We start from the raw sequence: 57671 nt of genomic DNA on the forward strand, positions 1-57671 counted from the left end.
CCTGTCCTCAAGGTCTGCACCCCTCAGCCGCTCATACATACGCAATGTGTCAAATGATACTGCCATATTTATATTCAATCAAAATATTAACAAAAAAAGCAATAGACAATTAAAAAAAATCATCAGTCAAAATATTTGCAAAGGCTATCCGCAACTAATTTGTTTTTCATGTCGGCTGCCTCAGCATACAATCTAGATGTATTTGAATAGGCAGCAGTTTTAAATCACTGGTTTTAAACACTGTCTTTTAATGCATAAAAAACGCCTTCATAACGAGGGATATAACACCGGCAAGCATTATTCCCATCATCCATTTGATAAGAGTAAGCTCACCTTCTATTTTGGTCATACGCTCATTTAGTCTTGATTCTATTCTGATCATATCCTCTACGGTTACAAGTGAGGCAACACCAGCCTCTTGAGCTTTTAAAATAGCTTCAGACAATCCTTTTGCCTGCTCATCTGAAAAGCCCGATACCTTCAATGTTTCAGCAAATCTTAATGTATCAAACGCTACTGGCATATCTGTATTATACAGCAATAAGAAAAATTTTTTCAACTCCCACTTAAATCTTCTTTTACAGCAGCACTGCTCCATCAGGGACGTCATATGGGCCGCCGCCAAGATAACCGCTGCTGTCTTTAGCCCGGATATATCTTGCCGCCCTGCCCTGCCGGCTGTGTCTGTCTTTAAGCTTACTCTCTATGGTGTCGTTTTCCTCAGGGCTTATTCCGTATTTTTCCTTATAGACCTTTAAGTATTCCATGTATAGATCTAAATTTCCGTCTATAGTTTCAAGATTTTTATCCCACATCGAAGTTGGATATACGCGATACCAAAAACCCCTAACCGGCAGCCACGCAAACCCTGCCTGCATACACCAGTGCAGCCATTCGTGAACATCTCCTAAAATCGGAGTGCGGGCGGATTTCCTTATACTAAAAGTTAGCTCAGTCTCCGCTATTGTTGCTACAGCATGACGAAAACTGCTTACCAGAGCCAGACGGGACGCTTCTTTCCCGGAAATTACACACGCACGCTTAAAAAAAGGCATCCGATACCCACAGCTTCCGTCCTCATAGATCATATCCCAGTGAAATGTGACCATAGGCACATTTTGATTTCTTAACACATTGAGGGCTAACCCGTAAAACACAGGCTCAACTACATCGTCATCACTCATCTCGTGAAAATATTTTCCCTCAATTATGCCGCTGCCGTAAAAAAAATCCATCGCGCGGCTGTTCCTTTCAAGCTCCTCTCCCTCAAGGTACTCTAAGACTTTATAGTCAGGTGAAATCAGGTTTTCTTTGTTTTCCGCAAGAAATACTTTAACATCCTCACTGAGCACACACACTATGACCTGGGTGGTAAAACATGCCGGAACAAAGGACAGGGACAGTCTCACACTCTCTAAAGCTTCTTTAAGATACGCCCTTCTAAAGGCGTTAACAAATACCGTCAAATCTTTCGTCATTACCGCTTATAAGCCATGAGATGAACCTCTCGGAAAAACAAAGTGCCTGCTCCACCTGACGGTCATAAAATTGCTCAGAAAGTGCCTCTTTCCTTTTACCCAGCGAATTTAGCACTGTCTCTATAAGCTGAGACTCTGATGATACCCACTTCATCAGCCCCACGTCCATGAGAAACTTGTCGTAGTGACTTACAAATGAGCGCGTTGACACTGTAGGAGTGCCAAAAAAAGTTGACTCCACGTTTATCGTCCCTCCGCCCCCGATAAATAGATCGCAATAGGCCAAAAGATGTTGGATTTTTATTTTGTTTTCCAACACATACGCAAATGGAAAAAGAGTTTTCAAATAGTCTAACTCATAACGCGGCACTATTATTATGTTTGCCTCTGTTTTTTTATATATCTCAGGCAGCGCCTTATATAAAAGAGGATACTGTTTATCAACGTAGGAGGATTTGTATTCCTCTTCACGCACGACTATTACAGGCTTTTTAGAGTCGGCCCCTATGGATTTTAAAATCCCCTCATAAATATTTATATCAGGCTTGAAATCACAAAGCCATAAAACCGGATCAATAAACTCATAGGAATACACCTGGGCCTTCTCAAGAGAAAATCTGGTAAATATATCATCCGGCACCATAAAGGGTTTAAACACGTGTGCCGACAAGGGAAGCGTCAAACGAGCCTGAGGCAGTGCTTTTAAAAAATTGCTTGTGTAGTCAGATAGCGGGATGTCGTAAAAATTTACAATCGGAATCTTAAGGCCAAATGCCACCCGGTTAGCATCCACCGAACACAGGCATACCAGCTTTTCCACCTTCTGGGCAGTACAGCCACATTCTGCATCCATCCCGGCAATGGTTTCCATAAAATCCATCTGCCGAAGTAATGAGGCATGAAGTTTTCCCTTCAACTGCCCACCGCCAAACTTTCCAACGCTCCGATACTTTATCTCATATAAGTCCAGAAGCTCTGTGGTTTCAGTGTAATCATCACCCTGCCGTGAGGTTACAAATGTGTCAACGCCGCGTTGGTTAAGTTTTTCAATAATCTTACGAAAAAACATCACACTCTTTGGTGTGGCTAGATCAATCCATATAGCCTTACCCATCAGCTTTATCCCACCATGGAGCAAGAGGGATTAAGTCATTTTCATCAAAAACAAATCCGTATTTCTTATCGTAATCCTTAAGTCCGTGGGCAGGCACAGAGGGTTCTATGATTTTTGCTTTAAGTGCGCACGTATAAAGGCATTTGCTTTTACACCCGCCCTCCCCTATTGTGGCTAAAATATTTGAGGCGGTCTCAGAGTCCAGCACGGCATCCAGAGAGCCAAGCTCTCTGATGTTTCCCATCCTAAGCTCCGGAAGCCATAAAAGACACGGATACACGTTGCCGTAGGGGTCAATGTCTATAGAGCGGCGTCCCATGTAGCAGTCAAAACGTACGGGATCATTTTCCCATATAGCCCGTTGCCAATAGTACTTTGAAGCATAACGGCTTTTGTCAAAACCAATCTCCGCAAGCCGCCTGTAAATCTCCTGACGGATCTCTTTTGGCGGTACAAAATCACTGAGGGCTAGTTCCCGGTTTGTTAAATTATCTATGGAATTTTTAAATCTGTCAGGGTTAAATCGTCCAAATCCCACGTAGAGTCCAACACCAAGGCTCTTAGCAAACTCATAAACCCAATTGATTAAATGATAGTTTTCCACATAGATCGTAAACTGAAAACGCACGACCATCCCGGGGATCGCTCTAAGCCTTTTTGCTGTCTCTACCGCCTTTGCAAATCCATCCTTATACAGGCGGATTTTCCCATAGGTTTTCTCATCCCCATCCAGCGATATATCCAGCCTGTAGAGTGGAAACCGTGACGTTACGTACCTTGCAGTCTCCTCGTGCAAGTCAGGATACCAGCCACTAATGGGAGTATCTATTACCGTTTCCGGCAGGTATTTATGTATGGAATCCACTGCACGTATATAGGTTGGGCTCTTATGAGGCTCACCACCGGTTAGATGAATTTTTTTTATTGACAGATATTTGGAAGAGAACAGCAGATCTAATTCCTGAGATTTTAACTCATCCTGCCGCTTATCCGGAAGTTTCCATATAGAGCAGTACCGGCAGTGGCCAGGGCAAAACTCCGTCAGTGTGTATGATATGTCATCAATGCTATATTTATTTTCCATTCATTATAACCTTATTTTTTAATTCCTCAACAGACGCTGCGTCTTTTATAATATTTTTTATCTTTTCCAGTTTTTCTATATTATTTATGTTATGAAGAGTATTCATTAGAGAAACACCTTCTGCACCAAACTTAATATCAAGGGATAAGTTAATTCCCTCCAGTAATCCCTCAAGTTTACCCTCAAATTTTCCTTTCTCGATCCCCTGTCTATATCTTACGTCTTTTTCAATATCATATACCAGTGCCATCTCATTTACCTCCTTACATACATTTTCATGTAATCCCCTCAGCTGTGACAAAACCTCTAACTGCCTAATATACTTTGAGCGTTTAGCCTCCTCAGCTACTGTCTCTTTTATTCTACATAACAAATGTCTTATTACTATTGTAGCATCTTTTGAAGCAAAATCACACAAAATCGCTATTACTATCTCCTCAGGCGTATTGGCATTTATGAACTTCTCGCAATCTTTAGTTCTAGAATAAAAAAATGCTTTGCAGCAAATATTTTTTCCTTGACTTATCCTGTAGATTATGGTAATTTCCGATTTGAAGGGAATGGGTGGCTTGGTAACAGGGAGGTCTTAGTAATATTGTATATCATTATTTTATACAATGAAAGAATTAAATTAATCAGCCACCCCTTGTGTTGGAGCAGTTGTGATGCCCTCGTTGTAGTTTAGTGGCAATGAGATTATTGAGAAATCTTTTTAAAATTGATCTGAACCGCATATCTCTGACACTAAAAATGGCTCTTGTGTCAGTGCTGGTCGGTTTTATTGTAAGCGTTGCAGGTGGTTACGTACTCAGTAAAAACCTCAAAGCAGTGCTCAATGAACGGTTAACCGAACAGCTTACCAAAGTGGCGGCTGACAACAGAAGGGTTTTTGACAAGTTTTACATTGGCTTCCATCAGCAAGTACGCCTGTTTGTATCTCGCAGTGACTTTCTAAATTATATTTCTAACGTAAAGTGGGACAATTCATCTGAGCCAATCATCCTGAAGGATGTTCCGCCGTGGGCTCCCCCTGCTTCAATGCTCCGGACATTTCAGCAGTTTAGCTATCTGTTGTTGTTTGATGCAAATGGAAACCTGAGGGAATTCTTTCAAAATGATGCCAGACCTCCTTCTGTTGGCCTCTTAAAACAAAACTACTCACTTTTCTTGCAAATCAGTAACGACATCACAATGACAACATCCATAAGTGGAGAGCCATATGTCCTGTCCTCAAAGACTGTTTCAGATAATAAAGGAAACACTCTTGCCACCCTGATGATGGTCGAACGTGTGGATTCGGATATGCTGCAGGTTCTCTACGGAACCGATGCGCCAGGAGTAATAGCGATTGTTTCGTCAAAAGATTCAAAAGTAATAGTAAGCAATAAGCCCAATCTAATACCTCAGGGAACTACCTTCGACAACAATTTTAAAAAGAAATACACTTTTTTAGGAAAGTCTTTCTTAGACTATGGAGATGTGGACTCGTGGTTAATGATTGTCTCTTTAATCTCCAATGAGGATGTGGAGAGCCTGGATCGCACTATCATGCTTAGAACCAGGCTGTTGGGAATAGTAGGTGCGTCTTCCTTAATATTTTCTTTTGTAATCGTAATGATGTTTGCAATGAAAAAAATTTCACGTCTGAATCGTGAAATTACTGAGTTTTCAAAAGCGACAGGCGTAAACCTAAGTATGCAAAGCAATGCCGGCGACCAACTATTCCAACTTGAGAAGAGATTCAGGATGCTTTTAGATGAAATACTCATTTCGAGAAAAGAAATTGAAAATAAAAATGAAGAGTTAGAACTGAGAGTGGAGGAAAGAACTGAGGAGCTTGCTGCCGCTAATGAAGAGCTCTATGCCACTAATGAAGAGCTCAGTGCCACTAATGAAGAGCTCAGTGCCACTAATGAAGAACTTATTAATACAAACAATGTGTTAGAGCGTGAGGTATCGGAACGTAAGAAGGTTGAAGATGAGTTAGTAAAGGCAAAAGAGTCAGCAGAAGAGGCCAATAAAGCTAAGAGCACATTTTTAGCCAATATGAGCCATGAGTTGCGCACCCCCATGAACGGTATCATAGGAATGACTAATCTGGCTCTGGACACACTCCTTGACAGCGACCAGAGGGAGTATTTAACCATAGTTAAAAACTCCTCAAACCATCTGCTTAACCTGATAAATGACGTATTGGATTACTCTAAAATAGAAGCCGGCAAAATGGAACTACAGGAGGCGGATTTTGATTTGTTTATAACTATAAAAACCACACTGGAACCTATGGTGATTACGGCAAACAACAAGGGAGTAAATCTAACAGTGGAGATTTCACCTGCAGTGCCGGCTTCATTACAAGGAGATGCCGGAAGGCTGCGGCAGGTGTTGGTTAATCTTATCGGCAACTCTCTAAAGTTTACAGACAAAGGCAAAATTGAGTTGAAAGTGGATTTGGCTCAAAGAGTTTTAAAGACAGCTCAGCCCACTGATGAAAAAACTCAAATATTGTATTTCTCAATCTCTGATACAGGAATAGGTATTCCTAAAGAAAACTTAGACGGAATTTTTGACAGCTTTAGCAGAGTAGAAAGTTTTTCAACCAAAAAATATGAAGGGACAGGGCTTGGGCTGGCAATAGTAAAAAAGGTTGTGGCAATGCTTGGTGGTGAGATATGGGTGGAGAGCGAATTAGGCAAAGGCAGTACCTTCTATTTCACGTCCAGATTTAAGGTATTATCAAAGCCTGCATCAGACGTTGCACGCATAGAAAAGACTGCATTCAGACCTAAACGCATACTTGTAGTTGACAGTGATATATCTATAAGCAAAAAGATAGCCGAAATGATACGCAGTGATGGCTTCTATGTTGAAGTGGCCTCAGGCGGTTATGAGGCCTCAGGTATTCTCACATTTTCAACCATACAGTATGACATAGCCATTGTAGATTTCCAACTTTCAGATATGGACGGCTTTGCATTTTCAAAAAATATGAAATCCATAGAGAAGTTGTCACATATCAAAGTGATTATGATGGTCTCAGCAGGCATAAAAGGAGATGACCTGCATTGCAGGGCTCTTGGCATTTCCGGGTACTTAGTTAAACCAATTTATAAGTCTGATTTAATTGCAATACTCTCTATGCTGATAGCTAATTGGGAAAACCCTGAGGCACCGCTTTTGACTCGCCACACAGCGCTGGAATCAAGAAGTTCTCTTAATGTTTTATTAGCTGAGGATAATATCGTAAACCAGACACTTGCAGTGAAACTTCTGGAAAAACACGGGATTAAGCCATCAGTTGCAGGAAACGGACTAGAGGCAACAGAGGCAACAGCTAAAACCCGCTTTGATCTCATTCTCATGGATATTCAGATGCCGGTGATGGATGGTTTAGAGGCGGCAAAGCATATAAGAAAATCACTGGACTGTGAGATAAATAAAGATGTGCCAATAATAGCTATGACCGCTAACGCTCTCATAGGAGACAAGGAACGATGTATTGAAGCAGGGATGACAGATTATATTTCTAAGCCTATAGAGGCTGATGATTTATATGCACTAATTGAAAAGTACACCGCCTCCTGGCAGGCAAGGAGTGACACATCGTCTCTTAATCTTGAAGACAGATCGGATGATGTTTCCGCTTTACAGCAGCCTGCCCAAATCACATCTGAAACGTCATTAAATATAGCTAAAACCTTAAAGCGGGTAAAAAACGACGAGGGAATCCTCAGAGATATGTGGCAGGCGTTTGTAGAGGATGCTCCAAATCAGATAGCTTATCTTAAAACCCTGTTTGAAGCAAGAAATATAGAGGGGTTAAAACAACAAATCCATTTGATTAAAGGGATGTCCGCCAATGTTGGCGCCACAGCTCTTAACAGTGAATCTATAAGAACAGAGGCGGCACTTAAAAACATGAATGATAGCACTGAAGATGCAGAAAAAATACGAAGCTTTGTAGAAAATATACAATTTGAATCAGAGAAGGCTTTAAAGGATATGGCCACCTGTCTTTCACAACCTGTAGGCACAATTCGCTGATAAGGAAAATACGTTACTGTGCCAAACGGCACCTTAAATTAATAACATCCATCTAAGCGTAGAATAAGAGAACTGAATTAAGTTAATAAACAGAGCCGCCGATAAAGTGGCAGTACTTACAGTTTATTCCATGTGTACAGTTTCCGGCCCATTTGGGTTCTTTGCCGTCAATCTCCGTTAGATACTGTTTGGCAGCGCGGTGACAGGGGTTTAACTTTAAACATTCCACAAGGTGTTTTCTTTCTTTTTTCAGCGTATAAAGGTGAAAGTGAGCGCCTGAGACCAGTTTCTTATTAAAACACTCCGCCGTTACCAGCTCAAACATCTCTATGGCCCTTTCCTCGCTGATACTTTTGATTCTCGTCACGCCGTTATAGTAGTCGGTCCAGCCTCTTTTGTTGCGTATGGTTTTAAATTGCTTAAGCTCCTCAATTTCCAAAAGTGTAGGGATGTAATCAGCCCATTTATGTGCAAAATATGCTGAATCTTTAATAAAGACGCTCATGTAAGACGGGTTTTTCTTGCGGTAATATTGATAGTTGTGGATTATCTCCAGATCAAGCACACTTGCAACCTTCTTACCCATCTGCCATGCCTGCATACAGATATCCAGATCATGCTGGTATTTGTTATATTTGTCGTCAAAATAAAAACTCTTACAATCTCTCACAAACAACAGGGCACTGCAGAGTGTGGGCATATAGGCAGCGCTGCTTTTAATCTCATCGGGGTCGAGCATCTGATCGGTAAAGAGCCACGAAAGCCCGTCGCTGTCAATCCATATCCCGTCGTGGTTAGGCTCACCACTTTCAAACACATGGCGGCAACCCACAATGTCAGCTCCAAGAGCATCCGATACCTCATACACCCTCTCTAACCATCCGCTTTCGTATATTTCCACGTCATCATCAAGAAAGACCACGTTCATACTGCGGTCGGCAGCATACCTAAGAATACGATTCATTACGGTTGGATGATTAAAGCTGCCGTCAAAGTTATTGTCCAGAAGGATAAACTCCGCACGGGTTAAATCCGTAGCCTTAACAGACCTCACAGCCCGCCGGGTTATCAGCCGGTTGTAGTTAGGGGTACACATCACTATAAGCGTATCTTTTTTCATAAGCTCACGTCAGAATATAGCATTTTCTGCAATCCACATACATATTACAATTATATTTTGACAGTTTTTCGCTCTCATTTCCCAATCTGTCTTTTAAGAGAGCTTTTGCCTTTTGATGACAAGGGTTATACTTAAGACAGTTTTCAAGATGAGATAGTTTTCCCTCAAGCTGATACAAGTGAAAATAACTGTCTGACTTGTACTTTTCATTTATGCTCTCAGTCGCTACTTTTGTAAACAAACTGACAGAGAGTTCCTTATCAACAGTTTTCAGCCTTTCGGCTCGTATAAGATAATGTTCGTAAGTCATGTGTCGCCATGTAATGGTTTCTGAAAACTCCTTAAATCTTACAAGTTCCGGGATTTCTAATAGTGTAGGGATATAAGAAGCCCATTTAGTAGAAAAATAACCTGAATCCTCATGAAACGTATCCCAGAAAGTTGGGTTTTTAAGCTCATAGTACTTAAGGTTGTGAATAATTTTCATCTCACGGTCACACGCAACTCTTGAGCCTTGCTGCCACGCCTGAATACAAATATCAATGTCATGATGGTACTTTATATAATTAACATCAAAGTAATACTTAGCAGGGTTTTTTACAAACATTACTGCACTGCAAAGTCCTGGCACATAAGCTGCGCCATTTATCACATACTTAGGTTCCATCACAAGATCATTGTACATCCACGTACCGGTCTGTTTACACACAAAAATCCCTTCATGATTGAACGCTCCATTTTCATAAACATGCACTGAGCTTACAATGTCGGCTCCCATCGTCTCTGACACCTCATGAAGGCGCTCTATCCAGTTGTAGTCATAGACCTCGATGTCATCGTCAAGGAATATGACGGTTTTTCCGGTTTCTGCCCCATACTTTAACATCCTGTTCATAACCGTGGGGTGATGAAAGCTCCTGTCGTAGTTATTGTCCAGAACTATAAACTCCGCTCTTTCTAAGTTGGTCTCTTTAACGGAACCTATAGCACGCATGGAAATCATGCGGTTTACCGTTGGAGCACACATTACAACAATTGTATCTTTCATTGTTTTCATAATATTATACTTATATTATTAAAATTATTCATCTACGATTTTTTTCTGTGTTCTGATAAACAGTATCGGGTCTTTAACAAAATCCCCTTCATAAGGAGTCATCTCATCGGTACCAAAACGACCGGCGTACTGACTGGCAAAGCCGTCACATATAAACCCAAGGGCGCAGAAACGGCACTTATCACCTTGCTCAAAAGCAGTGTTTTTAAACTTATGCGCCTCTAAGAGGTGCATCTCCTCCTCTGTATCAACAAGGTTTCTTATGACACGAGGAGTCTTTGGAGAGGGGTTTCTGGTTTTTTCAGAAAACCAGCTGCAGAAATCCCATTCGTGTGGGTCGTAGCTAAGTTGTGAGTAATTGTAGCATTTATTTTCGTGACCTTTCATCATGCAAAACGGGAAATACCTGACATTAGCCTCAAGCCCCACATGATCGCAGTAGTCTAACGCCTCACGTAAGTACGGGCTTATATCACTGTGGTGCGCCTGAAAATCTATGTCCATTTTAAGAGTCCAGCCCTCAAATGGATTATAGCTTATGAAATTAATAGCGCGCGCTCCGTGCTGATAACTAAATCTGGCAATATCTGTTAACTGTGTCTTATTAACGGCAGTCATTGTGCAATTGACCCGCCACTTAATAACGTGCTTCTGGAAATTTTCTACTGCCGAAACCACATGTTTCCAGCCGTCTTTTGATTTTGTAAGAAAGTCGTAAGTCTGCCCTATAGCATGTACCGAACAGAGAAAATCATAAACTCCGGCTTCTTTTAATTTGAGCAAAGTCTCAACATTTGCTAAAGCTCTCATATTACTTATAAGCGTGGGTTTAAGGCCTATCTCATTACAATACTTAACTAACTCAATGATATGGGGATAAATCGTTGGCTCACCCCCTGTGATGTCAACACAATCGTTTTTGTACTCATTACGGTATAAGTAGGCATCCTCTTTACATTCCTCAAGTGTGTGCCAGTTCTTAGCTGGGGTGTGGGCGTAGTAGCAAAATATACACTTAATATTACAAAGGTAACCCACGTAGAGCACTGCCCGTTTGGTAAGTTTCCGGTCGGTTGTCGTCGTTAATTTATCAGAGGGCTTTATCTGAAGATCTCCTGTTTCATAATGGACATCTTTAGATATTAACGTTGAATCATTTGATTTTACATTAGAATTATGCGTTACCAGACCATCGAAACCGATAACCGTTATTGTATCATAATGGACACTAAGCATCTCTTTAAGGTATTTTCTGACCTCAATTTCACGGCCTATCGGAGTTATTACAATAGTATCATATTCATTTATTGAATCTTTCAAACACTCCGTGTAACGTATGGTATGGTTATGAAAAGGTTTTCCACAGAGCTCCTTATTTGCGTCAACTACAAGCTTAACACTTTCACCAAGCAGTGGGGCAAGTGCATTTGATATTGTTCCGGCACCGTAGAGAGCTATATTTTTTTTATTTTTTGATGCCGTAGCCAGCTCAAGGATGCTTAAAATAAAAGTGGTCATATTGTGCCGCTTGTACAAGGGATGAGCTCTGGGGTTAAATTCAGGGAGGGAGCTGATGACAGCCGGCATTCTTAATTCCGGTACGTGTACGTTTACCATGGTTTTTTTCTCATGTTGCAGTATCGGGTCGCCAATAGCTGTCAGATTTTCCAAAAAAGCGGTATCAGGATTTTTGTTGTTGCCATCATTGCCGTTTTCACTTCTAAACCAATCATTCAGGCCATACCTACAATGATATCGTACGATAAGTTCCATACACACAGATAAAATTGACAACTGTCCTTTGTCTTTAGAAAGTAAATACAGTCCTTTTGCACAGTCATCCTCACAACGCTTAATCATTTCCCACATTAGAGGAATGCTAATTGATTTCAGGTCAGGCACCCAAAATAAATAATCCACCCAGTAATTGAAATCCTCAATCAGCGCCGCTTTCATAACCTCCTGCCGGCACCTGAGAGGGTCACTGTCGTAATACCAAAAACACCGGCACTCATAGCTAAAAAAATGTGACATTGCGGCATAGAGGTCATATATTTTAATAATATCCTCTGCTTTGGGCTCACTACTTAGGGGCAGCGCCAAAGCTATCCTTATTTCATAGGTTTTTTTCATATTTTCATTCCCAATTGGTTCTAAGACATCTTTAAGATTTTTATATCCTCATTTAAAAACAACTGTGCTTTAATGAAGTAACACCATTTGCTTCTAAAATGCTCAAAGTCCTTTTCACCTGCCTCATCCCCTGTTAACAAACCATCTCCAGTTATCTCCAGTGTCATGGAGGCTGCAACCTTCTTTCCCTCTGACCATGTGTTGACACACATATCCGTCACGTATAGATTACCTTCAAAGTTTTCATCAATTTCAATCTTATCAGGGTGCATTATAAAGATAAGGCCCGGCGACACACCCGGCACGTACATAAATGGTAACGCAGGCTTGCCATCCTCCATTGCAACATGTGCAGCCTTATCGGTAAGATTGTAACCATAGATTCTCTTCTGTGTTTTTTCATTCAAATTTACACATCCCACTAAAGATGCGCCGGATAACTCCTGAGTGTTGGTGAGTTTATCAAGCCATGAGTAATCTTTAACCAAAACCCCGTTTTTAAGAATTACAACAGGCCTTCCATCGGCATAAGCCATGTAGGCCTTAATACGCCTTGAGAACGGCTCTTCATTATCATAGCCGCTGTCGGCTATAAAAAGTTCCGCCCTGGAAAGATCGGTCTTTTTTATATATTCAATGGTTTTTCTCGTAACCGGATGGTTTAAATCAAAGGTGCTTAGTATTATCAATATTTCTTTCATTAATTAACTCCGTTAAAAGTTTTTACATAGTTATTACTTTATCGGCATAAAAACCGTTTACCTTAAAATCTTGCCAAAACATATCTAAATTATACCAAAAAAGCATCATAAGAAAAACATTTATCGGTGATTATTAGAGGCTAAAAATATCTTTTAATGCGCTATCTATACCACTGTATTTAAAACTGAAACCATTTGAAAGAAGCTTTTGTGCAATGGCCCGCTGACCTTGTAACACCACAGTGCTGACCTCTCCCAATGCAAGCTTCAGAACAAACTCCGGCACTGAAGGCAGGAAATAAAACTTGCCAAGGGCTGATGCCAGAGCACGTGAAAAATCACCATTGTTGACAGTTCCCGGTGAAGTACAATTTATCGGGCCTTCAATTTTATCGTTTCTGATGGCAAAAAGAAATATTTCAAGGAGGTCTTTTATATGTATCCACGGAAACCACTGCTTAGCGTTTCCTAACGGACTGCCAAGATTTAATTTAAAGGCAGGCAACATTGCCTTCAACGCACCTCCGCCTTTACCTAAAACAACACCAAATCGTGTTATAACGACTCTGATACCGGAACTTTTGGCTTTCATTGCTGAGGACTCCCACTCCTGTGCCGTCTTTGCTAAAAAACCTCTACCCGCCGGAGTGTTTTCGTAAACTAAATCCTGACCCGTGTCGCCGTAATAACCGGTAGCTGAGGTGCTTATTAAAACCGTCTTTTTACCTTCTCTGTGCCTGATAAGTGCATTGGTTAAGGAGCGGGTAGTAAACACTCTGCTTTCTCTTATTAGTTTTTTGGACTGCTCATTCCACCTTGTAAATATTGGGTAGCCTGCAAGGTTTATCGCAATATCACAATCGGAAACTGCGTCGTACCAACTACCCTCCTCCATGGGATTCCCTTTGATAAGTGTAACACCACTGGGAAGCGGAGCACGGAGTTCACTTCTTCTTATTAGCGCAGTAACCTCAATTCCCTCATCCAGCAGCTTTCTACAAAGTTCTCTACCTACAAAGCCTGTAGCGCCTGTAACAAATGCCCTCATAATGTTATATTAACAAAAAAAGCACAACTAAAAAACACAATCGATAGATTACTCACTTAGACACTATCCTCAAGCAGAAATGCTACATCCTTGCTTACGAGATTACACTACCGGTTACATAAGACAGGGGAAAGCCCTTTCACGAAATAATTTAAGCGACATTATGTCTCATTTATCTCTCTCTTTTTACTCCGCATTGTAAGGTATTTTTGGTATTTTATTGTATTCATCGAGACAGATAATCTTCATTTTATCGCGGATTGCAATCATAATTTCATTCTTAAAGATCACCACTCCATTTTCTTTCCAGGGATTTTGTCCATTACAAGCTTGATCTACATTAAATTGGATAAATGACTCATAATTTTTTCCACGTTTAAACATTTCAATTATAGATTTTGCAACATCTTTATCAAAATCAATACATTTATTTTTTCCTTTCTCCAGCCTTTTTTGTGCATCTTTTATATTATCAGTATTATTAGCGATTTTTAACTTACTGAATTTATTTATTAATACAGTCCAATTGTCATCTGTGTCCACATCCACCTTAGACTCATAATAGACATCTTTAATTTGCGTTTCGTTGTCATATATACATTTTACTTTAGCATCAGGTAAATAAGTACCTTGCAGTTCTGCTTTATATAAATCAGAGCCTTGCAGCTCAGCAGAATCTAAAAAAGCGCCTTGAAGTTTTGCAGAACTTAAATCAGCCCCTTGCAGGTGCGCTTCAAATAAATAAGCGCCTTGTAATACTGCATTAATTAAATTAGCACCTTGAAGATTCGCAGAACGTAAATCGGCGCCTTGTAGTTCAGTATCCGATAAAGCAGCGCCTTGCATTTCCGTTGTAGTTAAATCCGCTCCTTGCAGGTGCGCATAACGTATATTAGCGCCCTGCAGGTGCGATTCGTTTAAATTAGCTCCCTGTAGATTCGCAGAATTCAAATCAGCGCCTCTCAAAGAGGCTTCCCTTAAATCTGAATAAGAAAGATCTGCTTTGTTAAAATTGCCAAAGTCAAGATTCCGCCCTCTTAAATATACCCCTACGTAATCATTATTTAGCTTTCTTAAATATACGCTTATATTATCATTTTGGGCGTTTTCTTTATTTTTCACAACAGGCTTTATTTCCGGCAAATATAGGTTTCTATTGACTATGTTACTAAGTTTAATTTTAAATATCGGTTTAAAAAAAGTCTCACCTTTTATTTCCTCTTCATAGTTTACTTTTTTCGGAGAATCCCAATTACTTTTTTCTTTGCTTTTAAATGGAATCCATACTTCTTTTATAAAGGGTAACAATAATCTTTCATCATTTGTAACCGGTACCGATACAATATTAAAAACGAATATGCTTAACAGCACGGCAAATAGTATGTGTTTGCCATAATATTTCCCTGTATTCCGTATAAGCCCGGTAAGACCAGTCGATAAAAAAAACTTAATAGGCTTACTTTCGGTTGGTTTTACTATATTAGGCCAGAAATACGCCAGAATTAAAAAATCGACTGCGAAAATTATATTATGTATCCCTGTGATAATTTTATCATGATAAGGAAGAAAAGTTTTACCAATCCAGAATAATATAAATAAAGGGTAAAAGTAGTATATCACCCATGTTATAAACCTTAGAGTCCACCTTACCACATCTCTATCAACAACCGACGACCGGTAGTTGAAGATAAAAGGAAACATGGAGAGCTCCTTTTCCTTTTTTGCAGAATTTGTAAGTATGTCTTGTTTTTTAGCATGATTTATCCATTCATTCAATTTTCTCGAATGGAAATAGAGGTTTACGAGTATATTTGCATGAAAAATTAACACGGCAAAAGAAATAATCCAGTAAAACATTAAAAGTGGAACCTCGGCACTTATCGTAGGTAGTTTGACCTTGCTGTTTAGCATGAGAAGATTTAAGTCATCTGTTCCGTTAACGGTTATAAAAACGTAAGTAAAAAGGATTAATGCAGCAAAAAGAAAATTGCGGTTTTCCTTAGATGATTTCTCGACAGCTTCTTTTAAATCGTTATCGTCTTCATCGGTAACGTCATTATTTGTTTCGTCTTCGATTTCCATTCTTACCCTCAATTTTGATCTATAAATTCAAAGCTACATAGCATAAACATATATTTCATCTAATGTCAAGCGAATTACTTTCCATTGAAATATCTTTCCATAAACTCTATTATAGCGAATGGAGTTCCCAGATAAAAGGATTTTTTGAGAAAAAATTTCAGGTTACAGAAGGACTACAATTTTTTATAATCCAAACACTTCATTTTCTCTAAAAAATCTCACATCCACAAAACCACCCTCTTAGATTTCCCTCTTATTGGCACTCACAATGATAACCCCGTCTGCTTGAACCATTGTGGCAATCAGCATCTTTTGTTAACTAAGAGATAAGAGGCTTTGGTATTCATTTATTAATTTACGATTAAACCTCCTTAGCCATGCCAAAACCGAGGTGGCAGTAATCGCCAAAGCCGGTATCATAACCAAACTTCAACAGTTCAGGTTCCCCGCTGACTTTAAACGGCGCAACATAACCAAGAATTTCCCGTCTTTCATATCTTATTTTTTTATGAATTTTTCCTCTCTTTCTTGCCATATAATCTGAGTCAAATTCAAAGCTGAAATTAATATCGTCAATGATTTTTTTACCGGAAAATTCTTTATATTTTTTTATCAGGTTGATTTTTATTTTGTTGATAAAAGCTGAATCACCAAAACTCAGAAAATAATTATCAATGATTTGTTTATTTAAGCCCTCTGTAGTAACTGTAATAGGCGACAGGGATGTAAACTTCATCTGCATGTCAAAAGCCGGCATCTTCATCTCAGATATATCCAGAAGCTCAAAGCATATACCATCAAGGCTTATTCTCTGTATGGTTTTCAAATACCCGGCAAAATCATCAAGAAATTCCTCAACTGGTGACGATACAAACCACTGCGCTGTTCCTTCAGAAAAGCTAATTCTGTGCTCTCTTACCTTGTAAGAGTCAAAGATTAGTTTTGAAAATGTGAATAGTTTAAAACCCTGGCACTTATCCACATTATTAACTACCGTGCCGTCATAGTTTTTTCCATAGAAATTCATCATAAAATCACTAAACCACGATCTCATCTTATGGTTATAGTCTATAGACATGACTCCGGCAGGATGACTAAAAATAAATCTTAACCTCATAAGCTACCCCTTTATAAAAGTATTATACGGCTCCTCACAAATAATATTGCAAGTTTAATGCCAAACAGTTTCATATTTATAAATACCTGTTTTTTATAGATAATACATTTCGCATGCCTGCATATTATGGTTTATTATACCTACAAGTGTGGCAATTTGTACATAGTAGTGTGGCTAAACTTCATAGCTATATGGTTAATCAACCACACTTTTAATGAAATTTACAGGTCTCTTTACCGGCAGATTTTCATCGTAGTTGAAGTTGTGAAAAGATATGAACTTATACGAGAGATGGTAAGTTGTGGCTGCTATTTAAAACGCTATGTGAAAAATCACGATATTTATATTAATCCACGAAATGGTAAAAAAGCGCCTGTACCCAGACATACGAAATTAAAGACAGCTTATATGTATTGATTTAAAAAAAACTTGAACTAAAATAACTTATTTGACATTTCCTTTTTTATCTTTTATAATCCAGCCGTAGGTGTTTAATTACGTTTTTTTAGGGGTGGAATTTGGTTATGAAGTATCTGATGCGTAATCAAAACTGGCGTGATTTTTTGTGCTATACTAAATTATAGGATAATAAAAGTGTGGATAAATTCCAAAATATATGGTTGACCAAAAAGTTGTAGATTACATAAAAACTTCCTTGGCGCAGGGTAAGACAAAGGAGGAGCTTTACAAGGAGCTCCTTGGACAAGGTTGTACTATTGAAATTATTCAGGAAAATTTCAACGCAATAAACGCCGAGCAAGAAAAAGAAGATACATCAAAAAGAACAATCCGCATAATTGTAACGATTGGCGCCATTTTTGTTGGAGCCGGAATTTTTTCATTTATCGCCGCAAATTGGCAAGAGATGTCAAAACCATTAAAAATTGGGGTTATTCTTGTTTCAATGTTGGTATCTTACGGAATCGGTTGGTATCTCAAAGAAAAACTTAATATGGAAAAAACCGGCTCGGCTTTGTTTTTGCTCGGCTCTATTATTTACGGTGCGGGAATATTTTTAGTGGCTCAAATGTTCCATACGCGAGCAAATTGGCCAGACGGTTTTATTTTGTGGATGTTTGGTGTTATTGCTGTCGCTTTCGCGTTAGAATCCTTCTCACATTTCTATCTTGCTATTCTTTTGGGATTCGTAGCAATGATTGGACACCCCATAGAAATTTTTACAGGAATTTTCGGCTACCAAGCTTTCTTATTAACTTCTTCATTTTTACTTTTGATTGTAACCATAGTAACTTTTATTACCGGATGGATTATTAGAAAAAAAATGCCACCGGAGCTTAAAGAATTTTATTAAACTATGTATATTTTTTATAGAATTTTTTCTTTCCTGCTTTGGCCAATTCTGATTATTGGTTTGATTGTTTTTTTCATCAGGAGAAGGCATAAAAAACTACATCCTTCTCAAAATAAAGAATGGTATTTACAATTTGCGCTATCAAAAGAGGACGCTGTAAGTCAATTATTTCTTTTGCTTTCTTTTTTCTTTCTCGGTGTTACTTTACTTGCTTTCAATCGTGACTTTGGCGAGCCAGTATCATGGCGTGCTATTGTTTTTATTACATCGTCCGCTGGGCTTATCAGCGCATACTATTTAAAAACGATTTATACTTTGGTATTTAGTCTCGTAGGATTGACAGGTTGGTGGGGAGCACAAGCCGCGCAGTGGATAGACGGAAAAAATATTAAGACATCCGCACTTTTTGCTGGTTTATCTTTGATTGCTCTTATTTTCTATTCTCTTGGACATCTGCATGAAAAACAAATGAAGTTCAAGCGCTTCGCTCTTGTATATTTAGTTCTTGGAATCATTGCTGTTACCGGGGCTTTATTCTTTTTCTCAACAAAGCCCGGCATAGGTGTGATTGGGAAAATGGCAAAAGGTTCCTCATTCTTTGGCTCGTGGCAACTAACGTTATCTTTGTTCGTTTTTCTTATTTCGTTAGTTGGAGCAACGCTTTATGCCGCGGCGCAAAAACTTTTATCATCTTTTGAATTACTTGCAGTTTTTGCTTTAACCTGTCTGTTTGGAACTACCGCCTTGCTTCCTGCACAGACAATGTTTGTCCAAACAGGGCAATATTATTATTCGTATTATGGCGGCAATGAACTTTCAAGCACAGGTGTTTTATGGGCACTTATCTATAATTTCGCAATATTTTTTGAATTACTCGGATTGATTTTTTCTGGTTATTTGCGCCGCGAAACTTGGCTTATCAATCTTAGCGCGTTATTTCTATTTCTACTTGTTATCGTTAAATACTTTGATTGGTTTTTTACTTTCCTGGATAAAAGCATTTTTTTTATTGGTGCGGGCATTCTTCTTTTCGTTGTCGGTTGGTTCATGGAAAAAGGCAGGAGATATATGATTTCAAATATCAAAGCTCAAGCGCAACAAATCCAGCAATAATTATTATGACAAAACAAACAAAATTTATATTGGCGATAGCATTGCAGGTGGTAATAATTTTCGCTATTATTATTTTCAAATTATCCGTTCTCACTAGTGGTACTGAAGTTATGCTTCGGATTGCCCCTGTTGATCCGCGGGATTTGTTGCGCGGCGACTATGCCACTTTTCAATATGATATTTCTAATCTTGAATCCTATTATTCTCGTGGCGAACAAATCAGAAATGGTGATACTGTGTATGTTGTATTGCGACAATCTGGAAAATGTTGGATAGCACAAAATGTTCAAAAAAATAAACCGATAAGAAACAAATTATTTATCAAAGGGAAAGTTGACAGTGGCGGCACGGAAAGTCAAACCGACCAATTTTCATATCAGCGTTTTGGTGGCTCTCGTCTTCATATTGTATATGGGATTGAGCAATATTTTATTCCTGAAGGCAAGGGTCAAATTTTTAGTTTTTGGAATAAAAAGGCTGTCGCAATGGTTGCCATTGATGATAATGGCAATGCGGCACTTAAAAAAATTTACGTTGATGATAAACATTGGCCATAAGTTCCGACCAACCAATGTAAATTTTTTAAAAACACCCGCTGGTATCACTCTGCACCCGCGGCGGTTTTTACTATCGGGGGCTACGGCAGATCGGAGCTTGCACCTTTTTCCGATGTGGATTTTAATGGTAAAAAAGCGCCTGTACCCAGACATACGGAAATTAAAGACAGCTTATATGTATTGATAAAAAAACAACTTGAACTAAAATAACTTAAAGACATAGAGACGCTCTATTGCACCGCTTCATCGTAATGGTGTTGATTATCTATAAAACATAGTATCGTAACCATTAACAGGGTCTTTTTACCACATTGTATAAATCTCACAGATTTATTATACCGAACAAATCAGATTTTAGGACTACTCAACCCCAACATTTAGTCTTGATGTGGTAAAATACACGTTAACCTGATATATGGACTTTTTAAACGAACTCAGAGAGCTATTATCCAAAGGTTGCGGTGGGATTGAAATAGTTAAGCGCCACAGCGAACTTATGGATATATTTGTCAAAGAATCGGCACCTGCCGGTATCTCTGAGCAGCCTGTGGCGGTTTTTGCAATTGGCGGCTACGGCAGGTCTGAGCTTGCCCCGTATTCCGATGTGGATTTAATGTTTCTCATTAAAGACAGAGCAGACAGAGCTCAGATAGCTCTCGTTGAGGAGTTTTACTATAAACTCCTTGATAACCATATAAATATCAGCCACTCGGTCAGAACCGTCAGCGAATGTATTCAGGAATCAAGACTTGATCTCAGAACCCGCACATCGCTGCTTGACGGCAGGTTTTTAACTGGAAACGAATCGTTTTCAAAGTTGTTTTTTGAAAAAATACACGTTGAGGCTCTAAGCAGAGGAAAACGCGCTTACTTTACCGACAGAGTCAACGAAATGCGCAGACGCCTTGAGAAATACGGCACATCTCCGTTTATGTTAGAGCCTAACGTCAAAGAGTCTCAGGGCGGCCTCAGAGACGTTCACGACGCCCTGTGGATAGCTAAGACTATTCTTGATTTACACTGCCTCGAGGATTTAAAAAAGATCATGGATGACTATGATTTTAAAATCCTAACGGCTGCTTACGATTTCATTTTAAGAGTCAGGATTGCCCTTCATCTGGTTAGCGGCAGGGAAAACGATGTGCTGTCTTTCCACCTCCAAAGCGCTGTGGCGGCTCTCTTAGGCATCAGGCAGTCACGGTACTTTAGCGCCCCTGAAAGACTTATGAGGCTTTACTACCTAAGGGCGGCAACCTTGCGCACTGCCACGGCCAAAGTCCGCAACATTGCAGGCTCTGTATTTCTTAAATTGCCGTGGCGATTCTTTAAGTCAAAAATAAACGGCACTTTTTCAACCGTTGGAAATAAAATGATGCTAAACCGCCAGGTTTCCTTAAAACAAGAACCTCAGTTAATACTGGAAAGTTATGCACTATACAGCCGTATAGGAAAAGAATTTACTGGTTTTCTTAACGAACTGATAAAAAAACACCTCATCTGCGTAAACAGTAAATTAAGAACCGATAAAATTTCCACAGGTTATTTTCTCGATGTTCTTAAAGGGCAAAGAGTGTATGATACTCTGAAACTTATGCACGCTGACGGTGTGTTAGGCCGCTTCATACCGGAGTTTGGCGCTCTTAACTACCTTGTCGTGCACGAGCCCTACCATATCTATACCGTGGATGAGCACTCACTCTATGCAATAAAAAACCTTGAGGAGCTGCTTAATCCTAAAAACTCCCGTCAGCGTAAAATCGGAGAAGTTTTTAAGACTTTTCCTGACAAACACCTCCTATACCTGACCCTTCTGCTACACGATATTGGAAAATCCAAAGGATATGCCCACTCTGCCGAGGGTTACAAAAAAATCAAACCGATACTCGAACGCCTTGGCCTTAAAAAACAAGACAGAGAGAATGTGGAATTTTTAGTTCGCTGTCACATCCTGATGTCAAAAACTGCATTCACCAAAGACATTGAAGACCCTGAAACTCTTGCGGTTTTTGCAGATACCGTTAAAAATCAATATCTCCTTACCGCTATTTTTCTTGTGACTTACGCCGACATATCTGCTGTAAACACCGAGTTTATGACTAACTGGAGGCTGGATCTTCTCGTTAAACTTTATAAGGATACCGAATGCCGCCTGAGAGACGGAAAGTGGGAAAACACCGAACTACTTCAGGCTCTGGCCAAACTGTTAGAACAACCCATGTACCACGGTATATTAAAAGAGGAAATTGAGGAGTTTATAAAGTCAGCACCGGAAAGGTACCTGTTTTTAAGTACCGGGGAAAAAATTCTCAAAGATTTTTTGTGGGTTAAGGAGTTTTCAGCCACGTCTCTAAAAGGCCATCCAGTTATCAGATTTGAACAAATGGCTGATACAACCACTGGACTGACTATTGTGGCTTTTGACAGAGCCGGACTTCTTGCCTCAATAGTAGGGGCACTTTCCAGCCGGAGACTTAACATCCTTTCGTTAAGAACTTTTACCATGCAGTTTAAACCGCTTACAGAGGGTGATCTTGTTATAGACAAGTTTCAACTTTCAAATTACACATCACTTTGGTGGGAGGGAATGGATGAGGTTCTTACGGATGAGTTGACACAGTACATAACAGGAAAGAAACTCCCTGAGCTTAAGCACTACCCACATAAAACCAGCAGGTTTTCACCCTTTGTGGATGTTGACAATGAAACATCGGCAGGGGTTACTGTTTTTGAGATAATGTCCTCTGACAGAATAGGGCTTCTTTATGATGTAACCCGGTTGTTTTCCAACCGTGGTATGAATATAATATCAGCGCTGGTAAACACTGAGTGGGAGATAGCCCACGACACTTTTTATGTGTCAGAGGGCGGGCAGAGCCTTACATCAGAGCAAATCCTGACTCTGACAGCAGAACTCTGGGATACACTTTCTTCTTAACGAATGGACGAAAATATTGATATAAAAATAAAATCGTACAAGCGGCTTGTTATATGTTTACTTGCTTTTTTCACTTTGCTTTTAGTCACCCACATAATAGGCAGCGCATACCTGAAAGACAAATTAATACTGGAGATTAAAAAAACCCTGGGGCCTGATGTGGAGGTTAAAGACATGTACATTAAAGTGTTTCCACCCCATATCGGCATAAATGAGTTAACCGTAAAGGATGAATTTGGCAAAACTGTACTACACATTTCAGATGCCGTTTTCCACATCCGTTTAATTCCTCTCCTTAGCAAAAAAATAGTCATACAGCGGGCATTTATAGATAACCCCTCTGTGGATTTAGACTCTGAGTACATCAAAACCATAGCAAAACGCCTAAAGAAGGGCAGCGGTGGTAATACTCCTGAAATAATATCATTTCTTTTGAAAGATGTCAGAGTAAACGTTTCAGATAAGGATCGCAATGCCAGTTTATCCCTAAAAGAAATCAAAGGCCATCTTGATACGAGGCGCACCGAGCTTAGCCTAAAAGACATTAATCTAAACTACAGCGGTTTTAAAGGTGTTTTAGCTGCTGTTCCTTTTATCAATAGTATTACTATTAGCGGCAAACCTCTTGACAGCGGCTTTGAACTCAGTGAGTTTCGGTTAGAGAATCAAGGGGTGGATGTGAAACTTACCGGAGTCATTGACAGCAAAAAAAATGTACACCTGAGAACTGACTCTTCTTTAAAGTTGAACTATATAAAAACCCTTTTTGGCCTAAAAAATCCCGGCAAAGGACATCTTAAACTAACCGGCAGCATGGATTACGTTGATAAGGCAGTGTCGCTTAATTTGGATGTTGACGGGCATTTGTGGATTGAAACGTTTTTAGAGTTAATCCGGCAACGGGAGCCGATTATGGGTGAAACCGTTTTTAAGGGCAATATTCAGGGACCGTTAAAGACACTGACCGCTCACGGAACTGCTTCTATGCAACATGGCGGACAGTTTTACGGCATAGATGTTGATAATTTAACCTCAAGCATTGTTTACAAAGACTACAAACTTAAATTCTATGACGCCTCCGGAAATCTCTACAATGGCACTGCCACACATGCCGAGGTGGTGCTCAACATGCCTGTAGTTAATTACTTTACACTGGATGTCGAGGCTAAAGACGTTGACAGCAGCCCGATATTTAAACTGATTCACTGGGACCCTGGCCTTTCACCCGGTAAGACAACCGGGAAAGTTCACCACGCAGGCAGGTACTTTAGCCCCGATGCCACCTTCAGATATGTGCGGCAAGCTCCGGCTAATGGGGAGCCTGACAATAAAGACGTAATAAAACGGGTTGATGAGGTTACAGGAGATGTTAAAGTAGCAGATGAAAACGTGACAATTACCAATGTAAAAGTAAAAACAAAACTCAGTACCGGTACAATAAACGGCACGTACAACATGAAAGACAAAACGATAAACTTAGCACTTGCGACATCAACAAAAGATGCAGCTGATTTTACCAGACCCTTCAGTGAAGACTTACGGGGGATGGGGACATTTACCGGAGTGGTCACAGGCATTGGCAGTGACCCTAATGTTTCAGGCACAATAGCTTTGTCCTCCGGTTCAATTTTTGGATATGCCTTCAACTACATGAACACTAAAGCCGATTATAATATGAAGAAACTGGTTCTGTCTGAAGGCGCATCCACAACCTATGGAGGCAAGTGCCAGTTTGGCGGCATAACTGAGTTTAAAGACCCTGCCTACCTGTTTGATCTAAGTAAACCAACGCTTAACATGGCATTTGCGTTTAATAACATCGACCTTGACAATTTAACTAAAAAATACCTTGAAATTGATAACTTAGGTGGAAACCTCAAAGGTGAATTTGATGTAAAAGGTAAGGCGGATAATCTAAAATACACAGGAGCTGCAAGTGTTTCAAGTCTGTCCTATAAAGGCATATCGGCAGGAGCGGCACAAACAAAATTTGCATACAATAAAGGCAGAATAACTCTCAGAGGGTTCTCTGTAAAAAAGGGCAGCTCCGAACTTTCATTAGACGGCTCAATTGCTAAAAGAGGACAAAACTGGATGGATAAAAGAAACTTCAGCTACGACATTGCCTCGTCAAAATGCCGCCTAAACGCAAAAGATATTCCGTTTTCCGAAAAACTTGGAGATACCTACTCTGAGTGTTCCATTAAAATGACAGGCACAGTGCTCAACCCTGATCTGACATTTGAGGGCACTGTAAAAAGCACAGAGTATCCGGCATTAAAAGGCAAAATATCAGTTTTGGCTAAAAAACATGAGGCGTTTTTAACCGGAAATCTTTTTGACAATAAACTTGGGCTTACCGGGCATGTAAACATGACCGGCAATAACGCGTGGTCTTTGCACAGTCAGTTTAAGCATGGTAACTACGAGTGGATTGTCTCAAAACTTGCTAAGGCCACTATGCCTCATGATTTAAAACTTGTCCTTACCGGTGAGACCTCATTAAGCGGCAACAATAAAACCGTATCGGGACGCGTCGTACTTTCTGAGCTTAACCTATCCGGATACCGCTACAACGTATCAAACAACGGCAACATTGATTTTTCCTTAAATGATAATAAATTTACCATCAACTCCTGCAGATTAAATGCAGGCGGAAGCGGATTTAAGATAACCGGTGACATCGAAGCAGGGAAACGCTACAATCTTGCAATAACCGGCCAACCGGAACTTAATCTGCTAAAGAGTGAATCTGAAAAAATAAGCTGGCTAAACGGCAAAGCTGATATTGCCCTCGCTGTAACCGGTGAGTGGGCAAAACCACAGATATCCGGAGGGTTTAACATATCAAACGGCTCACTTGGAATTAAGGGGTTCCGGTACTTTTTAAGTAATATAGAAAGTGATATATATTTTGAAAGCAACAGGGTTGTTGTAAAGAAACTCTCCACAAAAATAGGTGGCGGAGCAATAACTGCAAGCGGTGTAGGTTACATGGACGGTTTTAACATGAAAAAATTCTATATTGACGGAGTTGCAGAAAACGTTCCGGCAAATATGGGAGAGGGTTTTACCATGAAATTCGGCGGGCTGTTTCTCTATAGCGGCAACCTGAAAAAACAAACTCTCTCAGGCGATCTTAATGTCTCCGCCGCCAGATACACTAAGAGTCTCTACTGGCAGGACCTTATCTTTGAAAAAACCTCATCCGCTTCTCAGGTTAATCCATTTCTGAAAAATCTCGAATTTAATGTAAACGTAACGGGTGACAAAAACATCGTGATTGACAATAATGTTGCCGAATCTAATGTCAAATTAGACCTTCAATTAAAAGGAGACGTAACAAAACCAGTTATTTACGGCAGGATGTCAGCAACAGGCGGAAAACTGTTTTTCAAAGACAATGAATTCAGACTGCAGACGGCAAACATTGATTTTGCGGGCACGCCTGATATAAATCCATACATAAACATAGTGTCTGAGAGCACAGTTAAAAACTATAACGTAAAACTCATGATGAGCGGTCAGCTTAAGCGTTTCGATCTTTCCCTGTCCTCTACCCCGCCTCTGAAAGAGGCGGCAATTTTAGCTCTTTTTACCGGTTCTGGCGGCTCAAAAGGAGCAACATCCATTCTGGCTGCTAAATATCAGGGGCTTATTGAGGAAAGAATAAAAAACATCACCGGTTTAAACCGCGTTGACGTTGTCCCTTACGATGAGAAAATCTCGTTAACCCCGCAGATTACCGTATCAAAGAAACTATTAGACGATAACTTAAATGTAACCCTGACATCCGGAGTTACAAAAGGTGAAATAATTAAGGTAGAATACAAACTTAAAAAAGGCGTCTCCCTGGTCGGAGAAAGAAACGAACACGGAAATGTAGGCGGGGACGTTAAATTCAGGTTTGAGTTTAAATGAAAAAACTGACATCTAAAATAATAGCTATCACCATGATTTTTATTATAACTCTTATGCTGATAAATCCACACAGTGCGCTCTCTCTGGTAAATAAACCCTTTACTGTAACCAAAGTAGTCCTATCCGGCCTAAACAGCCTTGATGAAACTGAATTTCTCCACATACTTAACATACACGAGGGAGACACCGCAGATGAAAATAAAATCAGAGAGGGTATAAAAGCTCTTTTTAAAAAAGGGCTCTTTGATGATCTGAAAATCTATGGCAACCCAAGCACAGGTGTTCTGACTGTGGCAGTTGAGGAAAGGCCTATAATAAACGATGTGGAGATAGCAGTCAGCGGCAATCTGAGTAAGAAAGTAATCAAAGAGGCTTTTATTCTTAAAGAGGGTATGCAGTACAATGAGGACACTCTGAGAGCGGCTGTCAAAAAGCTTACCGATAACATAATTGAAAAGGGATTTCCCGGGGCTTTCGTAGAAGCTATTCCTCCTGCTTATGATAAAACACATGGCAAAGTTAAAATCCTCCTTAACGTAAAAACAGGAGAGCCGTTAAAGATAAAAAAAATTATTATAAATGATGGGCAATCACAGTTTACCGATCTTTTGAACATTAATGAGGGTGACATCTATGACAAACAAGCTGTTGAGAGCAAACTCAATGAGCTTAAAAAGAAACTGGCAAAACAGGGGTATTACAACCCTGATGTGAAGCTTTTTTCTTTTAACCCTGCCGATGGCACGCTTGTAATAGAGATAAAAACCGGCAAGAAGCTCCTTGTTACGTTTAAGGGTAATGAGTTTTTTTCAACAAAGAAATTAAACAAGGAGATGCCGTTTCTTGAATATGGAGGGGTTGGTCCCGACATAGCCGAGGAGGCTAAACAATCCATTGTCACGTTATACCACCAAAAAGGTTATATAGACGTCAGCGTTTCCTATGAGTTACTGCAAAAAAGCGAAGAGGTGGAAATTGCATACACCATTTCAGAGGGTAAAAAGCATAAAGTTGACAATATTATATTTACCGGCATAACTCAGGACGTTAAAAAGTTAAAATCTGTGCTATACACAAAGGAGGGAGAGGCTTTTAATCCCGATGTTACAGAGGATGATAAGACGGCTCTTTTAGATTACTACAGGGGCATTGGCTTTTTTTCTGTAAAGGTGACAGAGATATTCCCAATTACAGATACAGACAAGGGAGCGGTGACACTACAGATTCACATTGAGGAGGGACAGAGGCTTATTATTGGCCAGATTAAAGTCACAGGTGAAGAGTCTCTCAAAGAAGCCGATCTTTTGGCGCTTATAAAAATACCCGAAAAAACTCCCTATTCCGAACAAGATGTCTTTGATGCAAGGCAGGCACTGCTTTCGTACTTAAAACAACACGGCTATGCAAACGGAGACGTAAAGGTCAGCTACGAAACAGACTCATCTGCCCAGACAACTCTGATTTTCCATATAACCGAGGGAAATAAATACTACTTTGGAAACACTCTTGTCAGGGGCAATGTAAAAGTAAAGTGGGAGCTGTTTCAAAGGATAATAAAGCACGTTAGCGGTGAGCCGTTTGATGTTAGTAAGGTCAACAGAGAGATGTCAGACCTCTACAGAACCGGATTGTTCACAAGTGTGGACGTTGAGTATGCTGACCATGAGGATGGACTAAGGGATGTAGTGTTTCATGTTGTGGAGGGCAAAGCTGGAGTGGTAGAGTATGGGCTTGGCTATGGGGAATATGACGGACTGAGGGGGTTTGTAAATGTAAAATATATCAATCTTGATGGGATGAACAGACAGTTATCGTTAAACACAAAGGTAAGTATGATTGAACGTAAAGTCTCATTAAACTATTATGAACCATGGTTTATGAAAGCTGTTTTGCCCTTTTCTGCGACAATATCATATGAGGGACGAAACGAAAAAAACTTTGACACTATGGAGATCAACTACCGGGTGCAAAAATACACGGCAGCCATCGGCGTGGAAAAAGAGCTTTCTGAGTCGCTGAAGGGTAAGCTGTTCTACGAGTTTAACTGGGTAAAAACGTGGGATGTGCAGCCTGATGTGATATTGTCTCATGAGGATAGCGGAACACTGGCTATAAGCAGTATAGTGCCATCAGTGGTGTTTGACAACAGGGACAATCCGCTTGAACCGACAGCAGGTTTTACAGGGGGGATTAATCTGAAATTGGCAAGCAAAGTGCTTTTATCAGAAACAGACTTTATAAAGCTTTCCGGTTATGTTAATTACTACTTAGGGCTTACAAAGGGGCTGGTACTTGCCACATCTTTAAGGAGCGGCATTGGGCAGGGCTGGAGCGACACAGTGAATTTACCCATAATAGAGAGGTATTTTCTGGGAGGCGGCACTACAGTTCGCGGCTTCGGGCAGGATAATATGGGGCCAAAGGGAGCAAACGGGGATCCAACCGGAGGAAATGCCTTTTTAATGAGTAACCTTGAATTCAGAATACGCATTACAGACTCGCTTGGACTGGTGTTATTTAGTGACACTGGTAATGTTTGGCCGCAGTTGAATCAGTATAGTTTGGACGACATAAATTATACAGCTGGAGGCGGTTTGAGATATAATACCCCTGTGGGGCCGCTCAGACTGGACTATGGGTACAAACTAAACCGTAAGGAAAATGAGTCGCCGGGCAGGTTTTACTTTAGCATTGGCCAGGCATTTTAATGGGAGGTTTTCTTCTAAAGATATGTTGATTAAAAGAGTGTTTTTGGCTTATTTACTATCTGCAGTACTGTTAACTGGCGTGTCTTTTGCCGAGGACGTTTTGTTAGACTCGGTTGCAGCCTTTGTGAATGATACGGCAATAACGTATAGTGAATTTGAAAGGAAATACGAGGAGGCGGAAAGAGCCTCCGGTGCTGCAAATATTCCAATGTTAGGCAAAACAGACATCATTAACACGATGATTAACAAGGTGCTGCTTAAGAGTATGGCTATTGCCATGAAACTAACCGGTAAAGATGATGACGAATTAATTGCTAAGTTTATAGAGATAAAGGTTCGCTCCTATGCAATAGTCAGGGAGGAGGATATAGAGCGTTTTTGCAAGGAAAACAACGTTAAAGCAGAAAACGATGAGGAAAGAAAAAAGATCGAGACATATCTTATCGAAGAAGATGTAAACAAACGGCTAAAAACACTGATAGAAGAACTTAGGTCTAAGTCATATATAAAGATTTATGTCAAATAAAGACAGGGGGACGTAAACCGCCTTGATTCTAACCAACGAAATAAATCACAGCAACTATTGCCCCTGTAAACACAACAATACGGCGCAATGTTGATGGCTTAATCCAGCCTGCCAACCGGCCACCCAACACCCCTCCAGCAAGCGCACATACAGCCATAACAATTGCGGCAGACCATACGACCTTTCCGGAAAACAGGAAAAAGATTGCTGCAGCAATATTAATGCTAAACGAGACCGCCTGCTTTAGGGCATTCAGGCGGGTAAACGACTCCTCCAGCACAAGTCCAAGTACCGCAAGCACAATAACACTAACTCCGGCTCCGAAATAGCCTCCATAAACAGCAGCTGGAATGACCGGCAATATAACCCATGCGTCGTGTATGGTAACTGCCCCGGTGTGGCCTGAACGGGATAGTACCCAGGCACGCAATTTGTCCTGAAAAGCCAATAACACCACAGCCATAAGAATCAAAAAAGGCACAAGTTTTCTAAAGGCGTGTTCACCAGTTTTTAAAAGCAACACTCCACCAACAATACCGCCTATCAGGCTAACCGGAATTAACAGCCCTAATCTGAACAACTGGCCTCGCAGCTCCTTCATCTGTGCAAATGTCGCACCAAGGTAGCCAGGGCAAAGAGCTATCGTATTTGTGATGTTGGCAGCAACGGCAGGCACACCCACAGCGGTAAGCACAGGGAATGTGATAAGCGTTCCCCCGCCAGCAAGTGCATTGACCGCACCTCCTAATATTGCTGCCAATCCCACTAAAAGTAAATCTACCGCACTCATATCTGTATCAAGATATGGTGGTTAGCTGTGGTTCATGGGTAATAATCACAGTTTACCGATTTAGAACTTTACGCCGGCTTCAAAAAAAGGCCCGCTGAATGACGTTGCACTATCCACGTCACTGATGTTGACTTTCAAATATTCGTATCGATAGCCCACTCCCAAGAGAAGTGGCCTCACAGGGCTGTATCTGGCTGCTATACTTAAATCCACAAGGCTACCCGTTGAACCAGCAGTTATAGCGCGCACCTCCCCCTCAAATGAAAGCTGTTGAACCGGTTTCACTTGCACGCCTGCATACAACATCGGCACGGGGATGGTCAGAGTTTTAGAAGCACTCAGGGCTCCCTGGCTTATCTCAGCTTTGTCGGCAGTAATTTTCACGTCTATTCCGAGATCTACATTTAAAACGTTATTGGTAGCCACTTTTAAGTATGGAATCCCCCAATAAAGCGCTATGTCGTATTGGTCGGTCTGCAGGTTAGAATTAAACGGTATTCCTCCCGTAAAAGTTTTGCCGCCATAGGAGAAGCTGACTGTCTTATAGCCATCTGCGGAAAATCTGATTGGAGTCATCATCAAATAAAAGTTGGGCACATAGGAGCCCGGTGTAGTAAGCTTGAACCTTCCAAACAATCGTGTCTGAGTATCATACTTTAAGTCGTTATTAACGTCCAGTGACGTCCCCATGTATGACACGTGGCCGCCCGGGTCCTCAATTATGACCCCAAGCGTAGCCTCGACCCCAAATCCAGTTAAATCATCTGCAAAAGCCGCAGGCAAATGAATTGATACAAACATCAGAAGAACCGCCGTTAATAAAGCCATTGTTTTAACAGTTTTCAAAACCATATGCTTTCTCCTTAAAAGTAAGTTATGCGGCCTGTCTGCCGCTAATACCAAGTCGAGACCGTTGCAAAAATATTATAACACCAAAGTTGAGTTCAAAAATATAACAAAATGTTATAGAAAAAGGATGAGATTGCCACACCCCCTGCGGGGGTTCGCAATGACGGCGTGGGCTGTGCGTGGGCGTACCTATCCGTCATTACGAGGAGCGATAGCGACGTGGTAATCTCATCATTATTATATTTTAGGCTGCTACTCGGTATTAATTGGGAAATACTTTTCCCCCATTTTGGGAATTTTGCAACGGTCTCAAGTCGCATTCTATCGCCTAACTTTGTTGGCATCGTCAAAAGCTCCTCAACGTCTCCCCTAAAGGGGAATCCCCTGTAAGGGGACGCTTCTGACTGCTACCCGGTATAAGTTCATGGACGAGTTTAACATCCATATGACTTTTTTGTAAACTAAAAACTACCACCGCCAGTCGTTAAAACAGCAGGATTCACTTGTATATTACTTGTGTTTTCTCATTTTGCTTTCTTTGCAAGGAATTCCCTGCCTTTGCCCACATCCGTATTGACGGGAACATTTTTGGCACAGAGCGGGCACTCCGCCTCGTCCCACGACTCAAGTGCCACATTGATGAGCGTAAATAGCTTTGGCGGATTTGCCACGTCGCCTGGCTTTATACCGCCACGGTTACAGAGGACTCCGAGACCGATGACCTCACCACCGAAATTGCCAGTCGCCTCTATCACCTTCTTTACAGAGCCGCCTGTGGTCAGCACGTCCTCCAACACAAGAGCTTTCCTTCCAGCAATGATTTTGTCGTAGCCACGCTTAATAACAAAACCGCCGTCTTCGGTCTTCTCCGCATAGACAGCTAAGACCTCACGTCCTGTGATTTCAGAAAGATGGTGTGCCGTCCACTGTGAGAGAATGACCCCTCCAATAGCCGGAGCAATTACTACTTCTACGCCGTCATCTGCAAAATTCTTTGCAAACAGTTTGCACAAGTCCGATATTAGACTTGTATGCGGATAGAGCGCATCCTTGTTGACATAGGCACTGCCATGCCTGCCTGATGTATAAACGATATGGCTGTTTTTTATTACTGCCCCGATATTTTCAAGCAACTTCAGAACATCTGATTCTTTCATTATTTCACCTTCCTATAAAACGGCTGAGATTTCCTCGGCAATTCGCTTAACTGCATCCACAGGTGAACCGACAAGCGTGGGCGGTTTAGTGATGGGGCGGCCAATGACCAGAGCTGTCGCTCCCGCCTTTATTGCCTCAGAGGGCGTCATAATTCTTTTCTGGTCTCCGGCAGATGCCCACTTTGGACGAACACCAGGGGTGATTGTCATCAAACCGTTAAGCTCTTTCTGCAATCCAAGAAGCTCCAGCTCCTGCGGTGAGCAAATGATGCCGTCACAACCAGCCAGACATGCGTCACGTGCCAACTGTAACACCTTGGCCTTATACGGTCCGCCGAAAATCAGGTGGGCATTGCTCTCCCCCAGTGAGGTAAGAACCGTGACTGCTAACACAAGAGAGGTCCCCTTGTTGGCAACAGCAGACATCATTGCTTCAACACCAGCCGAGGCGTGTACTGTAAACATCCTGACGTTTAGTCCGGCAACAGCCTTAGTTGCAGAGCCAATGGTATTGGGGATGTCGTTGAACTTGCCGTCATAGAAGACCTGGCCGCCCAGTGAATGGACAAACTCCACTACCTGCGGAGCACCTACGGCAGTCAGCAGCTCAAGCCCAACCTTGAAACATCCGACATATGGAGCAAGGCTTTCCACGAGGGTTTTAGCTTTGTCCAAACTATCCACATCCAAAGCTACGATAATCCTGTCCTTTACATCCACTACCACAACCTCCTTTTTTGATTTACTTGGTATAAATCTGTTTTGCCCGTTTTATGATACCCACCACTTTCCAGGGTCGAAGGATTACCACACTACCAAGTGCAATGGCGTCAGCTCCGTGCTGATGTAAAAAGTTCACATCTGCCTCCTTAAGAATTCCGCCGCCACCGATAATTGGAACGGTAAGTCCGCTTTTTTTTGCTTCAGAAATCCAGCTTGCAACGACAGGCAGCAGTGGATAACCTGAAAGCCCGCCACCTCCCAGATGTTTAAGTGGGGATTCCAGCTTGCCGAAAATTCCCGCCCAGTCAATTTTTTCCGGCAGCTGCCCCCAGGGAATCGTGTTGGACACTGTGATGGCATCGCACAATCCTGAACCAGTGATTCGTATAACCGCATCAAGAGGGGTCAAAGCATTGATTTTTAGAACCACGGGAACGCCAAGATTAGAGAATGCCTCAAGTTGGTCTAAAGCATCGTCAATAAGCTTTGACGTGTCGTGCGAAGTGTTTGGGCAGGAGATGTTTAGCTCCAGCCCAATTTTGGCGTGGAAATTAGGAAGCTCCCTTGTAAGAATTCTCGCAAACCTCTTTGCCTCTTCAACCCGTTCTTCTTTGGTTTCAGCTACTGCCATAAAAGAAATAAGAAATGGATTGTTTCTTTTCTGCCATAATTTTTGTGAAAATAGATGCTCAGCGCCAGGACCGCTTAGCCCAACTGAATTCAAAACAACCCCCTTTACAGGATAAACACGGATGCAGTCAGGAAGCAGAGACTTAGGTTGAAAATTAGCATCCAACTCCATATTTCCCTTTCGGTAGTCTATAGTTGTAGTTTTTGAAACGAATGTTACTCCGCTTAAGTTCAGACCAAACAGCATCTTGAAAAACCTGTGGAACCTCCAGCCCTCGCCAAAAAAGTTCAAAGCTCCCGATGCCACAAAAACGCTTCCGAAGTTGATTCCCCGTAAAATCAAAGCCTTTTCTCCCTTGTAGTATTTATTTTACCCTAAATGGCGGCTGGTCACGGTTTTTTGGGGGAGTATAAAATAATAATATCTTTCGTAATCAAGCACTTAACAAATAGTCCCAACGGGAATCGAACCCGTGTCTTAGCCTTGAGAGGGCTATGTCCTGGACCGCTAGACGATGGGACCACATTTCTTAAACACACTGGGGAGAGAGGACTCGAACCCCTACAGGCAGATCCAGAATCTGCTGTCCTGCCATTAGACGACTCCCCATCTGGCATCTATCTAAGCTAACAGATTTTAACTTCTTTAGTCAAACACCAATCTGTAAATTATACTTTGCCCACAGGTGTACTGTAAATCGGATACTTGTTACAAAGCACCTCTACACGCCTGCGTTGAGTTTCCATATTGCCGGCATCAGCGTGGTTTTTTAGTGTGCTATCTATTATATCGGCTACCTCCTCCATGTCAGAGTCCATAAGTCCTCTTGTTGTCATAGCCGGAGTGCCAAGACGAATGCCGCTTGTCACAGTAGCTGGCTTATCATCATATGGGATGGAGTTTTTATTTAATGTGATACCAGCCAAATCAAGCACTTGCTCAGCCAGTGCCCCTGTTATATTTTTATTTCTTAAATCAACCAGCATAAGGTGCGTGTCTGTGCCGTCAGAGATTATCTTGTAGCCTCTTTTCATCAGCTCAGAAGCGAGTCTTGAGGCGTTTTTTACCACGTTTCTTTGGTAGCCGTTAAACTCTGCAGTTAATGCCTCCTTAAATGCCACCGCTTTGGCTGCTATCACGTGCATAAGAGGGCCGCCTTGTATGCCGGGAAAAATGATTTTATCAAGCGCCTTGGCATATTCCCCTTTGCACATAACCATGCCGCCCCTTGGGCCCCGTAATGTCTTATGCGTTGAGGTTGTCACAAAATCAGCATACTTTACCGGCGAGGGATGAACACCGGCTGCTATCAGCCCGGCTATGTGAGCAATATCAGCCATGAAATATGCCCCTACCTCTTTAGCTATGGAGGAAAACTCGGCAAAATCTATGGTTCGAGAGTAGGCGCTTGCCCCTGCCACTATCATCTTTGGTTTGCACTCTTTAGCCAACCGTCTTACCTCTTCATAATCTATGTAACCGGTCTCTTTGTCAACGCCATAAAAGTTGGTCTTATATAACATGCCTGAAAAACTTACCGACGCACCGTGTGTCAGATGCCCGCCGTGTCTTAAATCCATGCCGAGAATAGTATCACCTGGTTTTAAGACAGTAAAAAAACCCCCCATATTGGCCGATGAGCCGGAGTGCGCCTGTACATTAACGTGCTCAGCGCCAAAGAGCTCCTTTGCTCGCGCTATGGCAAGTGATTCAACAATATCCATGTACTGGCAGCCGCCGTAGTATCGCTTATAGGGGTACCCCTCAGCATACTTATTTGTAAGCACTGACCCCTGCGCCTCCATCACGGCATAGCTTGCATAATTTTCCGATGCTATCATAAGAAGTTTGTCATTCTCTCTGGCAAACTCCCCGCAGATTGCATCATATACCTCAGGGTCAATACGCTTTATCGCCTCATAATCACAGTCAAACCTATCCATCTTTAACGCTGTCCTCTATGTTTTTTAGTTTTTGAAGTCTTCTCTGATGCCGTCCGCCCTCATACGGAGTGTCAAGCCAGACGCGCAACATTTCCAACGCAAGCTCTTGTGCAGTTACCCTGGCTCCTAAAACCAACACATTGGAATCGTTATGTTCACGGCTCAAAATGGCTGTTTGCACATCATTACACAGAGCCGCCCTAATTCCGTTAAACTTGTTTGCAACTATAGACATTCCTATGCCGGTTCCACAGATCAATATCCCTCGCTGTGCCTTACCGCTTGATACCATCTGTGCCGCCATCTGCCCAAAGTCAGGGTAATCAACAGAATCACAACTGTTTGTGCCGACATCTGCTACCTCAAGTCCTAAACGAGCTAACTCAGTCTTTATCGCTTCTTTCAATTGCAGACCGGCATGGTCACACCCTATCGCTATTTTCATGTAGTTTTCCACTTTGCCCTATACATGATTATCATATACAACTATAATTTTTTCTGTCAAGGATTCTATATTATTTTACTCTCCTTTACATAAAATGTTCCTTATAAATACCGTACAAAAAAAAATAACTCTCTGAGCAGTTACAATATTTAAACCATAACTGGTATAATAGGCTGTTTGTTAGAACACTATTGATGTTTTTGAATAAAAACGTTATGAAAGGATTGTACATTAAATGAAAGCACTCATATTAAGCGGCGGACAGGGAACGAGGCTGCGCCCCCTCACTCACACAATTGCCAAACAGTTGGTGCCTGTTGCCGGAAAACCGATATTATGGTATGTGTTAAACCATATTGCTGAGGCAAAAATTAAAGATACTGGAGTTATTATCTCTCCTGAGACAGGCCAGCACGTCAAAGATTATATAATGGATGGCGCACAGTGGGGACTGAAACCCAGGTTCATCGTGCAGAAAAAACCGGAGGGACTTGCTCATGCCGTTTTAACGGCAAGAAATTTTCTCAAAAATGATGATTTTGTTATGTATCTTGGTGATAACCTCCTAAGCGAGGGCGTAAAGAGCGCCATAGATCGGTTTAAAAAGAAAAAATCTGAAGCACTAATATTTCTAAAACGCGTGGATGACCCTAAGCGTTTTGGCGTAGCCCGCCTTGACGCTGACGGAAAGGTTGTGGAATTAATAGAAAAACCTGAAAATCCTCCATCTAATTTTGCCCTTGTTGGTGTTTATATCTTTACAAATAAAATATTTGACGCTATAGCAAGAATAAAACCCTCAAGGCGCGGTGAGTTGGAAATCACGGATGCTATTCAGGAATTAATAAACATGGGACATGCTGTGGATAGCCAGGTGCTGGATGGGTGGTGGCTGGATACCGGTAAAAAGGACGATCTCCTTGAGGCTAACACCATAGTGCTGGATGAGTATGTAAAGTATGATATTGCAGGTGAAGTGGATAAATTAAGCCGCATTATAGGGCGGGTTACGATAGAGGCTGGCACTGTGGTCATAAACAGCCACATGCGAGGTCCAATTAAAATAGGTAAAAACGCAAGAATTGAAAATTCCTTTATCGGCCCACACACAAGCATAGGAGACGGCGCAGCTATTAAGGACTCAGCCATAGAGCACTCGGTGATACTCAGTGATTCCGTAATTGAGGGCATAGAGCGCCTTGAGGACAGTCTTATAGGGCGCAATGCAAGGGTTTTTAAAAACATGCATCGTCATAAGGCACTGAGGCTTATGATTAGTGACGATACAGTGGTGGAGGTTTAACAGAATGTACAAAGATGGCAATATCGAAGGGGTTACGATTAAAGAGTTACGGTTTTTTAATGATGCACGCGGATGGCTTGCCGAAATTTACAGAACAGATGAACTGCCGGAGGGTTTAACACCTGTGATGTCTTACATTTCAATGACTAAACCCGGTGTTGCCAGAGGTCCGCACGAACACGTTGAGCAGACCGATATTTTTATATTTCTGACTAATTTCACACTTTATCTGTGGGATAGAAGAGAACACTCTCCGACTCATAAAAACAGGATTGTACTAAGGGATTCAAAAAATAAAATAGTAGTCGTGCCACCGGGAGTTGTGCATGCTTACAAAAATGCTGACACCGTGGACGGTATGGTCATAAACCTCCCCGACAGGCTGTACGCCGGAAAGGGCAAGAAGGAACCGGTAGATGAAATCCGGTGGGAGGATAGTGATGACAGCCCGTATAAACTTGATTAAGGGGGCCATAGAATGAAAATTCTTGTAACCGGAGGCTGTGGCTTTATAGGATCTAATTTTATCAGACATATGCTTACAAAATATCCTGATTATGAAATAGTAAACCTTGATGCCCTGACTTATGCCGGAAATATAGACAATCTCAGGGATTTGGACACAAAACGGTTGCGCACCGTTACCGGTTCAATAGTCAATGCAGACATTGTCAGCTCGATAACAAAAGAGGTTGATGCTGTTGTTAACTTTGCTGCCGAAAGCCACGTAGATCGCTCAATAGAAAACGCAAAGCCGTTTCTTGAAACTAATATTATTGGGCTTCAAACGCTTCTTGACTCTGCCATGAAAGCCTCAAACATTAAACGCTTTGTACATCTGTCAACCGATGAGGTCTATGGCAGCCTTGAGACCGAAGACGGTAAGTTTACCGAGACCACCCCGCTTGACCCGCGTTCCCCATACTCGGCATCAAAGGCGGCTGGAGACTTACTCCTCAGAGCATATAACAAAACCTACGGCTATACTGCTATTATGGTAAGACCCTCAAACAACTACGGCCCTAGACAGTTTCCGGAAAAACTGATCCCGCTTATGATTACTAACTTAATGGAGGGCGCCCCTGTGCCGGTTTATGGAGAGGGAGCAAATGTCAGAGACTGGCTGTTTGTCCTGGATAACTGCGAGGCTATTGATACCATACTTCATAAAGGAAAAGATGGCGAGGTATATAATGTGGGGGGGGATTGTGAACGGAAAAACATAGATATAGTAAAAGCTGCCCTAAGGGTAATGGGTAAGGACGAATCTCACATTAAATATGTAAAGGACAGACCCGGGCATGACTTCAGATATGCTCTGGATAACTCAAAGATAACACGAGAGCTTGGCTGGAAACCAACAGTGAAAATTGAAGATGGCATAGTAAAAACCATTGAGTGGTACATGGAAAATAAATGGTGGTGGCAGCCGCTTAAGAGCCGTCTCACCGCAGAAAGCGGAGGATTTTGGAAATGAACATAATGGTTGTTGGCGCAGGCGGAATGCTTTCAAGCGATCTTGTGCCATATTTAAATGAAACTGGCCACACCTGTAAAGGATTTACTATAGATGAACTCGATATTACTAATATTAACGCCATAAGGGACTCTGTTGATAAGCTCAAACCTGATGTTGTAGTTAATTGTGCCGCATATACAAATGTTGATAAGGCTGAAACTGAACGTGACCTTGCTATGATAATTAATGCTCTCGGCGTCCAAAACCTCTGTATCGTTTGTAACGAAAGGGATATTCCCCTGTGTCATATAAGCACGGATTACGTGTTTGGAGGGCCGGGCTGCCCAACAAAGAAAACTCCTTACAATCCTTTTGATGAAACAGCGCCGGTGGATCACTACGGTTTTACAAAACTTGCCGGTGAAAAGTACGTAACCTGGCTCTTAAATAAGTTTTACATTATCAGAACCAGCTGGCTTTACGGGAAATTTGGCAATAACTTTGTTAAGACAATGCTGAGGCTCTCGCGCCAAAGGAGTGAGCTTACCGTGGTGGCCGACCAGACAGGCTCTCCTACGTGGACTGTCAGCTTATCAGAGGGAATAAGATGTGTGGTAGAAAGCGGCAAATTCGGCATCTATCACGTAACGGATGAGACAGACGGAGGTATTAGTTGGCATCGTTTTGCCGTAGAGATACTAAAACTCAAAGGGATAACCACTCCTGTCAGAGCAATAACGACAGCAGAGTTTCCCACAGCAGCCAAAAGACCGGCATATTCAGTCCTTGACCTTAGCCAAACTGTGCTTTGTACAGGGTTTAAACCCGTCAGATGGGAAACGGCACTGGAGAATTATCTTAAAATTGATACGGACGCCTAAGTAGGGGCGAATGATATTCGCCCATTTGCAAATGGCATTCGCCCATCAGGGGAGAGGTACTTTTGCCGGAAAGATATGATTTTCTTGTAGTAGGTGCTGGTTTTGCAGGATCTGTAAGCGCTGAAAGGCTTGCCTCTAAACTTAATAAAAAAGTCCTGCTTGTTGAAAAACGCGGTCATATTGGCGGCAATTCCTATGATTTCTATGATGATGCCGGGATTTTGGTTCACAAGTATGGAGCACATTGCTTTCACACAAACTACGATGATGTGTGGGATTATGTAAGAAGTTTTGGAGAGTTTAACAATTATGTCCACAGAGTACGCACCTGTGTTGACGGAAAAATACTGCCAATTCCGATAAACCTCACCACTGTAAACGCATTGATGGGTAAACAGTTTTCGGAGGCTGAACTCAGAGAGTATTTTGAATCTGTGCGTGTAAGGGTGCCAGAGATCAGAAACTCACGTGATGTTGTCGTATCGGTAGTGGGGGAGTATTTCTACGAAAAGTTTTTTAAAAACTACACATTTAAACAGTGGGGGGTATATCCTGATGCACTCTCCCCTGAGGTGACAAGCAGAATCCCAATCAGGTATGACACCAATGACAGGTACTTTAATGATAAACACCAGGGGATGCCAAAAGAGGGATTTTTTAAACTGTTTGAAAAGATTCTTGACCATAAAAACATAACACTGGTAACGAACACCGACTATAAGGATGTTTTAGAGAGCGTGAAATTTGATAAAATTGTTTATACCGGGCCTGTGGATTATTTCTTTGACCATGTACACGGCAAACTCCCTTACCGAAGCCAGAGTTTTGAGTTTGAAACACACGACACAGAGTACTTTCAGGAGGTGGCGGTGGTAAATTATCCAAACGACTTCCGTTACACAAAAATAACCGAAAGTAAGCACTTTACGTACCAAAAACATCCCCAAACGACAATAGTTAAAGAGTACCCTGAGGCAGAGGGAGAGCCCTACTACCCGATGCCTATGGAAAACGCAAAAAAACAATATGAGCGTTACGCAAAAGAAGCAGAGAAATTAAAAACCGTGTATTTTGCAGGACGCCTTGCTCAGTACCGGTACTACAACATGGATCAGGCAATAAAGCAAGCTCTTGACCTTGTAGGAACAATAGCTAAAGGAGAGTGAAAATGAAAATACTTGTGACAGGAGGCGCCGGATTTATTGGTTCAAACGTAGTGGATGGCTACATTAATGAGGGGCATGAGGTCGTTATCATTGATAATTTAAGTACCGGCAAGGTAGAAAATATAAATAAAAAGGCAAATTTTTATCTGATGGATTTATGCTCCAAAGAATGTTCAAAAGTCTTTGAGATAGAAAAACCTGACGTAGTAAATCATCATGGGGCGCAGATGTCAGTGCCTGCCTCAGTAAATGACCCGATGTTTGATGCAAACGTAAATATTTTAGGATTTCTAAACATTGTTGAACTCTCTGTAAAGTTTAGTGTAAAGAAGTTTATTTTTATATCCTCCGGCGGTGCTGTTTATGGTGAGGCAGGAGATACTCCTTCTGCTGAGACATCTCCTGTAACTCCTCTTTCGCCATACGCAATAACCAAACTAACTGCCGAGTATTATTTGAATTTTTATCGCCACCAATATGGGCTTAATTACACGGTATTAAGATATGCCAATATTTTTGGGCAAAGACAAACGCCGCATGCTGAGGCAGGGGTTGTCGCTATTTTTATGGAAAAACTTATTTCCGGCACAGTGCCTGTGATTTATAGTTTTCCGGATGAACCGGACGGCATGATACGAGACTACTGTTATGTGAAAGACGTGGTAAGGGCAAATGTGACAGCGCTGACAAAGGGCACTGGGCAAGTGGTAAACATAGGCACCTCAGTTGAGACAACAACTGGAGAGCTTTACCGAACCATACTTGAGTGTGCACGGCAAAACGGATATGCCAAAGAAGACAGATTTAGTGTACCTGTAAAGGGGCCGGCGCGCCCCGGTGATTTAAGAAAAAGCACCTTAAACATTTCTAAGGCTGAAGAGGTGCTCGGCTGGAAACCACTGTATGCTTTAAAGTCAGGGCTTTCCGAAACGTTTGACTTCTACATGGGAAAACAATCTGAGTAACCTCTCATTACATATCTTCCTGTAGCGATTGTGTTTGATGTTCATACACCACTACCTTATTTCTGCCGCTTTCTTTGGCTTTATAGAGTGCTGCATCAGCGTATTTTACACACTGCCAAAACTTATCCCCATGAGTCAGATACTCACTGACGCCGATACTCACTGTGCGTTGCAGCACCTCCCCTGAAATCTCTATAATTTCATCCTGAACTTTCTGTCTTATCTTTTCAGCCAGTTCTAAAGATTTTCCCGCCGCAACATCTACTAAAAGCACTATAATTTCCTCCCCGCCATATCGTACTACGATGTCAGAGTTCCTTATGGTGTTTTTTATAAGCACTGCAATTCTCTTAAGCACCTGATCTCCTGCGTCGTGGCCATAGGTGTCATTAACCTGTTTAAAGAAATCTATATCAATCATCAAAATACCAAGGAGAGTACATCTTCTTACAGCCTGTGAGCAAAGGTTGGTACTAACCTCATCAAGGTACCGTCTATTGTATAAACCTGTCAATTGATCCACTAATGACTGCTCTCTGAGAAGTTCCATAAAGGTCTTTGCCTCTAACACCGGCTCACCCTCCAACAAATAACTCTTAATGTATGGGAGCACACCAGTAACTTCATCCACTCTGTCATTGTTATAAACTATCTGTAACACATCTCCAACCTGGCCACCAATATAGACCGGTATACAGAAATGTCCATTGTGTGCTTTAAGCTCACTATTTCCAGTGCAGAAATGAGGGCAAATGACCGGAAAATCCCTAGAATCTACCATAGTACCGGTTCTGTTTGCCCTGCACTCATGTGCATTAGCTGTGATTAAATTACTACACCATAAGACATTATTATCTCCATATGATTGAGACACATCACTACGCGCAGATATGGTAGTGATTGTATTATTGCGTTGTGTGACCTCGTAGATTGAGTACTCAGTAATCCCAAACGTATTAAGAATTTGCTCAAGCCTTGTAAATATCTCTGTTTTTTTCTGGTCCTTTTCTATCGTTCTTTTAAAATTATATATATTAATCAACATATCAACAGTCTTAGATGTATCTTTTAGTGCATTTCCCGAACCTGCCACTTGATAACCTATAAGCAGAGATACTTTATGATTTATTAAAGACAGGGCCTGAGAGAGATTTTCCACCATGGTATTAAAACCTCTTGCAACATCCCCTGCCTCATCAATTAGCCGCACAGCCAGACGTTCAGTGAAATCCCCCTCCTGGGCTTTTTCAAATCCTGACCTGAGTTTTTTAAATAACTCTGTGTAGGGGTTAAAAAAAACATAGATTATGTACAGAGTGCAAAAGGAAAAAATCAGGGAAACTACCATCATATAGGACATAGTAGTGGTACCCTCTTTACGCTGGTTTGTCAAATCCATAACGATGCTGACAGCGCCAAGTACCTCACCCTCTTTAGCCTTATGGCAGTTCATACATTTAACCTGTTCCAACATTGTAGCTTTGTAAGGGATTACGAGTCTGTACTGAACTATCGAGGGATTCTCACTTAACTGAGATTTTAAAATACCGGTTTCAAGAACTTCTTTTTCTATCAGGCTGGTGGTATTGCTGACTTCTTTTAAATTTCCAAACTGGGCAACCACACCCTTCCCCCTTATGATTCTGACTTCTTTAAGGCCGCGTGCGTATTTTATCCTGTCTATAAACACATCTCTTTTGTCGTACACACCAAGGACCATAAAAGATGTTATCGTATCCCTTATTAACTCTGCTACTGACATCGCTTTCTCCTTGGCTGTATCAAGACTTAACGCTCGGAAACTCACAAACACTATCCCCTGCACTACTATAGACATAATGATAAAGGAAATCACTATCCTGATAAGGAGTTTGGTTTTTATTGATTTTATTGGTCTCATTTGTTTGTATCTATAGTTTCAGATTGCAAAGATTTTTTATTAGTAACATTAGTATAGAGATTATATTACCATGTTCTAAAAAGTAAAGTAAATTATCGAAATTAGGATCTCCAATTAATACAAAGTTGCAGTCAGAAGCGTCCCCTAAAGGTGAGTCCCCTTGGCGGCAAGGAAAGACGCATCCCCTTACAGGGGATTCCCCTTTTTAGGGGAGACGTTGAGGAGCTTTTGACGATGCCAACGATGTTAGGCGAGTGAATGCAGCTTGAGACCGTTGCATAATTCGATATTTTGAATTTTCACAATAAAAAAACTCTTATAGCGATATGCATAATTACGTTCATTATTTTTAAAGGCTGAGATTGCCACGTCGCTATCGCTCCTCGCAATGACGAATAAAAAACACAGTAAAAACTATTATTTATCGTCATTGCGAGCCCCCGCAGGGGGCGTGGCAATCTCATCCTTTTAAATAATCAATATGAATATCTTTTTGAATTTTGGTATATTTACAATTGTGTTTTTTGTAAAGTTTTGGCTGAAAAATGATTTTTGCAACGGTCTCTACTTGGTAAAACTTGATGTTTTCGCTCTAACTTTGTAATATACAAATTGAATGAGGGTACTAAGCATAGATACGTCAACGGCAGTAGGCGGTGTTGCCGTCTTTGACTCTGACAGAGGTCTTTTGGCAGAAATGAGGGTAAATCTTATACCTAAAAAAAACACCCACTCAGAAAAACTGATGCCTGCCATTGACTATATCCTTAAAGAATCTGACACCGCACTGAGCGCTGTTGATGCCTATGTTGCGGCTGCAGGCCCGGGCTCTTTTACAGGCTTAAGGGTAGGAATAAACACGGTAAAAGGGTTTGCCCTTGTTACCGGTAAACCTGTTATTTCGATATCCACTTTTGAAGGACTTGCTCTGAATTTCCCATTTGCCAAATATCCTGTCTGCATCTTGCTTGACGCAAGAAAAGAGGATATTTACGGCGCCGCATATTCCATAGGAAACAGTGGCAGTTTAGATGAGATTGTAACGTGTGGAGTTTATAAAATTGGTGAGATTTGTGAAAAATTAGCCGGAGAGAAAAAAGTTATTTTTACCGGCGATGCCTCCATTCTATACAAAGATAAGTTACAAGAGCTGACTGATGATAACGCCATTTTTGCCGGCATTGAACACCACTACATATCACCGGCTGCCCTAGCGGCTTACGGACTAAAAAAACTACAATCCGGAGCAATTTGTGATGCTAAGTCATTTAAACCATTATATCTTAAACGGCCACAAGGGGTAACCCCAGGCGGCAGAGGGGTTAGCAACCCCAAGCACTAAGGATAACAACTCATGGCTAAAAAAAATATTCAAACCATTATCCGTACTATGGACTACAGTGACGTTGCAAGAGTAGGCGCTATAGAGAAACTCTCTTTCCCCAGTCCGTGGACTGAGCGGTCATTTAAACATGAGCTGGAAAATGATTATTCAATAAATTATGTGGTTTCTCACCTTGATGTGATTATTGGCTATCTGTGTGCACAGGAGATACTTGATGAGGCACAAATCCTAAAGCTTGCAGTACTGACAGAGTTCAGAAGATGCGGTATAGGCACTGCCCTTCTTAACGCACTTTTCATGACTTTAAAGCAGCATAACTTTTCAGGCAAGATATTCCTTGAGGCAAGAGTTTCAAATGCCGCTGCAATTGAATTCTATAAAAAACATGATTTTAGATTACTGCATATCAGAAAGGATTACTATGATAAACCAGTGGAAGACGCTCTTGTCATGATGTTGGATACCAAGCAGCATTCAATCGCCTAACTTCGTTGACATGCGTCAAAAGCTCCTCAACGTACTAAAAGTACGCCTGCGTCGCTTTCTCCTTGCCGCCTTGTTATGCTTCTGACTGCTACTCGGTATTAGCCAACTTTTAATTGACAAAGCAAACCAAAATAATGTAGCATAACTGACAATGAGTGATGGATTTCTATAGCAACGATCTTTTTTGCTAAATTACATAACAAAAGGACTTTTTGGCGGCTAAATGTTTGCAATAGTGGTGTTTCCGGGCAGTAACTGTGACCATGACTGTTATCACGTGCTAAAGCACGTATGTGGTGCTGATGTAAAATTTGTATGGCATAAGGAGACAGCTATAGGGAGTAACGTTAAAGTTGTCATACTTCCAGGTGGGTTTTCACACGGTGATTATCTGCGAGCCGGTGCGATAGCTGGGTTTTCACCTATAATGTCAGCGGTATCTGAGTTTGCCGCAAATGGCGGAGGTGTAATAGGTATATGTAACGGTTTTCAGATACTGCTTGAGGCAGGACTTTTGCCGGGAGCTATGTTAAGAAACAAAAACCTGAAGTTTATCTGTAAAGACGTTTACATAAAAGTTAAAAACACAAATACGGCGTTTACCTCCGTTTTCAGAGAAGGGCAAGTCCTGAAAATCCCCATAGCCCATGCCGAGGGTAATTACTATGCCGATACGGCAACTCTTAACAGGTTGAAAGAACATAACGGTATTGCTTTTACCTACTGTCAAAATGACGGAGAGGAGAATGATGCCGCAAATCCTAACGGTGCAGTTCTAAATATAGCAGGGATTACCAACTCCGCCGGTAATGTTGTTGGTATGATGCCTCACCCTGAGAGGTGTTCTGAGGAAATACTCGGAAATACCGATGGCAGGGCGATTTTTGAATCTGCCTTGCAGTTTGTAAAAAACAAGCTCTAAGAGGAGGTCATATGCCAGGAGGTATTTTTGACGGTTTTGAACCTAAAATCCAGAAGCCGGTTTTTAAGAAGAGTTACCTGTTTGTTCTTTTAATAATAATAGGATTTTTTGTTCTTCTTGCAATAAATCCTTTTGTCACTATAGGGGCAGGTGAAAGAGGTGTCGTGCTTAACTTCGGGGCCGTGCAGCCACTGGTTCTTAGCGAGGGAATTCATGTGGTAATCCCTGTGGTGCAGAAGGTGATAAAAATGGACGTAAAGGTACACAAAGCACAGACAAACGCTGAGGCCTCATCACGTGACCTGCAAGAGGTTACCACAGTGATAGCGATTAACTATCACATACTGCCTGATAAGGCAAATATGATTTATCAAAGCATTGGTATGAGCTACAAGGAAAGAGTCATAGACCCTGCCATACAAGAGGTAGTAAAGGCAGTGGCTGCCACATATACAGCAGAGGAGTTAATAACCAAAAGACCCATCGTAAGCGCAGCGATGAAAGACGGTCTCATGGAACGGCTACACAAGCATTTTATCATTGTGGATGAGGTTTCTATAGTCAATTTCGCATTTTCAAAGCTCTTTATGGAGGCCATTGAGTCTAAACAGACGGCTGAGCAGTTGGCTCTAAAAGCAGCACGTGATCTTGACAGAATAAAAATAGAAGCTGAACAGAAAATCACACAGGCAAAGGCTGAGGCTGAGGCTTTAAGACTCCAAAAAGAAAACATCTCGCCCGATCTTATCAAGTTAAGAAGAATTGAAGCCACTATGAAGGCTATAGACAAGTGGAACGGTATAATGCCTAAGGTTACCACTCAAACCATGCCGTTTATTGATGCAACAAACACGGAATAATGCATTACGAGGGCTTCCTTCGGTTGATAAATTACTCCAATCGGAGGAGGCCCAAAAGTGGCTGAAAGAGTATCCACGCAGAGTTGTTCTAAAAGCTATTAGAGAAGTTCTTGAGGAAAGACGCTCAGAGCTTCTTTCCGGCAACGCTGAAAACGAGATCTCCCGTAACATATCTTATGCAATAGAAGAAAAACTCTCAGAAAGCGGCTCTTTTAGCCTAAGACCTGTGATAAATGCTACCGGCATAGTCATACACACCAATCTTGGCAGAGCGCCACTTAGTGACAAAACCCTTAAACACCTGGCCACTATTGCCTCAGGGTACTCTAACCTTGAGTACGACCTAAAGACAGGCAGCAGGGGTAAGCGGCATGTCCATTTAACCACACTCCTTAAGGAACTGACCGGTGCTGAGGATGCTATGGTGGTAAATAACAATGCGGCGGCCGTGTTTTTGGCTCTTACGGCACTGACATCTTTAAAAAAAGAGGTGATTGTCTCACGCGGAGAGCTGATAGAAATAGGCGGCTCCTTTCGCATTCCAGATATAATGGCCGCAGGGGGCGCCATACTTAAAGAAATCGGTACGACCAATAAAACTCATCTCTATGACTACGAAAACGCTATCACTGAAAACACAGGGCTGATTTTAAAAGTACATCGCTCTAATTTCAAAATTAGCGGATTTACCGAGGAGGTAGAAACAGCAGATTTAGTAAAACTGGCATCAAAGACATCGAAAATCCTGATGTATGATCTTGGCAGCGGCTGTCTTATTGATCTTAGGCCATGGGGGATACACTCAGAGCCAGTAGTAAGTGAGGTAGTTAAAACCGGAGTTGATATAGTAACATTTAGCGGAGATAAACTCCTTGGAGGCCCACAGTGCGGAGTTATAGCAGGCAAACAAAAGCACATAGAATCATTGAGAAAACATCCGCTTGCACGGGCTCTCAGAGTGGATAAATTTACAATATCTGCGATGGAGGCAGTCCTCATGGAATATGTATATGGAGATGATATAATTAAAAACATCCCGATTCTTGAAATGCTTCTGTGTGATCCAGATACAATAAAAGAGCGTGCTCTTAAAATCGAGGAGGGATTAAAAACGCTCCCAAATTTTACCGTAACCATCAGGGAGGATGATTCAGAAGCCGGAGGAGGATCTCTACCCGGTGTTAAATTTAAAACTTACACGGTACTGCTCAAACACTCAGAAATATCGGCTGAGCAATTGCAAAAACTGTTGAGAATTGCTAAAACTCCGCTTATAGGCCGGATTAAGGACGACACTCTGATACTGGATGTCAGAACCATATTTGACAGCCAGTTACAAGAGATAATAGAGATATTCAGACAGATTGATAAGTAATATAGACGTATCACTAAAGTAACAAATTATTTTGCCTTATCAAGTGTATAATTCCGTTTCCTTCATGTATAACTCACTGGTGTATCTGAGCATGTAGAAGTTATCGGTAAAATTGTTCTTGTCAGGACTGAGTGTGTCGCCTTTGAGGAGTTTTATCATATACCTTGGTGTGTCGGCACCAGCCTCAATCCCAAGAGCCGCACCTCCTCCATATCTTGGATTAACTTCTATAAAAAGCACCCTGCCATTTTCTAAAAAACACTGTATAGTATTATGCCCGATAAGGTTAAGTTCTTTAGCAAGTCTTGTGGACTCAGTGATTATCTTTTTATCTGACTGAGTTTTAGAGACATACGACTCACCGCCAAAAACCATAATCCGCACCCTTGGCACTACTGAAATAACATTTCCTGATAGATCGGAAAACAAGTCAACCGTGTACTCTGGGGCGTCAATGTACTTTTGAATTATATAGTCATCTCCTGATATTGAAATAAACATCTTGAGCTCATCCAACGAGTTGATTTTAGCGGTGTTTGCCCCACCCTTTCCCCGTGTCGGCTTAATGAAAAGCGGAAAATCAATCTTGTCAGGAGTATTATTAGTTATATCAGCATCATAGGTTGTGGGAGTGTTAAACCCGTGTTGGTTACAAAAGGCGATAAACATTTTCTTATCCTGACAGATGTTAATAGTTGACGATGAGGCTGTCATTATATAAATTCCCTCTGTCTGGAAATTGTCCCTGACCTTAGAAAAAATGGGAAGCTCCTCATCTCTTGTTGGTATGATAAGACTGATTTGATTTGATTTGCACAGTGATAAAAGTGAACTAATAAATGCTGGGTCTGAGTCCTTTAGACAAAGGGAATGTTTATCAGCAAAGTAAAGTGCAGGCGCATTGGGACTAATATCAATTGCATAAACCACTCCTCCACCCTCAAGAGCCAGCGCCTTCTGAAAAGCCTTAATGAGCCATACTTTTTTTGAGGCGCTTGTTATCAGAACATTCATATCAGGCCGCATTCAATCGCCTGGCTTCATTAGCACTGTCAAAAAACCCCTCAACTTAGTCTTTGTCATTAATTAGCTCTCTAAAATCTTGTTAGCGTCGCACTCCCAGAACACTCTATGGTGACATTCATGGCAAAGATTCTTGTTCACATTCGTTACTATCTCTCTGAGAGCCTCCTCTTCACTGTCAAAAATGTGATCTTGCCCAATTTCATCTAAAGCGCCACTTTTTCTTATGATCGCCATTACTACTGAGGTTAGCTTACAAAAAAACAATTCTATACCTTTTCTCCTGTACTCTTTAACTACATTAACCACTGTTTCCACACCCATGAGATCTATGAAGTTGATGTTGCTGCAAATAATCAGTATCTTGTTCTGTGTCGGTGTGTATGAATGAATGGCGGAGATTTGTTTTTGAACGTGGTTCATAGCAGCGAAGTAGAGGTCGCCCTCTATTCGCATGATACCGAATTGGGAGCACTGCGGCAGATACGGATCGGTTACAAATTGCCTTCCGGTTGGGTTCGGGACACGAGGTAACACCCTCGGCCTTGCCGTCTTATTCAGATACAGGCAGATAGAAAGAAGAGCTCCCACGTATATAGCAAATTCCAGCTCCAAAAACAGTGTTGCAAGAAATGTTACGCCCATTATTGACGTGTCTTGCTTTGACAGGTGTATAGTCCTCACTATGTGGTGGAAGTCTATAAGGTTATATGCTACAACTAAAATTACTGCCGCCATTGCCGCTATCGGCAGATAGGCCGCAAATTTTACCACAAAAATCAATATGAACATAAGCCATGCGGCGGCACAAATAGCCGCAAAGGGTGTCTTTGCTCCAGCTGCGTAATTAACTCCGCTTCTCGTAAAAGACCCCGAGGAGGCATAAGAAGACAGAAACGCCCCTACCATGTTTGACAGCCCCTGGCCAATGAACTCCTGGTTAGCTTCTATGTTTTGGCCGGACTTCAGTGCTACGGAACGCGCTATGGAGACTGCCTCCATGATGCCTAACATCGCTATGGCCATGGCTGAGGGCGACAGTGCGTGTATGCTTTTAAAGGAAAGATCGGGTAGCGCAAGGGGTGGAATTGCCGAGGGAAGGGCACCAATAACAAGGACTCCTTTTTCGTACCAGCCCAGAGTATAGTTTAAAATGCCAGCCACTAACATCCCTATAAGCATGCCAGGCCACTTCGGCCTGAAATTACGTATGCCTATCACCACCACAAGCGTAACGGCTGCTATAATTAGCGAATAGAGGTGGTAATGGGAGACGTTTTCGTAAAGGAGTTTCATGTTTTCGGTAAAATGGGCAGCGTTTTTGTATCTCAGACCAAAGACATGCTTAAGCTGGCTGACACCGATAAGTATGGCCGCCCCTGTTGTAAACCCTGTCACAACGGAGTGGGACACGAAATCTACGAGTCCTCCCAGATTGACGACACCAAGAGCGAATTGCATAACGCCTGCCATAAGCGTAAGAAGCATTACCAGTTTGATGTATTGAGCAGAGGAGGGTTCTGCCATAACCGACACTGTGCTGAATATGACCAGTGAAATGGCCGTCGTGGGACCTGAGATAAGATGACGTGAAGAGCCAAAGAGTGCTGCAATAACTGCCGGCACCATAGCTGTATAAAGTCCGTATTGTGGGGGCATGCCAGCTATCATAGCAAAAGCAACACCCTGAGGCAGCACCACTACCGCCCCTGTTAGTCCCGCAAAGAGATCCAACCTCCACGTATCTTTTACCTCATGTATCCATTTAAGAAATGGAAACGCTTTGGTTAACCACACACTACAGTACCTGATGTTATCTACCCTCATCTGACCACCATTACGGAGTTTTCAGCATTTAAAACAATGTTAAAAGAAGTGCCTCCCATAAAAAAGCGCCTTAAACCACCTTCATCGTTGGCTGCCACCACTATGACGGAATACTTTCGTCCATAGTCAACTATCTTTTCCACAGGGTCACCTGTTACCACTATGCTTTCTTGACTTTCATAACCGAGTTCCTTAAGCCTTTTTAACCCCTCGGCTATTATGTTTTTATGGGAGGATTCATCCCCGGGGGTTGGTGCTACTGATATAAGGGAAACCTTATAGGAGCAGAGGGAGGCTGTTATGAAGTCTTTAAGCATCATTTCATAACTACGCTCGCTGCCATCGAGACAGATCAGGTGTCCATGCACCTCTTGTAGGTCTCTGGCAACTAAGACTGAGCACGGCGCATGCACTACCACTTTTTGTACCTCAGATGATACGAAAACCCGGCCTAAACTACGCTTAAACTTAGACGCTCCTATGATTATAAGCCCATAAGCACCTCCGTGCGCCTCGTCCAGTATTTCGGCAGCTACGTTGTGGCTACTTTTGAGCTTTAGGTTTATCTTTTGGCCTAAACGAGTCTTGTAACATATCTGAAAGTTGTTTAGATGATCTCCGTCGAAATATCTAACGACGTCTTCAGTCCAGATTCCGCTCATCCACTCATAGCTTACAAGAGCCTGTCTTGCCTCCTCCAGATACCTGAGTTCTGCCACTGACATGCCCCAGTTAGTGGCATTGCTGTTTGTGCCGGGAGAAGGAGAATAGTTAATGTCGTGGTTATCGCCGGTTCGTATGTGGAGTATAGTTATCTCAGCACCAGTACCGCTGCCTAACCTTGCTCCATAATGTATGCCCTTAAGCGATTCTGCAGAGCCGTCTATACAGATAAGCACTTTGAATCCGGATTTTTTTTCGGTTGCCATCATATCCTCGTAATCACGAATATGGCCTCGCACGATATTTTTAAAACTGATGATAATTCCTGATTACTCTTCATAAAATATACCCCCCTCCTTTATTCGTTCGCTGCTATTATAACTTTTCTCTCACCTTTTATTTTTGCAACGGTCTTTGGCATCGCAGGAGTTCTTTTTCATACTCTATAATCTGCTCAAGGCCTTTCAACAGGGACGTCTCCGGCGCCCAGCCTGTAAGTGTGCTCAACTTTGTTATATCTGCCATGCTTGCCTCATATTGCTCAATCTGTCCCATGTCTTTCGATTGCTTTACAGGAATTAGTAAGGAAAGCGAATTAATAACCTCCCCAATGGATGTACTGGTGCCGCTGCCAAGATTAACAGTGCCACATCCATCATTGGAAAGAAACAGGCGATAAAGGCCAAGAGCCACATCCTGAGCATATATAAAATCAAATCTGTTTTGACGGTTATACACGTGTATTTCTTCATCTCTTAGCGCAGCTCTGGTCCATCTGGATATAACATCCCTTGAGCCTCTGCCATAAACCCTGTATATTCTTGCATTTATAAAACGCAAGTCAGGCGATATGTACTCATGTATAAACTCAAGTTCTTTTTCGGTATAAAATTTGGAGGCACCTGTGATATTTCTTGGATTTAAAGGGCTGTCCTCGTTTAAAGCAACAGGGGCAGACTGATGTTCACACATATAGATATCTGGCATATAAATAAGATAAGAAGATGCAAGCACAAACACCTTAAGTGAGGGGATTTCTCTTACGAGATCAACAATCCTGTGGCTTAGCAGCGTGTTTTCATTCCAGTTTGTGTTCCAAAACTGAGGGGACTCCTTTGATCTTTCAAACACCGCGGCAAGGTGAAATATGGCAGAGGGGTTAAAGTCAATCAAGTCCGTTAAGGAATCCGTGGAAAGATCAGCTACCAGATGCCTGAGTTTTGGATTATTCAGCGACAGGAGCTCAACTTTTTTAGCAGGCAGCGGGTTTTTATCAACAGATAGAACTGTGAAATTATTGTTTAACAGAACTGACAGGAGTTCGCATCCTATTACTCCTGCTCCACCTGTAACAAGCACACGTTGGTTTTCTTTCATAACTAAGAGTTATTTCGGCATTTTGATGAAACTTGTTTAGCCTTCAGCCATAGTTAACACACTAAAGTTTCTAAATTATTATGCCGAGAGAAAAATTAGATGTTGGGGGTTGTAGGGATTTTCTTTTTATTAAAGCTGTACTGAAAAAACATGGGGGGAAATAACATGGAAATAACATCGTCTAATATCAATCTGAGTTCAAACTCATCTTCTCTGGAAAAATATGAACACACGGAGAACATGTCTTTTTGGACAAACACCGGATCAAACGGCACAGCCAACAGTCCCACTAATAACCAACCTGCAAAAGACACAGTTACTCTTTCTACAGACAGCCTGGCATTACTGGATGCAAAGAAGAGCTCTGTCAACAAAAATGAGCAGGTTGATAATAATCTCGACCCAGGTTTATCAGGTGATCTTAGATACCTGATTCTCAAACTCATTCTTGAAAAAATAACTGGTAATAAGATTGATTTATCAAACATAAGTGATACTGCCAGTGGAAATCAGCAACCGCAGGATTCAGCACCTCCGGAAACTCAGCAAGCGCAAGCCAGCCCCGCCCCCAACTCACAACAACCGCAGCAGTGGGCTCTTAGTTACTCATCAAAAGATGTACACTATGAAAAGCAGGACTATGCCTTTAACGCTAAAGGAATCATAAAAACTAAAGACGGACAGGATATTAAATTCTCCATTGGCGTCAACATGAGTTATGAACACTCATCTGAAACCTCTGCGTCATTATCTGCAGGAAATGTCAAACTAAGTGACCCACTGGTGATAAACTTCGGAGGCAATGCTGCTGATCTAACCGGAGGAACTTTTAACTTTGACCTTAACTCTAACGGTAAGGATGTAAAAATGCCAATGACAGGCCAGGGTAGTGGTTATCTTGCTTTAGATTTAAATCATGATGGTGTGATTAATACCGGAAAAGAGCTATTTGGGCCTACAAGCGGTAATGGGTTTTCAGAACTTTCTGCTTATGATGAAGATAATAATAAATGGATAGATGAAAAAGATTCTGTTTTTAATAAGTTATCGGTGTTGAAGAAATCTCCAAATGGTGACACTGTTCTAAGTAGTTTAAAAGATAACGGAGTGGCAGCAATTTACCTTGGCAACATAGGCGGGCAGTTTAATTATAAGGACGGAGCAGGGAATTTGCTCGGACGATTGTCCAGTATGGGTTTATACACAAAAAATGATGGAACTGTCGGCACAGTAGAGCAGGTTGACGTGCACACGTAACTCTAAAGTTTTTGAAATTTTTTACCGAATAAATATATGGCGGATGGGGAGGGGAGAAATTTGGGATAAAGTAGGGGAATTTATGGATTAGGAGGTACTTGACACTATATATGTTAACTTACTTACATAATCATGATATTCAATATACTTGTGTTGATTATGTATAATGTGTTATTATTAAAGTGCAAGTATTGTACTACAGAACTTATGGAGGCATAATGAAGCTCAGTACAACAAGGTTTGGAGTGGTTGAGGTTGAGGACGGCAAGGTTATCAACTTTCCCAGGGGTCTGATAGGTTTTAAAGACTTAACGAGGTATTGCGTGTTGCCACATAAGGATCCTATAAAGTGGCTTCACTCTGCTGATGACCCTGATTTAGCCTTTATGGTGTCAAACCCATTTGAGTTTTTCCCTGAGTACTCGTTTAAAGTAGAAGACTTTGTTGAAGAATACTTGGGCTGTTATAGTGTCGCTGATGTCTTAGTGTTTGTAATTTTAACAGTTAACGATAACAAACTGTATGCTAACTTAAAATCACCTATAATAATAAATACGTCAAATATGAGGGGTGCTCACTTAGTGTTAAGTGACGATACAATACCAGTCAGAACATTGGTGACATCTCCTGTTGCCACACAACGGGCAGCGTATTACTGATTTAATGCAGCACATAATAAATAGCCCTTAGCTTTGCAGGGGGGTGATGAACATGAGTATGGATAGTGTAAGTTTTACAGGTTACGGAAACCAGAAATATACCAGCGGATGGAACTTAGAAGACCCCGGCAGCGGAACCTCAACCAGTAACACCAATAAAAGTGCCACAGGCGCAGACGGCTCTTCTCAAGCCGCTAATAACCAGAGTCAGGGCAGCGGTGAGGTTAAAGATAAGGTAACAATAGGGGGCAACAAGGGTGGGCAGAGCAAAGAACAACAGGCACAAGCAGACCGTGAAATCCAGAAATTAAAGCAAAGAGACCAGGATGTAAGAGCACATGAATTAGCGCACCAGTCTGTAGGCGGCCGTTATGCCGGTGCACCGCACTATGAATATCAAACCGGACCGGACGGTAAAAAGTATGCTGTCGGTGGCGAGGTTTCTATAGACACATCTGATGAAAAGGATCCAGAGGCTACAGTACAAAAAATGAGGCAGGTACAAGCCTCAGCGCTTGCTCCTGCTGACCCCTCGGCACAGGATATGAAAGTGGCAGCAGAGGCCGCGCAAAAAGAGGCCACTGCCCAGCAGGAGGTCACTCAGGAAAAATCCGGCTCATCAGGAAAAACTGCGTCCGGAAAAGATCAATCTAAAAGTGCAACCAACACTAATGGAACTACTAAAGACAGTGCTCAGACACAAGGTAATATCAGCCTGCCAGGCGGAAGTACCGGAGCTGAGAAATCTAAAAATATCTCTGAAACCTCACAACCATCTAAAAATGCTGCCAACAATTTTTCTAATAACACAGCCGTAACTGCCTATACTCAACACACCGCCGGAATGCAGATAAGCTCTAAAATTTCAATCTACGCTTAATGTTACGAGGTGCTTTGAAATGGTTGAGGAAAACATAGACACATAATTACATATAACTTTTCAGAGAATTTCACCTGCAGGTTTTGAAAGACAGGTTTTCATGTCTTGTAAAGCCTTCTCTGATTCAAATTGTATATTTTCTATAAAGGTACGTATTTGCGCATTTTCATCAACAGTATCATTTATTTTTGAGAGTGCTACCTCCATTCTGAAAGCTTCACTTTTAAGAGCTGTGGCGCCCACACTGGCAGACATTCCCTTAATCAAGTGGATTTGTTTCTTTAATCCTTCGACATTTTTTGCGTCAAACAGTTTTTTAAGAAAAACTATTTGCTTTGGCGCATCATCTATAAACGCCACCCACATATCTCTGAGAATTCTCTCATCGTTATTAACCCTCTTTAATGTTTTCACTATATTTAATGACATAGCAGATGTCCTCTGGGCAGGAGGCTGAAAATCTACAAGCTCTGCATCTGAAATATCATCAGGGGTGGGTTCCTGTTTGCCAGCCATTGTTTCAAACCTTGTCAGGTTGGAGGCAGTGTATTTGTCAATTAATGCATACAAATCATCAGCCTCCATAGGTTTTGAAATATAATCTGTCATTCCGGCTTCAAGACAACGTTCTTTATCTCCTGTAAGAGCATTCGCTGTCATTGCAATTATAGGTACATCTTTATTTATCTCACATTCTTTTGCAGTTCTTATATGCTTTGTTGCTTCTAAACCATC

General features: G+C 41.6%; 48 protein-coding genes and 2 tRNA genes (2 of these 50 cut by a window edge). 22 read left to right on the forward strand and 28 right to left on the reverse strand.

The features are described from left to right. The 6 genes from HQK88_02435 to HQK88_02460 form a co-directional block, all read right to left on the reverse strand. Positions 1-66, reverse strand: partial view of a hypothetical protein gene (locus HQK88_02435; GenBank protein MBF0615657.1) — the beginning only. Its footprint begins 606 nt before the window's first position; only the first 66 of its 672 coding nucleotides appear in the window; it begins with the start codon at positions 64-66; its stop codon lies beyond the left edge, outside the window. Between the two features lie 181 nt (positions 67-247). Next, a complete protein-coding gene (locus HQK88_02440; GenBank protein MBF0615658.1) occupies positions 248-523 on the reverse strand; it encodes a DUF1640 domain-containing protein in 276 nt (91 codons plus the stop codon). 55 nt (positions 524-578) lie between these two features. Beyond that, on the reverse strand, positions 579-1478 hold the full coding sequence (locus HQK88_02445; protein MBF0615659.1) for a hypothetical protein: 900 nt from the start codon (positions 1476-1478) through the stop codon (positions 579-581). Beyond that, positions 1450-2592 (reverse strand): DUF354 domain-containing protein, encoded by a 1143-nt coding sequence (locus HQK88_02450; GenBank protein MBF0615660.1) that lies wholly within the window; start codon positions 2590-2592, stop codon positions 1450-1452. Before HQK88_02450 ends, HQK88_02445 begins: the two co-directional genes overlap by 29 nt. Then, on the reverse strand, positions 2585-3676 hold the full coding sequence (locus HQK88_02455; protein MBF0615661.1) for a radical SAM protein: 1092 nt from the start codon (positions 3674-3676) through the stop codon (positions 2585-2587). The genes HQK88_02450 and HQK88_02455 overlap by 8 nt, the downstream gene beginning before the upstream one ends. Continuing rightward, positions 3666-4094, reverse strand: coding sequence for a hypothetical protein (locus tag HQK88_02460; GenBank protein ID MBF0615662.1), 429 nt, complete (start codon positions 4092-4094; stop codon positions 3666-3668). Before HQK88_02460 ends, HQK88_02455 begins: the two co-directional genes overlap by 11 nt. Positions 4095-4366: 272 nt before the next feature. Between HQK88_02460 and HQK88_02465 the strand changes: the two genes are divergently transcribed. Next, positions 4367-7720 (forward strand): response regulator, encoded by a 3354-nt coding sequence (locus HQK88_02465; GenBank protein ID MBF0615663.1) that lies wholly within the window; start codon positions 4367-4369, stop codon positions 7718-7720. A gap of 82 nt (positions 7721-7802) precedes the next feature. Here HQK88_02465 and HQK88_02470 read toward each other — a convergent pair whose 3' ends face one another. The 7 genes from HQK88_02470 to cas6 all read right to left on the reverse strand — a co-directional run bounded on the left by HQK88_02470 (position 7803) and on the right by cas6 (position 16978). Continuing rightward, positions 7803-8840 (reverse strand): hypothetical protein, encoded by a 1038-nt coding sequence (locus HQK88_02470; protein ID MBF0615664.1) that lies wholly within the window; start codon positions 8838-8840, stop codon positions 7803-7805. A gap of 4 nt (positions 8841-8844) precedes the next feature. Continuing rightward, positions 8845-9897 (reverse strand): hypothetical protein, encoded by a 1053-nt coding sequence (locus tag HQK88_02475; protein MBF0615665.1) that lies wholly within the window; start codon positions 9895-9897, stop codon positions 8845-8847. 24 nt (positions 9898-9921) lie between these two features. Continuing rightward, on the reverse strand, positions 9922-12030 hold the full coding sequence (locus tag HQK88_02480) for a radical SAM protein (protein ID MBF0615666.1): 2109 nt from the start codon (positions 12028-12030) through the stop codon (positions 9922-9924). Between the two features lie 20 nt (positions 12031-12050). Further along, complete coding sequence (locus HQK88_02485; protein MBF0615667.1) at positions 12051-12731, reverse strand: hypothetical protein; 681 nt, start codon at positions 12729-12731, stop codon at positions 12051-12053. 133 nt (positions 12732-12864) lie between these two features. After that, positions 12865-13779, reverse strand: coding sequence for a TIGR01777 family protein (locus HQK88_02490; GenBank protein ID MBF0615668.1), 915 nt, complete (start codon positions 13777-13779; stop codon positions 12865-12867). A gap of 186 nt (positions 13780-13965) precedes the next feature. Continuing rightward, positions 13966-15861, reverse strand: a complete 1896-nt coding sequence (locus HQK88_02495; GenBank protein ID MBF0615669.1) for a pentapeptide repeat-containing protein — start codon at positions 15859-15861, stop codon at positions 13966-13968. Positions 15862-16222: 361 nt separating this feature from the next. Further along, the gene (cas6, locus tag HQK88_02500; protein ID MBF0615670.1) at positions 16223-16978 is read right to left on the reverse strand and encodes a CRISPR-associated endoribonuclease Cas6; all 756 of its coding nucleotides are present in this window, start codon (positions 16976-16978) and stop codon (positions 16223-16225) included. A gap of 616 nt (positions 16979-17594) precedes the next feature. Between cas6 and HQK88_02505 the strand changes: the two genes are divergently transcribed. The 7 genes from HQK88_02505 to HQK88_02535 all read left to right on the forward strand — a co-directional run bounded on the left by HQK88_02505 (position 17595) and on the right by HQK88_02535 (position 30050). Next, entirely contained in the window at positions 17595-18290 is a 696-nt protein-coding gene (locus tag HQK88_02505; GenBank protein ID MBF0615671.1) for a DUF2157 domain-containing protein, read from the forward strand. Between the two features lie 3 nt (positions 18291-18293). After that, positions 18294-19403, forward strand: coding sequence for a hypothetical protein (locus HQK88_02510; GenBank protein ID MBF0615672.1), 1110 nt, complete (start codon positions 18294-18296; stop codon positions 19401-19403). A 5-nt stretch (positions 19404-19408) separates the two neighbouring features. Then, positions 19409-19960 carry a GDYXXLXY domain-containing protein gene (locus HQK88_02515; protein MBF0615673.1) on the forward strand — a complete coding sequence of 184 codons (552 nt, stop codon included), beginning with the start codon at positions 19409-19411 and terminating at the stop codon, positions 19958-19960. A 415-nt stretch (positions 19961-20375) separates the two neighbouring features. Further along, positions 20376-22895 (forward strand): [protein-PII] uridylyltransferase, encoded by a 2520-nt coding sequence (gene glnD, locus HQK88_02520; protein ID MBF0615674.1) that lies wholly within the window; start codon positions 20376-20378, stop codon positions 22893-22895. Positions 22896-22898: 3 nt separating this feature from the next. After that, positions 22899-26816 (forward strand): translocation/assembly module TamB domain-containing protein, encoded by a 3918-nt coding sequence (locus HQK88_02525; protein ID MBF0615675.1) that lies wholly within the window; start codon positions 22899-22901, stop codon positions 26814-26816. Next, positions 26813-29524 carry an outer membrane protein assembly factor BamA gene (bamA, locus tag HQK88_02530; protein MBF0615676.1) on the forward strand — a complete coding sequence of 904 codons (2712 nt, stop codon included), beginning with the start codon at positions 26813-26815 and terminating at the stop codon, positions 29522-29524. The genes HQK88_02525 and bamA overlap by 4 nt, the downstream gene beginning before the upstream one ends. Before the next feature lie 22 nt (positions 29525-29546). Continuing rightward, the gene (locus HQK88_02535; GenBank protein ID MBF0615677.1) at positions 29547-30050 is read left to right on the forward strand and encodes a hypothetical protein; all 504 of its coding nucleotides are present in this window, start codon (positions 29547-29549) and stop codon (positions 30048-30050) included. Positions 30051-30078: 28 nt separating this feature from the next. Here the strand turns inward: HQK88_02535 and HQK88_02540 are convergent, their stop codons facing one another. From HQK88_02540 to rpiB, 9 genes are all read right to left on the reverse strand, one after another. Then, a complete protein-coding gene (locus tag HQK88_02540) occupies positions 30079-30840 on the reverse strand; it encodes a sulfite exporter TauE/SafE family protein (protein MBF0615678.1) in 762 nt (253 codons plus the stop codon). Between the two features lie 60 nt (positions 30841-30900). Continuing rightward, positions 30901-31692: a TIGR04219 family outer membrane beta-barrel protein gene (locus HQK88_02545; protein ID MBF0615679.1), complete on the reverse strand. Its 792-nt coding sequence runs from the start codon at positions 31690-31692 to the stop codon at positions 30901-30903. Between the two features lie 521 nt (positions 31693-32213). Continuing rightward, a complete protein-coding gene (locus tag HQK88_02550; GenBank protein ID MBF0615680.1) occupies positions 32214-32846 on the reverse strand; it encodes a phosphoribosyltransferase in 633 nt (210 codons plus the stop codon). A 12-nt stretch (positions 32847-32858) separates the two neighbouring features. Then, a complete protein-coding gene (pyrF, locus tag HQK88_02555) occupies positions 32859-33566 on the reverse strand; it encodes an orotidine-5'-phosphate decarboxylase (protein MBF0615681.1) in 708 nt (235 codons plus the stop codon). A gap of 22 nt (positions 33567-33588) precedes the next feature. Continuing rightward, entirely contained in the window at positions 33589-34542 is a 954-nt protein-coding gene (locus HQK88_02560) for a hypothetical protein (GenBank protein ID MBF0615682.1), read from the reverse strand. Positions 34543-34649: 107 nt separating this feature from the next. Further along, positions 34650-34722 (reverse strand) — tRNA-Glu (locus HQK88_02565). A 16-nt stretch (positions 34723-34738) separates the two neighbouring features. After that, positions 34739-34809, reverse strand: a tRNA-Gln gene (locus HQK88_02570). Between the two features lie 59 nt (positions 34810-34868). Then, positions 34869-36143 carry a serine hydroxymethyltransferase gene (locus HQK88_02575; GenBank protein ID MBF0615683.1) on the reverse strand — a complete coding sequence of 425 codons (1275 nt, stop codon included), beginning with the start codon at positions 36141-36143 and terminating at the stop codon, positions 34869-34871. Next, positions 36136-36588, reverse strand: a complete 453-nt coding sequence (gene rpiB, locus HQK88_02580) for a ribose 5-phosphate isomerase B (protein ID MBF0615684.1) — start codon at positions 36586-36588, stop codon at positions 36136-36138. The genes HQK88_02575 and rpiB overlap by 8 nt, the downstream gene beginning before the upstream one ends. Before the next feature lie 235 nt (positions 36589-36823). Between rpiB and HQK88_02585 the strand changes: the two genes are divergently transcribed. From HQK88_02585 to HQK88_02610, 6 genes are all read left to right on the forward strand, one after another. Next, the gene (locus HQK88_02585) at positions 36824-37891 is read left to right on the forward strand and encodes a glucose-1-phosphate thymidylyltransferase (GenBank protein MBF0615685.1); all 1068 of its coding nucleotides are present in this window, start codon (positions 36824-36826) and stop codon (positions 37889-37891) included. A 4-nt stretch (positions 37892-37895) separates the two neighbouring features. Further along, on the forward strand, positions 37896-38357 hold the full coding sequence (locus HQK88_02590) for a dTDP-4-dehydrorhamnose 3,5-epimerase family protein (GenBank protein ID MBF0615686.1): 462 nt from the start codon (positions 37896-37898) through the stop codon (positions 38355-38357). 12 nt (positions 38358-38369) lie between these two features. Next, on the forward strand, positions 38370-39368 hold the full coding sequence (gene rfbB, locus HQK88_02595; GenBank protein MBF0615687.1) for a dTDP-glucose 4,6-dehydratase: 999 nt from the start codon (positions 38370-38372) through the stop codon (positions 39366-39368). Continuing rightward, positions 39365-40231 carry a dTDP-4-dehydrorhamnose reductase gene (rfbD, locus tag HQK88_02600; GenBank protein ID MBF0615688.1) on the forward strand — a complete coding sequence of 289 codons (867 nt, stop codon included), beginning with the start codon at positions 39365-39367 and terminating at the stop codon, positions 40229-40231. Before rfbB ends, rfbD begins: the two co-directional genes overlap by 4 nt. 62 nt (positions 40232-40293) lie before the next feature. Continuing rightward, positions 40294-41397, forward strand: coding sequence for a UDP-galactopyranose mutase (gene glf, locus HQK88_02605; GenBank protein MBF0615689.1), 1104 nt, complete (start codon positions 40294-40296; stop codon positions 41395-41397). Positions 41398-41399: 2 nt separating this feature from the next. After that, the gene (locus tag HQK88_02610) at positions 41400-42362 is read left to right on the forward strand and encodes a GDP-mannose 4,6-dehydratase (protein ID MBF0615690.1); all 963 of its coding nucleotides are present in this window, start codon (positions 41400-41402) and stop codon (positions 42360-42362) included. Positions 42363-42369: 7 nt separating this feature from the next. Here the strand turns inward: HQK88_02610 and HQK88_02615 are convergent, their stop codons facing one another. Further along, on the reverse strand, positions 42370-44262 hold the full coding sequence (locus tag HQK88_02615) for a diguanylate cyclase (GenBank protein ID MBF0615691.1): 1893 nt from the start codon (positions 44260-44262) through the stop codon (positions 42370-42372). A 616-nt stretch (positions 44263-44878) separates the two neighbouring features. Here HQK88_02615 and tsaB point away from each other — a divergent pair. The 5 genes from tsaB (at position 44879) to HQK88_02640 (ending at position 49250) form a co-directional block, all read left to right on the forward strand. Next, positions 44879-45604 carry a tRNA (adenosine(37)-N6)-threonylcarbamoyltransferase complex dimerization subunit type 1 TsaB gene (tsaB, locus tag HQK88_02620; protein MBF0615692.1) on the forward strand — a complete coding sequence of 242 codons (726 nt, stop codon included), beginning with the start codon at positions 44879-44881 and terminating at the stop codon, positions 45602-45604. Between the two features lie 12 nt (positions 45605-45616). Further along, positions 45617-46093 carry a ribosomal protein S18-alanine N-acetyltransferase gene (gene rimI, locus HQK88_02625; GenBank protein MBF0615693.1) on the forward strand — a complete coding sequence of 159 codons (477 nt, stop codon included), beginning with the start codon at positions 45617-45619 and terminating at the stop codon, positions 46091-46093. A gap of 223 nt (positions 46094-46316) precedes the next feature. Beyond that, positions 46317-47015, forward strand: coding sequence for a phosphoribosylformylglycinamidine synthase subunit PurQ (purQ, locus tag HQK88_02630; protein MBF0615694.1), 699 nt, complete (start codon positions 46317-46319; stop codon positions 47013-47015). An 11-nt stretch (positions 47016-47026) separates the two neighbouring features. Next, positions 47027-47875, forward strand: coding sequence for a prohibitin family protein (locus tag HQK88_02635; GenBank protein MBF0615695.1), 849 nt, complete (start codon positions 47027-47029; stop codon positions 47873-47875). After that, positions 47856-49250 (forward strand): L-seryl-tRNA(Sec) selenium transferase, encoded by a 1395-nt coding sequence (locus HQK88_02640; GenBank protein MBF0615696.1) that lies wholly within the window; start codon positions 47856-47858, stop codon positions 49248-49250. The genes HQK88_02635 and HQK88_02640 overlap by 20 nt, the downstream gene beginning before the upstream one ends. A 39-nt stretch (positions 49251-49289) precedes the next feature. Here HQK88_02640 and HQK88_02645 read toward each other — a convergent pair whose 3' ends face one another. The 4 genes from HQK88_02645 to HQK88_02660 form a co-directional block, all read right to left on the reverse strand. Beyond that, a complete protein-coding gene (locus tag HQK88_02645; protein MBF0615697.1) occupies positions 49290-50264 on the reverse strand; it encodes an ATP-grasp domain-containing protein in 975 nt (324 codons plus the stop codon). Positions 50265-50336: 72 nt separating this feature from the next. After that, positions 50337-52100, reverse strand: coding sequence for a SulP family inorganic anion transporter (locus HQK88_02650; GenBank protein ID MBF0615698.1), 1764 nt, complete (start codon positions 52098-52100; stop codon positions 50337-50339). Beyond that, positions 52097-53032 (reverse strand): universal stress protein, encoded by a 936-nt coding sequence (locus tag HQK88_02655; protein ID MBF0615699.1) that lies wholly within the window; start codon positions 53030-53032, stop codon positions 52097-52099. Before HQK88_02655 ends, HQK88_02650 begins: the two co-directional genes overlap by 4 nt. Positions 53033-53159: 127 nt before the next feature. Next, the gene (locus HQK88_02660; protein ID MBF0615700.1) at positions 53160-54140 is read right to left on the reverse strand and encodes an NAD(P)-dependent oxidoreductase; all 981 of its coding nucleotides are present in this window, start codon (positions 54138-54140) and stop codon (positions 53160-53162) included. A gap of 165 nt (positions 54141-54305) precedes the next feature. Between HQK88_02660 and HQK88_02665 the strand changes: the two genes are divergently transcribed. The 3 genes from HQK88_02665 to HQK88_02675 all read left to right on the forward strand — a co-directional run bounded on the left by HQK88_02665 (position 54306) and on the right by HQK88_02675 (position 56936). Then, positions 54306-55397 carry a hypothetical protein gene (locus HQK88_02665; GenBank protein ID MBF0615701.1) on the forward strand — a complete coding sequence of 364 codons (1092 nt, stop codon included), beginning with the start codon at positions 54306-54308 and terminating at the stop codon, positions 55395-55397. Between the two features lie 218 nt (positions 55398-55615). After that, a complete protein-coding gene (gene fliW / locus HQK88_02670; GenBank protein ID MBF0615702.1) occupies positions 55616-56056 on the forward strand; it encodes a flagellar assembly protein FliW in 441 nt (146 codons plus the stop codon). Between the two features lie 46 nt (positions 56057-56102). Beyond that, on the forward strand, positions 56103-56936 hold the full coding sequence (locus HQK88_02675; protein ID MBF0615703.1) for a hypothetical protein: 834 nt from the start codon (positions 56103-56105) through the stop codon (positions 56934-56936). Positions 56937-56996: 60 nt separating this feature from the next. Here the strand turns inward: HQK88_02675 and HQK88_02680 are convergent, their stop codons facing one another. Further along, a protein-coding gene (locus HQK88_02680; GenBank protein ID MBF0615704.1) for a response regulator crosses the window boundary here: on the reverse strand, positions 56997-57671 show its end. The gene runs 2901 nt beyond the window's last position; the window shows 675 of its 3576 coding nt (coding positions 2902-3576); its start codon lies beyond the right edge, outside the window; its stop codon occupies positions 56997-56999.

The sequence above is a fragment of the Nitrospirota bacterium genome (genome assembly GCA_015233895.1).
GTDB lineage: Bacteria > Nitrospirota > Thermodesulfovibrionia > Thermodesulfovibrionales > Magnetobacteriaceae > Magnetomonas.

Coding starts and splice junctions, on each gene's coding strand:
- HQK88_02440 (MBF0615658.1), bottom strand. CDS start 523: ATGCCAGTAGCGTTTGATACATTAAGATTTGCTGAAACATTGAAGGTA.
- HQK88_02445 (MBF0615659.1), bottom strand. CDS start 1,478: ATGACGAAAGATTTGACGGTATTTGTTAACGCCTTTAGAAGGGCGTAT.
- HQK88_02450 (MBF0615660.1), bottom strand. CDS start 2,592: ATGGGTAAGGCTATATGGATTGATCTAGCCACACCAAAGAGTGTGATG.
- HQK88_02455 (MBF0615661.1), bottom strand. CDS start 3,676: ATGGAAAATAAATATAGCATTGATGACATATCATACACACTGACGGAG.
- HQK88_02465 (MBF0615663.1), top strand. CDS start 4,367: ATGAGATTATTGAGAAATCTTTTTAAAATTGATCTGAACCGCATATCT.
- HQK88_02470 (MBF0615664.1), bottom strand. CDS start 8,840: ATGAAAAAAGATACGCTTATAGTGATGTGTACCCCTAACTACAACCGG.
- HQK88_02475 (MBF0615665.1), bottom strand. CDS start 9,897: ATGAAAACAATGAAAGATACAATTGTTGTAATGTGTGCTCCAACGGTA.
- HQK88_02480 (MBF0615666.1), bottom strand. CDS start 12,030: ATGAAAAAAACCTATGAAATAAGGATAGCTTTGGCGCTGCCCCTAAGT.
- HQK88_02485 (MBF0615667.1), bottom strand. CDS start 12,731: ATGAAAGAAATATTGATAATACTAAGCACCTTTGATTTAAACCATCCG.
- HQK88_02490 (MBF0615668.1), bottom strand. CDS start 13,779: ATGAGGGCATTTGTTACAGGCGCTACAGGCTTTGTAGGTAGAGAACTT.
- HQK88_02495 (MBF0615669.1), bottom strand. CDS start 15,861: ATGGAAATCGAAGACGAAACAAATAATGACGTTACCGATGAAGACGAT.
- cas6 (MBF0615670.1), bottom strand. CDS start 16,978: ATGAGGTTAAGATTTATTTTTAGTCATCCTGCCGGAGTCATGTCTATA.
- HQK88_02505 (MBF0615671.1), top strand. CDS start 17,595: ATGGTTGACCAAAAAGTTGTAGATTACATAAAAACTTCCTTGGCGCAG.
- HQK88_02510 (MBF0615672.1), top strand. CDS start 18,294: ATGTATATTTTTTATAGAATTTTTTCTTTCCTGCTTTGGCCAATTCTG.
- HQK88_02515 (MBF0615673.1), top strand. CDS start 19,409: ATGACAAAACAAACAAAATTTATATTGGCGATAGCATTGCAGGTGGTA.
- glnD (MBF0615674.1), top strand. CDS start 20,376: ATGGACTTTTTAAACGAACTCAGAGAGCTATTATCCAAAGGTTGCGGT.
- HQK88_02525 (MBF0615675.1), top strand. CDS start 22,899: ATGGACGAAAATATTGATATAAAAATAAAATCGTACAAGCGGCTTGTT.
- bamA (MBF0615676.1), top strand. CDS start 26,813: ATGAAAAAACTGACATCTAAAATAATAGCTATCACCATGATTTTTATT.
- HQK88_02535 (MBF0615677.1), top strand. CDS start 29,547: ATGTTGATTAAAAGAGTGTTTTTGGCTTATTTACTATCTGCAGTACTG.
- HQK88_02540 (MBF0615678.1), bottom strand. CDS start 30,840: ATGAGTGCGGTAGATTTACTTTTAGTGGGATTGGCAGCAATATTAGGA.
- HQK88_02545 (MBF0615679.1), bottom strand. CDS start 31,692: ATGGTTTTGAAAACTGTTAAAACAATGGCTTTATTAACGGCGGTTCTT.
- HQK88_02550 (MBF0615680.1), bottom strand. CDS start 32,846: ATGAAAGAATCAGATGTTCTGAAGTTGCTTGAAAATATCGGGGCAGTA.
- HQK88_02575 (MBF0615683.1), bottom strand. CDS start 36,143: ATGGATAGGTTTGACTGTGATTATGAGGCGATAAAGCGTATTGACCCT.
- rpiB (MBF0615684.1), bottom strand. CDS start 36,588: ATGAAAATAGCGATAGGGTGTGACCATGCCGGTCTGCAATTGAAAGAA.
- HQK88_02585 (MBF0615685.1), top strand. CDS start 36,824: ATGAAAGCACTCATATTAAGCGGCGGACAGGGAACGAGGCTGCGCCCC.
- HQK88_02590 (MBF0615686.1), top strand. CDS start 37,896: ATGTACAAAGATGGCAATATCGAAGGGGTTACGATTAAAGAGTTACGG.
- rfbB (MBF0615687.1), top strand. CDS start 38,370: ATGAAAATTCTTGTAACCGGAGGCTGTGGCTTTATAGGATCTAATTTT.
- rfbD (MBF0615688.1), top strand. CDS start 39,365: ATGAACATAATGGTTGTTGGCGCAGGCGGAATGCTTTCAAGCGATCTT.
- HQK88_02610 (MBF0615690.1), top strand. CDS start 41,400: ATGAAAATACTTGTGACAGGAGGCGCCGGATTTATTGGTTCAAACGTA.
- HQK88_02615 (MBF0615691.1), bottom strand. CDS start 44,262: ATGAGACCAATAAAATCAATAAAAACCAAACTCCTTATCAGGATAGTG.
- tsaB (MBF0615692.1), top strand. CDS start 44,879: ATGAGGGTACTAAGCATAGATACGTCAACGGCAGTAGGCGGTGTTGCC.
- rimI (MBF0615693.1), top strand. CDS start 45,617: ATGGCTAAAAAAAATATTCAAACCATTATCCGTACTATGGACTACAGT.
- purQ (MBF0615694.1), top strand. CDS start 46,317: ATGTTTGCAATAGTGGTGTTTCCGGGCAGTAACTGTGACCATGACTGT.
- HQK88_02635 (MBF0615695.1), top strand. CDS start 47,027: ATGCCAGGAGGTATTTTTGACGGTTTTGAACCTAAAATCCAGAAGCCG.
- HQK88_02640 (MBF0615696.1), top strand. CDS start 47,856: ATGCAACAAACACGGAATAATGCATTACGAGGGCTTCCTTCGGTTGAT.
- HQK88_02645 (MBF0615697.1), bottom strand. CDS start 50,264: ATGAATGTTCTGATAACAAGCGCCTCAAAAAAAGTATGGCTCATTAAG.
- HQK88_02650 (MBF0615698.1), bottom strand. CDS start 52,100: ATGAGGGTAGATAACATCAGGTACTGTAGTGTGTGGTTAACCAAAGCG.
- HQK88_02655 (MBF0615699.1), bottom strand. CDS start 53,032: ATGATGGCAACCGAAAAAAAATCCGGATTCAAAGTGCTTATCTGTATA.
- HQK88_02660 (MBF0615700.1), bottom strand. CDS start 54,140: ATGAAAGAAAACCAACGTGTGCTTGTTACAGGTGGAGCAGGAGTAATA.
- HQK88_02665 (MBF0615701.1), top strand. CDS start 54,306: ATGGAAATAACATCGTCTAATATCAATCTGAGTTCAAACTCATCTTCT.
- fliW (MBF0615702.1), top strand. CDS start 55,616: ATGAAGCTCAGTACAACAAGGTTTGGAGTGGTTGAGGTTGAGGACGGC.
- HQK88_02675 (MBF0615703.1), top strand. CDS start 56,103: ATGAACATGAGTATGGATAGTGTAAGTTTTACAGGTTACGGAAACCAG.